A 54,092-nucleotide genomic window follows, 5' to 3' on the forward strand; every position below is an offset into this window, starting at 1 on the left:
ACTGTGCAACATCGCGCCGACTCGGCGTACGGGGTGCAACATCGCGCCGACTCGGCGTACGGGGTGCAACATCGCGCCGCCTCGGCGTACGGGGCCGGGTGGGGTGGGACACATCTGGTTGCCGGGAGCAACGAACCAGGAATATGGTTGCGGAAGTCAACCTTCTAGTGATCATGAATCGAGCTTCCGTGTCGCAGGTCGTCACCCCGTCCGCATCCGGGTCCACGCCCGGGCCCGCCTCAGGGACCTCGTCCATGCCCGAGGAGTCGGGGCAGACGCGGCAGATGTCGCACCGCGAGATCATGGAGGCCCTCAGTGGCCTCCTCCTCGCGATGTTCGTGGCGATGCTCTCCAGCACCGTGGTCACCAACGCCCTGCCGCGGATCATCACCGACCTCGACGGCAGCCAGACCGGCTACACGTGGGTCGTGGTCTCGACACTGCTCGCCATGACGGCCACCACGCCCATCTGGGGCAAGCTGGCCGACCTCTTCAGCAAGAAGCTGCTGGTCCAGTCGGCGCTGGTGATCTACTCGGTCGGCTCGCTGGTCGCGGCCTTCGCCCCCACGATGGGTGTGCTCATCGGGGCCCGGGTCGTCCAGGGCCTCGGCGTCGGCGGTCTCACCGCCCTGGTGCAGGTCGTCATCGCCACGATGGTGAGCCCGCGCGAGCGGGGCCGCTACTCCGGCTACATCGGCGCCGTCTTCGCGCTCGCCACGGTCAGTGGCCCCCTCATCGGTGGACTGATCGTGGACAGCCCGCTGGGCTGGCGCGGCTGCTTCTTCGTCGGTCTGCCGGTCGCCGCCCTCGCCTTCGTGGTGCTCCAGCGCACGCTGCACCTGCCCGTCGTCAGGCGCGACGTCAGCATCGACTACCTCGGCGCCACCCTCATCGTCGCCGGTGTCAGCATCCTGCTCATCTGGGTCTCGCTCGCCGGCCAGCAGTTCGACTGGGTCTCCGCCACCACGGCCGTCATGCTCGTCGGTGGCGCGCTCGTCATCGCCGCGGCGCTCTACGTCGAGGCCCGCGTCGCCGACGACCCGATCATCCCGCTGCGCCTCTTCAAGGACCGTACGACGGCACTCGCCACCGCAGCCTCCGTCATGGTCGGCATCGCGATGTTCGGCGCGACGGTCTACCTGTCGCAGTACTTCCAGCTCGCCCGCGGGATGAGCCCCACCCAGGCCGGCCTGATGTCGATCGCGATGGTCGGCGGGCTGCTGGTCTCCTCCATCGCCACGGGGCGCATCATCACCCGCACGGGCCTGTGGAAGCGATGGCTCGTCGGCGGCATGGTCCTGGTCATCGTCGGCCTCGCCCTGCTCGGCCAGATCGACGAGAAGACCGACCTGGTCCTGGTCGGTGCCTCCATGGCGCTGGTCGGACTCGGCCTCGGTGCCACCATGCAGAACCTCGTGCTCGCCGTGCAGAACAACACCCGCATCGAGGACATGGGGGCCGCCAGCTCGGTCGTCGCGTTCTTCCGCTCGATGGGCGGCTCGATCGGCGTCTCGGCCCTGGGTGCGCTGCTCGCCTCGCAGGTCGCCTCCAGCGTCCGCGACGGCCTCAGCTCGATGGGTGTGGAGTCCACGCCCCACGAGAGCCACTCCATCCCCGACCTGAGCACCCTCCCGGCGCCGGTGCGCGCGCTCTACGAGTCGTCCTTCGGTGATGCGGTCGGCCTCCTGTTCCTGGTCTCCGCCCCGTTCGCGGCCGTCGCACTGCTGTGCGTGCTGTTCATCAAGGAGGTGCCGCTGCGCACCACCAACGACGTCCCGGCCGAGGATCGCGAGGGCGCCGACACCGCTACGGTGCAGGCATGACCCGCACCGACTCGCTGCGCCAGCTCGAGCAGGAGGTCGGCGTGCTCGTGCGCCGCGTCAAGCGGGTGATCGGGGTGCGGGCGCGGTTGGTGCACGAGGAGCTGCAGCCCTCGTCCTACCTGATGCTGTCCTACCTCGCCGAGCACGGCCCCACCCGCTCGTCGGCGATCGCGGAGATCTTCGCCATCGACAAGGGGGCGATCAGCCGCCAGGTCCAGCACCTGGTCGACCTCGGCCTCGTCGACCGCAGCCAGGACCCCGAGGACGGCCGTGCCTCGCTGCTCGACGCCAGCGACGACGCCCGCCGTCGGCTGGCCGACGTCACCGAGCACCGTCGCAAGTGGCTCGACGAGCAGCTCGGCGACTGGTCGGAGGCCGAGCTCTCCGGCTTCGTCGAGGAGCTCGGCCGCTACAACCAGGCGCTCAGCCAGCCGGAGTGAGCCACACCGCGGTGTCGGCGGGGAGGACGTCGTCCACCGGCCCGCTCGCCGCCACGACGGTCCCGGCCGGGAGGGGCGCCGGTGACGAGCCGCAGTTGAGCACGATCGTGAGGTCGCCCCGCACCACGGTCAGCACGTCGCCCACGACGTCGACAGACACCTCGTCGGGAGCATCGGTCCAGCGCCGCCGGGCCGCCAGCGCGCGCCGGTAGAACTCCAGCGTCGAGCGCTCGTCGCCCGCCTGCGCCTCGACGGTCAGCGCCGCCCAGCTGTCCGGCTGCGGCAGCCAGGGCTGCCCCGTCCCGGGTCCGAAGCCGTACGGCGGGTGGTCGCCCGCCCAGGGCATCGGCACGCGGCAGCCGTCCCGACCGGGCTTGCCGGTCCGGAACCAGGACGGGTCCTGCCGGTCGTCGGGGGCGACGTCGACCTCCTCGAGCCCGAGCTCCTCGCCCTGGTAGAGGTAGGCCGAGCCGGGCAGGCCCAGCGAGACCAGCGTCGCGGCTCGGGCCCGCGCCCGGCCGCTCTCGCCGCCGCCGTAGCGCGTGGCGTGGCGGTGCACGTCGTGGTTGCTGAGCACCCACGTGGGCGCTCCGCCGACGGCCGTCATCGCGGGCAGGGTGGTCGTGACGACCTCGGCGAACGCCTCGGCCGACCATGGCGCCATCACCCAGTCGAAGTTGAAGGCCTGGTGCAGCTCGTCGGAGCGGACGTAGCGGGCGTTGGCCTCGACGGTCGTGGTCCAGGCCTCGGCGACGGCCATGCGGTCGCCGTCGTAGTCGGCGAGCACCGCGTGCCACTGCCGGTAGACGTCGTGGACCTCGGGCTGGTCCCACATCGGCTCGTCGTCCTCGTGGCCGCCGACCTCGAAGGTCTCCCCGGCCCCGACGTCCGCGCGCTGCTGGTCGCGCAGGCTCGCCTCCTTGAGCAGGCCGTGGGCGACGTCGACGCGGAAGCCGTCGACCGAGCGGTCGAGCCAGAAGCGCAGCACGTCGACGAACATCGCGGCGACCTCGGGGTTGCGCCAGTCGAGGTCGGGCTGGCTGGTGTCGAAGAGGTGGAGGTACCACTGGTCGCTCCACCGACCCGGGGCGCCGACCCGGGTCCACGCCGGCCCGCCGAAGACCGACATCCAGTTGTTGGGCGGCTCGCTCGCGTCGTCACCACGGCCGGTGCGGAAGAGGTAGCGCGCCCGCTCGGGGCTGCCCGGCTCCGCCGCCAGGGCGGCCTGGAACCACACGTGGTCGCTGGAGGTGTGGTTGGGGACCAGGTCGACGATCACCTTGAGCCCGAGGTCGTGCGCCGTCGCGAGCAGGTCGTCGGCGTCCGAGAGCGAGCCGAAGAGCGGGTCGACGTCGGTGTAGTCGGCGACGTCGTAGCCGTGGTCGTGCTGGGGCGAGCGGTAGAACGGCGTCAGCCACACCGCGTCGACGCCGAGGTCGCGCAGGTAGGGCAACCGCGAGGTGATCCCGGGCAGGTCGCCGACCCCGTCGCCGTCGCCGTCGGCGAAGCTGCGGACGTAGACCTGGTAGACGACCGCGTGCCGCCACCACTCGGCCCCGACGGTCCCGGGCGCGCTCATGCGAACGCTGCCGGGTCGATCGCGATCCACAGGTGCTCGGCGGTGCCGACCACGCGCCCGTCCGCGTCGTAGAGGGTCGCCGCCGTGAAGGTCTTGCGGCCGTCCTGCCCGCGGGAGCTGCCGATCACCACGTGGGGTTCTCCGATCCTCGGTCGTGCGTCGATCCTGGCGGTCATCGAGCCCAGCACCATCAGCCGCTCGCCGAAGTCGGCGCCCCAGGCGCCGACGCAGTCGAGGGCGGCCCAGGTCGCGGGCAGGGAGGCGTGCGCGTCCTCGCCCGCCTCGACGTCCGGGTCCGCCGTGCTGACGTGCGGCGTCCAGGTCGCCGCCGCACGGGTGAAGCCGTCGACGTCGTCGACGCGGCCCGGGAAGATCCGCAGGCCGTCGCCCTCGTCCCGTGCGGTGCCGCACGCGAAGCAGGTGGCGAAGGGGTGGTGCTCCAGGCCGGGGAAGCGGGCCTCCGCGGCCAGGGCCTCGTCGAGCGCGACCGGCTCCACGGTGGTGAGCGGGCGCTCGTCGACGCGTGCGCGCACGGCTGCCCTGCCGTCGTACGACGCCACGGTCCAGCCGTCGTCCTCGGCCACCGGCATCGGGGTGTCGAGGGGCGGGGGCTGGCGCAGCGAGACGGTCACCGTCGCCCCGAGCGACCCGCCGTCGTCGACCAGCGTGGCCAGGGCTCCTGCGGTCCAACCGCCGTTGCCCGACGAGGGCGGCCCGCAGAAGCGGCTCGGCACGATGAGCTCGGTCATCGGATCTCCTCCCAGCGCGCGAGCGCCTCCTTGCGTTCCTCGCCATGGTCGACGACCGGCGGAGGGTAGCCGACCAGGTCGCGGTCGTCGGGGCTCGGGTCGTGCGGGTCGGCCACGTCGGCGAGCTCGGGAACCCAGCGCCGCACGTAGTCGCCGCGGGGGTCGAACTTCCTGCCCTGGCTGGTCGGGTTGAAGACCCGGAAGTAGGGCGACGCGTCGGTGCCGCTGCCCGCGGTCCACTGCCAGCCGTGCTGGTTGGAGGCCAGGTCGCCGTCGACGAGCCACTCCATGAAGTGCCGCGCGCCGTGCTGCCACTCCAGGTGCAGGTCCTTGACCAGGAAGCTGGCCACGATCATCCGCACCCGGTTGTGCATCCAGCCGGTCGCGCGCAGCTGGCGCATCCCCGCGTCGACGACCGGGAAACCGGTGCGCCCTTCTTTCCAGGCCACCAGCCGGGTGCCTGGATCGTCGTAGCGCATCCGGGCGTAGTCGGGCCGCAGGTAGTCGCGCGCCGTGTGCGGCTGGGCGGCGAGGACGTCGGCGTAGAACTCCCGCCACGCGATCTCCTTGCGGTACGTCGCGGCGCCGGCGCTGCGCAGAGGCGCGAGGTCGGCGAGCATCGAGCGGGGGTGGATCTCGCCCCACTTGAGGTGGACCGACATCCGCGAGGTGCCCTCGACGCCGGGCTTGTCACGGTCGTCGTCGTAGTCGGCGACCCGGTCGAGGAAGTCGGCCCAGCGATCGTGGGCGGCCTGCTCTCCTGCGGGGGGCAGCTCGACGCCGTCGGGGGAGGCCTCGTCAGGGATCTCGACGGTGTCGCCGACCGACAGCCAGGTCACGTCGGAGGGGGCGTCGACCGGGCCGCGCCACCCGTGGTCGGCCCAGGCCTTGGAGAAGGGTGTGTAGACCTTGTAGGGCGCCCCGCTGCCGCTCGTCACCCGGCCCGGCGCCACGGCATAGGAGGACCCGGTGCGCACCAGCTCGATCCCGGCCTCGGCCAGGGCCGCCTCGACCCGCTCGTCGCGCTCGCGGCCGTAGGGACCGAAGTCCGCGGCCACGTGCACCTGCGCGGCCCCGACCTCGCGCGCGGCCTGCACCACCCGTCGTACGGGGTCACCGTGGACGACGCACAGCGGCAGGTCGGCGGCCAGCGAGCGCAGCGAGGCGCCCAGGTAGGCGCGGCGCACCGCGCCCGCCGGGCCCCACAGCGCGGGGTCGAGCACGAAGAGCGGGAGGACGTCTCCCTCGGCGACGGCCGCGAGGAGGGCGGGGTTGTCACGGAGGCGGAGGTCGCGGCGGAACCACATCACGGCAGGCATCGCCTCCAGCCTGCCAGGACCGCTCCACCGGGAGTAGGCCAGGCGGGCGAAAGAGCGGTCATGCGTAAGAATGGGTGGGTGAGCGACCTGATCGACACCACCGAGATGTACCTCCGGACCATCTACGAGCTGGTCGAGGAGGGCATCGTGCCGTTGCGCGCACGCATCGCCGAGCGTCTCCACCAGAGCGGGCCGACCGTCTCGCAGACGGTGGCGCGCATGGAGCGCGACGGGCTGCTGACCGTCGAGGGCGACCGGCACCTCGAGCTCACCGAGGTCGGCCTCCAGCTCGCCACGCGGGTGATGCGCAAGCACCGGCTCGCCGAGCGGCTGCTCACCGACGTCATCGGGCTCGACTGGGAGCTGGTGCACGAGGAGGCCTGCCGCTGGGAGCACGTGATGTCGGAGACCGTCGAGCGCCGGCTCCTCGAGCTGCTCGACCACCCGACCGAGTCGCCCTACGGCAACCCGATCCCCGGCCTCGAGGAGCTCGGCCAGAGCGCCGTCGGCGAGGAGTTCATGGACGGGGTCGAGTCCCTCGCGCAGGCAGCCGGGCCCGAGGAGGTCCGGGTGCTGGTGCGCCGCATCTCCGAGGAGATGCAGAAGGACGAGTCCCTGATGAGCGCCATGCGACGCGTGGGGGCCATCCCCGACAAGACCGTCACGATCATCGCGACGGGTGAGGGAGTCCTCGTCGGCTCGGGCGGGGAGACCGCCGAGATCGCCCCCGACGCGGCCGATCACATCTTCGTACGACGCCTCTGACGCGCGTTTTCGTCGTGTGACGGACTTCTGACCACGTGGAGGGACTTCCACCCCTCACCATCGACACCCCGGACATGTACTTGAGATTTATACCTCCGGAGGTAGACCATTGGTTCCGAGACCGTAACCGCGCCGCACCGTCGCGCGTTCTCAGGGGGAGTGGCCGGGGGGCCTCTCCCAGAGGAGGTAGCACCATGGAGCTGATCGCCGTCCCCATCTACGCCGACGCGCTGGCCAAGTGCGCGTCCGTGAAGGTGCTGCACAGCGAGACTCGGCTCGAGCGCGGGCTCGACCACGAGGAGTCGGTGATCATCCTCGATGCCGACGGGGGCTTCCACGCCGCGGTCGTCGAGGAGGTGGGCTTCACCCTGGAGGACACCACCTACCGCTTGCGCCTGGGCGTCCGGCTGCCGGCCGACCTCGCTGCCGAGCGGCTCTCGGGCTCGCCGATGTCGGTGGAGCGCAGCCAGGTCCACGAGGTGGCCGACCTGCTCGGGGAGGTGCGGGGACGCGTGGCCGACACCCCCGAGGACCTCAGCCCCGTGCAGCTGGTCAGCTGACCGCGACCAGCGCCTCCAGGAAGTCGGTGCACCCGATCTCGAGCTTCACCGTTGCGTGGTCGTCGCCGCGGGTCGCGCCCCGGTTGACGATCACGACCGGCACGCCCAGCGTGGTCGCCCGGCGGACGAAGCGGAAACCGCTCATCACGGTCAGGCTGGAGCCCGCGACCAGCAGCGCCCCGTCCGTCTCGGCCAAGGCGTCGACGGAGGCGTAGCAGCGCTCGACGCGCGGCAGCGGGACGTTCTCGCCGAAGAACACCACGTCCGGCTTGAGGGCCCCGCCGCAGTCGACGCACCCGGGCACCACGAAGCCCGCGGTCTCCTCGAGGTCGACGTCGCCGTCGGGACGGGTCTCGACGAGGGCGTGCCGCTCCTCGAAGCCCGGGTTGAGGGCGGCCAGCCGCTCGTGCAGCGACCGCCGCGACGTCGTCGCCCGGCACGAGAGGCACACGACGTCGCCGATCCGGCCGTGCAGCGCCACCAGCTGCCGTGACCCGGCGGCCTCGTGCAGTCCGTCGACGTTCTGGGTGATCAGCAGGGTCGGGTCGAGCGCCGTGAGCGCGCGGTGGCCGGCGTTGGGCTCGGCGCGCCGCATGCGGCCCCACCCCAGGTGGCTGCGCGCCCAGTAGCGCTGCTGTGCCTCCGGACCCGAGACGAACTCCTGGTAGGTCATGGGCATGCGTGAGGGGGAGCCCGGGCCGCGGTAGTCGGGGATCCCGGAGTCGGTGGACAGCCCGGCGCCGGTCAGCACGACGAGGGGGCGGCCGAGGAGCAGGGCGAGCGCGGCATCGCGCTCGTCGACCGAGGTCTGGGTCACCGGGCGTAGCGGAGCTCGGCGCGCGCCCGGGCCTTCGCGGCCTCGGCCCCACGGTCCTTGGGCGGCGCGGTGGTGACCAGGTCGTCGATCAGGTGCTGGGTGAGGTGCGCGATCTCGCGCACCGCCTGGTCGAAGACGGCCTGGTTGGCCTGCGAGGGCTTGGTGGTCCCGCTGACCTTGCGGACGTACTGCAGCGCGGCCGCCGTGACCTCGTCGCGCGTGGCCGGGGGCTCGAAGTTGTTGAGCGGGCGGATGTTGCGGCACATGGGACGAGACTACGTCGCAGCACGGCGTCGCGAGATGCCACGATGACTCCATGGATGACACCTCCCGCGAGTTCGACCTGGTCCTCTTCGGGGCGACCGGCTTCACCGGTGGCCTGACCGCCGCCTACCTCGCCGAGCACGGCCCGACCGGGCTGCGCTGGGCCCTGGTGGGCCGCAGCCAGGAGAAGCTCGAGCGGGTCCGCGCGCACCTCGCGGCCGACCGCCCCGAGCTGGCCGACCTGCCGCTGCTCGTGGCCGACGCCGCCGACCCGGCCTCGCTGGCCGACGTCGCCGGGCGCACGAAGGTCGTCATCACCACCGTCGGCCCCTACCTCACCCACGGCGAGCCGCTCGTCGCAGCGTGCGCGGAGGCCGGCACCGACTACGTCGACCTCACCGGTGAGCCGGAGTTCGTCGACCGGATGTACGTCGCGCACCACGCCACCGCCGTCGCCTCCGGGGCCCGGCTGGTGCACGCGTGCGGCTTCGACTCCATCCCGCACGACCTGGGCGCGATGTACACCGTGCAGCAGCTCGCCGCGTCCGGGCCGGTCTCCGTGCGGGGCGTGGTCCGCGCGAGCGGCATGTTCTCCGGTGGCACCTTCCACTCCGCGATGACCGCCATGTCGCGGCCCAAGCAGATGAAGGAGGCCTCCACGGCTCGTCGTCGGGTCGAGCCGAAGCCGGCCGAAGGTCGCTCCTCGCGCGCGGTCGGTGGCAAGCCCCATCGTGACAAGCAGCTCGGCTTCTGGCTGCTCCCGATGCCGACGATCGACCCGTTCGTCGTCCAGCGGTCGGGGGCCGCCCTGGCGTCGTACGGCCCGACGTTCCGCTACTCCCACTTCGCCGGCACCAAGACGCTGCACTACGCCGCGGGCGGTGCGGCCGGGGTCGGCGCGATCGCGCTGGCCGCGCAGCTCAAGCCGCTGCGCAACCTGATGCTCGGTCGGATCAAGCAGGGGGAGGGCCCCGACGCGTCGAAGCGTGAGAAGTCGTGGTTCACCGTCGACTTCATCGGCGAGGGTGACGGTCGCACCATCCACACGCGCGTCTCCGGAGGCGACCCGGGCTACGGCGAGACCGCCAAGATGCTCGCCGAGTCGGCGTTGTGCCTGGCCTTCGACGACAACCCGAGCACCGCTGGTCAGGTCACCACCGCCCAGGCGATGGGCGACAACCTGCTTGCCCGTCTGCACGCCCAGGGCATCACCTTCGAGGCGCTGGCCTGAGGCCGGGGACAGTCAGGCCTCGCGAGACCCAGGCACGGTGAGGGCGGCGATGAAGGTCGTGATCGGCACGGCGAGCACGAGACCGATGCTGCTGGTCAGCGAGCGCACGATCTCCTCGGCGATCTCCTCGGTGCCGATCAGGTCGGTCATCGGCCGGTCGTAGAGCTGGAGCACGAGCAGCAGCGTGAGCGCGGTGCCGGCGTAGGCGAAGACGATCGTGTAGATCGTCGAGGCGATGTGGTCGCGCCCGATCCGCATGCCGCTGGTGAAGATCTCGGTGCGGCTCATGGTCGGCGACGCCGCGCGCAGCTCCCAGACGGCCGACGACTGGGTGATGGTGACGTCGTTGAGCACGCCCAGCCCGGCGATGATCACGGCGGCCGTCAGGAGGCCCTGGAAGTTGATCTCGCTGGCGAAGGTCGTCAGGAAGCCGCCGCTCTCGTCGGCGATGCCGGACAGGTGCGTCGAACGCACCGCCCACCACCCGACCACGGCGGTGATCGCGAGGCCGGCCAGGGTGCCGGCGAGCGCCGTGCTGGTGCGGATCGAGAAGCCGTGGGTCGTGTAGAGGACGACGTACATGATCGCGGTGGCCGCGACCAGGGCCACGGGGATGCCCGGCTCGCCGGTGAGCAGCGCCGGGACCGCGAAGCCGAGCACCACGACGCTGGCGAAGGCAAGGCCGAGCAGCGCCATGAGGCCGCGCAGACGGGCGATCCCGAGGACCACGACGACGAAGGCGATCGTCAGGATCCACAGCGGGCTGGAGCGCTCGGTGCCGAAGTAGCCGAACTGGCCCTCGCCCTCCTGCGGCTGTCGGACCAGCTCGATCCGGTCGCCGGGATCGAGGCCGGAGTCGCTGATCTGAGGGGGTACGTCGACCAGGACCTGGGTGCCCTCGCTCGCACCCTCGTCGACGACCGCCCGGATCCGCCCGCACCCGGCCTCGGCGGGGTTCTCGTCGGCGGCGCACGCGCGCTGCACCTCGCGCACCACCGCCTCGGGGAACGTCACGCCCTCGGCCGCGAAGCCCACCGACCCCTGGAGCTGGTCGGCGGCCTCGCGGTCGGGCCAGAGCAGTGCCAGCCCGACGAGCGTGACGACCGCGACGAGGGCCAGGGCGGTCAGGAGCACCAGGCGCGGCGTCCGGTCGACCTGGAAGTCGTCCTCACCGCCCGCGCGGTGGGAGTGACCGTGTCCGTGGCCCATGGGTCTCCTGGAGTCGTCCTGGCTGCTCTGTGCCCCAGGCAAGAGTCGAACTTGCGACCTTTCGCTTAGGAGGCGGCTGCTCTATCCACTGAGCTACTGGGGCTTGGTGAAGCATTTTGTCAGCACGACGCCACGGTGACGAATGCGGGCCCGCTCGTCGCCGGTTTGGCCTTACTGGTCGGTCAGGGAGACTATTTGAGCTGTCCGTCACGATGAGCAGGTGCGACCACGACCCCGCCCCGAAGGGTGATGCATGTCCGACGCCGAGTCGAACCCCGCTGAGCAGAGTGCTGCTGAGCAGGTCTCGGCTGCCACGACGAGCAAGGGTCGACGCCGCGCGAAGGCGCCCCGGACCCACGTCGTGGGCAAGGTGCTCCTCAGCTCGCTGATCGTCCTGGGGATGGTCACGGGCCTGTCGGTGGTCTTCATCTACCGCCACCTCAACGACAACCTCACGGTGCTCGACGTCTCGAGCCAGCTCGAGAACCGCCCCGAGAAGCAGCGTCAGGCCTCCGACGTCCCGCAGGAGCCGCTCAACATCCTGGTGATGGGCTCCGACAGCCGCGAGGGCGAGGGCAACAACATCGACGGGCTCACCGGCGACGGCGCCCGCTCGGACACCACCATCCTGATGCACCTCTCGGCGGACCGGAAGCAGGCCTACGGCGTCAGCATCCCCCGCGACTCCCTGGTCACCCGTCCCGACTGCAGGACCGAGGACGGCGAGACCATCCCCGGGGGCGAGAACGAGCAGTGGAACACCGCCTTCGCACTCGGTGGGCCCGCGTGCACGATCCAGCAGTTCGAGCAGCTGACCGGGGTCTTCGTCGACCACTTCGTCGTCGTCGACTTCTCCGGCTTCCGCGACATGGTCGACGCGATCGACGGCGTCGAGGTCTGCATCCCCGAGGACATCGAGGACCCCGAGCACGGCATCAACATCCCGGCCGGCACCCGCGAGGTGCGCGGCAAGGAAGCCCTCAACTACGTCCGGGCCCGCTACACGCTCGGCGACGGCTCCGACATCGGGCGCATCGCGCGCCAGCAGGCGTTCATCGCCGCCATGGCCAACAAGGTCGTCTCCGGGGGGACCCTGGCCCGCTTCGACCGGCTGGTCGGCTTCCTCAACGCCGCCACCAAGTCCCTGATCGTCGACCCGGGCCTGGAGAACGTCTTCAAGATCGGCAAGGCCGGCCTGGGCTTCAAGAACATCGGTCTCGACAACATCAAGTTCGTCACCGTCCCGTTCGAGTACGACACCCGCGAGGGCTTCGAGGGCCGCGTCGTGTGGCTGCCCGAGGCCGACGACGTGTGGCAGAAGGTCGTCGACGACGAGCCGCTCAGCCGCCGCCTGAGCTCGGGCGCGATCAACGCCGGCGAGCTGCCCGGCTCCGGCTCGCCCAGCGATGGCGCCTCCCCGAGCGACGGGGCGTCGCCCAGCGAGCCCGACGAGGACGTGACCGCGGCCCGCGAGGCTGCCGGGCTGTGCGCCTGATGGCGGGCCAGCCGGAGGACCGGGCGGTCGCCGAGTCGACGTGGGCCCGCAGGAAGCGGCTCGCGGCGATCTTCGGCGATGCCCTGCCGGACACGACCAGCGACGAGCGGGACCCGGGGTCGGCGCCCGCCGAGGACGCCTTCGAGGCGTGGCTCAAGGCTCAGGTGCCGCCTCACCACGGGTGAGACGGCACCGCTTCGTCGATGCGGTGGGTCAGACCTGCGGGCGGTTGGCCAGCAGGTCGCGGATCTCCTGGAGCAGCCGGACGTCCTCGGGGGTGCCCGGCTGCGGGCTGGGGAAGAACTTCTCCTTCGCCCTGACGTAGGGCGTGACGACGAAGAAGTAGACGACCGCGGCCAGGATCAGGAACGCCACCATGGCGGTGAGGAACGGGCCGATCAGCACGTCGCCGGGAGCGAAGGTGTCGAAGTTGGGCTCCTTGCCGCCGCTGACCTTGGCGATGGCCGACATCAGCATGCCGGTGAAGGCCGTGACGACCGCGGTGAACGCGGTGCCGATGATGACCGCGACGGCCAGGTCGACGAGGTTGCCGCGGAGGATGAAGTTCTTGAACCCTGACATGAGCCGCTCCTTGGAGTTCGAGAGGTGAGGCGGGTGCCCCGCGGTCCCGGTGAAACTATCGGCTGCTCCAGGTGAATGTCACGAAGGATCGCACCGATGCGACAGAGACAGGACCAAGGTCCCGTCCTCCCAGGCCGACCACGACCAGCCTGCCCGGGAGGGCACTGGCCCCGCTGAGGTCCCGGTCTCCCGGCAGGGCGAGGACCGGCACCTCGCTCGCGACCACGTGGCTGGTGGCGCGCTGCGGGTCGGCTGCCACCAGGTCGATGACGTCGCCGACGCGCAGCAGGTCGGCCATCGCGGCGTCGGGCAGGCGCACCGGCGCCGCCACCAGGTCGGAGCGGCCGGCGACGAGGTCGGGCCCCACCAGGCGCACGTCGGTCAGCGGCTCGCCCGCGCGCACCGGCCCCGCGAGCACCCGCCCCAGCGGGTCGTCGACCACGTCGGGCGGGACCACGTCGGGCGGGAGGTCCACCGTCGTCAGGTCGCCGGGGGCGAGCACGGCGCCGACGGGCAGGTCCCGGGCCGCGACCACGACCCCGGTCGTCCGCTCGGGCGGTGCGGCGACCGCGTGCAGCCCGGCCGCCACCGCCACGGCCGTGAGTGCTGCGGCCAGCAGTCGACGACGGCGCAGGACGGCTCGTCGTACGGCGAGGACGACGCGGCGGACGCGGCTCAGGGGCTCCATGCCCCGACGCTAGGCCAGGGCACGCCGGCGCGGAGCGGCTCTCCACAGGCCACGGCAGGGCCGGGGCGCGCGAGGGAGGGTCAGGACGCGGAGGGGGCCGGCGTCGACGGCTTGGGGTCGGCCTTCTTCGCCGTCGTGGTGTCGGTCTTGGCCGGCGTGGAGGAGCTGCTGTCGCCGGACGAGGAGGACGAGGCGGCCGGCTCGGAGGCGGTCGCGCTCGAGCGGCTGTCGGTGCGGTAGAAGCCCGAGCCCTTGAAGACGACGCCCACGGCGTTGAAGACCTTGCGGAGCTTGCCCTGGCACTGCGGGCACTCCGTGAGCGTGTCGTCGCTGAAGCTCTGGAACTGCTCGAAGTCGTGCCTGCACTCGGTGCAGGCGTACTGGTAGGTCGGCACGGTTCTCCTCAGGTGGCGCGTCGGTGCGGAGGGGGTCTTGGGGTCCCGTTCTGGCACTCCGCCCTGACGACTGCCAATTCTAAGGCACGGCGACAATGAGTGTCGCCATGACCGAGGACACAGCGCCGCCCGAGCCCGCCCCGCGCGCCCAGCGCACCCGGTGGCAGACCTTCCGATCGCTGCCGCGCGCCCTGCGCGTGACGTCGTACGGCGCCGTCGGGCTGGTCCTGCTGCTCGTCGCCGGCCTCGCCACGGCCGTCGTGCTGGCGCGCCGTCCGCTCCCGCAGACGTCCGGCACGATCGAGGTGCCCGGCCTCGGGGCGAGCGTCGAGGTCGTCCGCGACGAGCACGGGATCCCGCAGGTCTACGCCGACACGATGGACGACCTGATGCGCGCCCAGGGCTACGTGCAGGCCCAGGAGCGGTTCTTCGAGATGGACGTGCGTCGGCACGCCACGGCCGGGCGCCTGGCGGAGATGTTCGGCGAGGACGCCCTCGAGACCGACCTCTACGTGCGCACGATGGGCTGGCGCCGCGTCGCCGAGCGTGAGCTGGCGCTGATCGAGCCCGACACCCGCGCCGCCCTGGAGTCCTACGCCGACGGGGTCAACGCCTACCTCGCGGATCACTCCCCGTCGGAGATCGCGCTGGAGTACACCGTGCTCAACGCCGGTGGCCTGGGCTACGTCCCGGAGGACTGGACGGCCGTCGACTCGCTCGCCTGGCTCAAGGCGATGGCCTGGGACCTGCGCGGCAACATGGGGGAGGAGATCGACCGGGTCCTGACGACCGAGGCGGTCGGGCCGGACCGTGCCGCGGAGCTCTACCCGGCCTACGACGCCGACGGCCAGGCGCCGATCGTCGACCAGGGCAGGGTCGTGGACGGGGTCTTCGAGCAGGACGCCACGACCGGTGGCACCCGCAACCCGCGCCGACCCGCCTTCACCGCCGACCAGGTCGCGCCGCTGGCGTCGCTGCGCGAGGGCCTCGAGCGGCTGCCGGCCTGGCTGGGGCGCGGCGACGGCATCGGCAGCAACTCCTGGGTCGTCGACGGCGACCACACCTCGACCGGCGAGCCGATGCTGGCCAACGACCCCCACCTCGGCATCGGGATGCCCGGCGTGTGGATGCAGATGGGCCTGCACTGCCGCGAGATCTCGGCGGCCTGCCCCATCGACGTCGCGGGCTTCACCTTCTCCGGCGTGCCGGGCGTGATCATCGGCCACAACGCCGACATCGCGTGGGGCTTCACCAACCTCGGACCCGACGTGACCGACCTCTACGTCGAGCGCGTCACCGGCGACACCTGGCGCCACGACGGTCGCGACCGCCCGCTGACCGTGCGCACCGAGACCGTCGAGGTCGCCGGCGGCGACGACGTGGAGGTCACGATCCGTGCCACCGCGCACGGACCGATCCTCTCCGACGTCGACGACCAGCTCGCCGAGGTGGGCGAGGTCGCGCCGCTGTCGCGTCCGGCCGACCTCGCGCCCGGCGAGGAGTACGCCGTGTCCCTGGCCTGGACGGCCCTCACGCCGTCGCCGACGGCCGACGCGATCCTGGGCCTCAACGCCGCCACCGACTGGGACTCCTTCCGCGCGGCCGCCGCCGACTTCGCGGTGCCGGCGCAGAACCTCGTCTTCGCCGACACCGCGGGGCACATCGGTTACCAGGCGCCCGGCTCGATCCCGATCCGCAAGTCCGGCAACGACGGGCTGCTGCCCTCGGCCGGGTGGCGCTCGGAGAACGATTGGACCGGGGAGTACGTCCCCTTCGACGGCCTGCCCAACGTGCTCGACCCCGAGGAGGGCTTCGTCGTCGCGGCCAACCAGGCCGTCGTGGCCGACGACGACTACCCCTACTTCCTCACCGACGACTGGGACCGTGGCTTCCGCTCGCAGCGGATCCGCGAGCTGCTCGAGGAGGAAGGCGAGCTCTCCATGGCCGAGATGGCCGAGCTCCAGCTCGACGACCGCAACCCGCTGGCAGCCTCGCTGGTGCCCTACCTGCTCGACGTCGAGCTGCGTCGCGGCTACAACGACGACGGTCAGCGCCTGCTCGACGACTGGGACCTCGACCAGCCCGCCGAGAGCGCCGCCGCTGCCTACTACAACGTCACGTGGCGCAACCTGCTCGAGCTGACCTTCCACGACGACCTGCCCGAGGACGTCTGGCCCGACGGCGGCCAGCGCTGGATGGCGGTCATGGAGCGCCTGTTCACCGAGCCCAACTCGCCCTGGTGGGACGACGTCACCACCGAGCTGGAGGTCGAGACCCGTGACGACGTCATCCGCGCGGCGCTGCTCGCGGCCCGCAACGAGATGACCGCCCTCCTGGCGCCGCGCGCCGGCGACTGGTCGTGGGGTGCCCTGCACACGCTCGACCTGCGCTCGAGCACGCTGGGCGAGTCGGGCATCGGCGTGGTCGAGCGGCTCTTCAACCGCGAGGGTTGGGAGGTCGGTGGCGGCAGCGCCACCGTCGACGCCACCTCGTGGGACGCCGCCGAGGGCTATGCCGTGACCGCAGCCCCCTCGATGCGCATGGTCGTGTCGCTCTCCGACCTCGACGACTCGCGGTGGATCAACCTGACCGGGGTCTCCGGGCACCCCTTCAGCGAGCACTACACCGACCAGACCGAGCTGTGGGTCGAGGGCGAGACGCTGCCGTGGGCCTTCAGCCGCGACGACGTCCTCGCCTCCGCGGCCGACACGCTGCTGTTGGTGCCGCCGGAGGACTAGGACGCCCTAGAAGACGCACAGGCCGCTCGGCGTGACGGCCGCGGCGACCGGCCGGTCGTGGGGCTCGACGGGCACGTCGCAGCCGACCTCGCCGTCGAAGAGCAGCACGCAGGTGAACGTCCCGACGGGAACCCGGGCCAGCGCCCGGTCGTAGGACCCGCCGCCTCGCCCCATCCGCATCCCGCGGTCGTCGACCGCGAGACCCGGCACCAGGACGACGTCGGGCGTCGCGATCGCGTCGACGCCGAGCCGGAGCCCGGTGGGCTCGAGCAGGCCGAGCCGGGCCGGGGCGAGCGACGCCGCCCCCTCGTAGGCCGCCCAGTCGAGGTCGCCGTCGGGGAGCAGCACCGGCAGGACCACCCGCTTGCCGGCCGCCACCAGTGCGTCCAGCAGGGGAGAGGTGCCGGGCTCCGTGCCGACCGAGACGTACGCCGCGACGCTGGCGGCCCGGCGTACGGGATCGGCGGCGACGAGGTGGGCGCAGATCGCCCGTGCTGACTGGCTGATCTCGACCAGGGGGCGTCGTCGACGGGCGGTGAGCAGCTGGTCGCGCAACGCCGCCTTGGCCATCGGACCTGGACTGGGTTGCGACGGGGACACCGGTGAAGCCTACGATCGGTGGCATGGGTAGTGCTGGACTGAACAAGGCGCGCGACAAGATGCTCGACGCGGGGGTGGACGAGGTCGCGATCGAGACCTTCGCCCACTACTTCCGACTCCTCGAGCACGGCGAGACCGGGATGATCCCGGAGACGTCGATCGACCCCGTCGACATGCCGGCCCTGACCGACGTGCAGGTGTCCGACGAGGATGCCGCCGCGGCTGTCCGCGCGACCGCCGTCATCAAGCTCAACGGCGGCCTCGGCACGTCGATGGGCATGGACCGTGCCAAGTCCCTCCTGTGCGTGCGTCGCGGGCTGTCCTTCCTCGACATCATCGCCCGCCAGGTCCTGCACATGCGTGAGCACTACGACGCCACGCTGCCGCTGATCTTCATGAACTCCTTCCGCACCTCCGCGGACACCCTGGCCGCGCTCGGCCGCTACGACGCGCTGCCGGTCGAGGGCCTGCCGCTGGAGTTCCTCCAGAACAAGGAGCCCAAGCTCCTCGCCAAGGACCTCTCACCGGTCAGCTACCCCAAGGACCCCGACCTCGAGTGGTGTCCACCCGGCCACGGCGACCTCTACACCGCCCTGCGCGGCACCGGCGTGCTCGACCTGCTCATCGAGCGCGGCTTCCGTTACGTCTTCGTGTCCAACTCCGACAACCTCGGCGCTGTGCCCGACGCGCGCGTCGCGGGCTGGTTCGCCACCTCGGGCGCGCCCTTCGCGATCGAGGCCGTGCGCCGCACCGCCTCCGACCGCAAGGGCGGCCACTTCGCCCGTCGCAAGAACGACGGCCGCATCGTCCTGCGCGAGACCGCCCAGACACCTCCCGGCGACGCCGCGTCCCTGGCCGACCTCGACCGCCACCGCTACACCTCGACCAACAACCTGTGGTTCGACCTGGTCGCGATGAAGGAGGCCCTCGACGTCCGCCAGGGAATCCTCGGCCTGCCGCTGATCCGCAACGTCAAGAACGTGGACCCCGGCGACTCCTCGACCCCCGAGGTGATCCAGGTCGAGACCGCCATGGGCGCGGCGATCGAGGTCTTCGAGGGCTCGCAGCTGATCGAGGTCGGTCGTGACCGCTTCGTGCCGGTCAAGACGACCAACGACCTGCTGGTGCTGCGCTCCGACGTCTACGAGATCGGCGCCGACTTCGTGCTCGACCAGGTCGCCAGCGAGCTGCCGTTCGTCGACCTCGACACCGACCACTACAAGCTGGTCGGCGAGTTCGACAAGCGCTTCCCCGAGGGTGCGCCCTCGATGCGCCAGGCCACCTCGCTCAAGGTCGAGGGTGACTGGACCTTCGGCAAGGGCGTGCAGATCGTCGGCGACGTCGCCCTCGACGCCACCTCCGCGCAGCGGGTCGCGCCGGCGACGGTGCTGGGCGGCCCGACGGATGGCTGACGCCCTCCTGTCGGTCGACGACTTCCGCGCCAAGGTCCTCGCCGACCTCGTCCCCGCGGCGCCCGTCGAGGTCGCGCTGCTGGACGCGCTCGGCCTGGTCTGCGTCGACGACGTCACCGCCCCCCTGTCCCTGCCGCGCTTCGACAACTCCGCGATGGACGGCTACGCCGTGCGCCGAGAGGACGTCCTGGGCGCCGCCGAGGACGCCCCCGTGGAGCTGCCCGTGGTCGGCGAGATCGGTGCGGGCAGGGCCGGCCCCGCGGGGATCGCGCCCGGCACGGTCGCCAAGATCATGACCGGAGCGCCCATGCCGGAGGGTGCCGACGCGGTCGTCCCCTACGAGTGGTCCGACCGTGGCGCCACGGTCGTGCGGATCACCCAGGCGCCCGCCGAGGCCCAGCACATCCGCCGCGCGGGCGGTGACGTCCGCGAGGGCGACCACCTGATCTCCGCGGGCACCCCGCTGGGGCCGCGTCACCTCGGGCTGCTGGCCTCCGTCGGTCGCCCGACGGTCCGCGTGCGGCCGCGACCCGTCGTCGTCATCCTCTCGACCGGCTCCGAGCTGCGCGCCCCTGGCGAGGAGCTGGGCGCCGATTCGATCTACGACGGCAACTCCTACCTCCTCGCGGCCTCGGTCGCGCGCGCCGGCGGGGTCGCCCGCCGGGTCGGCATCGTCCCCGACGACCAGGACGCGTTCCTCACGCTGTTGCACGAGCAGCTCGAGGGTGCTGACGTCGTCGTCACCTCAGGTGGGGTGTCCCAGGGCGACTTCGACGTCGTCAAGGCCGCGCTGCGCACGCTCGGCACCGTCTGGTTCGGTGGCGTGGCGATGCAGCCGGGCAAGCCGCAGGGCTTCGGGGTGGTCGGTGAGCGGCAGGTCCCGATCTTCACGCTGCCGGGCAACCCCGTGTCGGCCTACATCTCCTTCGAGCTGTTCGTCCGCCCGGCCATGCGCACGCTGATGGGCCTGCAGCCGATCGTCGAGCCGACCGTCACCGCGACGCTCGAGGGTGGCGTGTCGTCGCTGTCGGGCAAGCGCCAGTTCCTTCGCGGACGCTTCTCCCGCGACGAGGCCGGCGCCACGGTGACCGTCAAGGCGGTCGGCGGCTCCGGGTCGCACCTCGTGGGCGACCTCGCGGCCTCCAACGCCCTGATCGTCGTGCCCGAGGAGCTCACCGAGGTCGTCGACGGCGCGCAGGTGCAGGTCGTGGTGCTGGACAGAGGAGCAACCGATGGCTGACGCCGGGGGACAGGGCGGGCTGACGCACGTCGACGCGAGCGGAGCCGCCCGCATGGTCGACGTCTCCGCTAAGGACGTCACGGCGCGCGAGGCTCGCGCGTCCGGTCGCGTGCTGCTGTCGGCCGAGGTGATCGCGCTGCTGCGCGGGGAGGGCGTGCCCAAGGGCGACACCCTCGCCGTCGCACGGCTCGCGGGCATCATGGGCGCCAAGCAGACGCCCGCGCTGATCCCGCTGTGCCACCCGCTCGCCCTGTCGGCCGTGTCGGTCGACCTGAGCGTCACCGACGACGCCGTCGAGATCCTCGCGACCGTGCGCACCACCGACCGCACCGGTGTGGAGATGGAGGCGCTGACCGCCGTCTCGGTCGCCGCGCTCACCGTCATCGACATGGTCAAGGCGGTCGACAAGGCCGCCGTGATCACCGACGTGCGCGTCGAGACCAAGACCGGGGGCAAGTCCGGGGACTGGTCGCGATGACCTCAGGTGCCGAGGGGCTGCCCGCCACCGTCGTCGTCGCGTCCAACCGCGCCGCTGCCGGCGTCTACGAGGACACGACCGGCCCGCTGATCGTGTCGTTCCTGGCCGAGCTCGGCTTCGTCGTCGACGCTCCTGTCGTCGTACCGGACGGGGAGCCGGTGGGCGAGGCCATCGCCGCCGCGATCGCGGCCGGTGCGCGGGCCGTGCTGACGACCGGCGGCACCGGGCTCACCCCGACCGACCGCACGCCCGAGGCGACCCGGCCGCTGCTCGACCGCGAGGTGCCCGGCATCGCCGACGCGATCCGGTCCTACGGCGTCGCGGCCGGAATCCCCACAGCCATGCTGTCGCGAGGCCTGGCCGGCGTCGCCGGGCGCACGCTGGTGGTCAACCTGCCCGGCTCGCGCGGGGGCGTGAAGGACGGTCTCGAGGTGCTGCGTCCGATCCTGGTGCACGCCGTCGAGCAGATCGTCGGGAGCGACCATTAAGGCCTGGCCGGTCCGCCTCTCCTCGGGCACGTCCCCGGTCGTGACGCTGCGGCCGCTGGCCCGGCGTGACGTCCATGCCTGGCGCTCGGCCCGTCAGCGCAACGCCGCCTGGCTGCTGCCCTGGGACGCCACGGTGCCTCCCGGCTCGACCGCGCGTGCCACGACGTTCCGCGTGCTCGTACGACGCCTGCGCCACCAGGCCGACCGGGGCACGACCTACCCCTTCGCCGTGGAGGTCGACGGCCGTTTCGCGGGGCAGCTCACGGTCAACAACATCGTGCGAGGCTCGGCGCAGTTCGCCTCGATCGGCTACTGGCTCGACCGCGACGTCGCCGGCCGCGGGGTCATGCCGCGCGCCGTCGCGATGGCGATCGACCACTGCTTCACCACCGCCGGCCTGCACCGCATCGAGATCGCGATCCGCCCGGAGAACTCCAACTCCCTGCGCGTGGTGGAGAAGCTCGGGCTCCGCGAGGTCGGCTACGCCCCGCGGTTCCTGCACATCGACGGCGCGTGGCGCGACCACCGGATCTACGCCGTCACCGTCGAGGAGTGTCCGGGCGGGATGGTGGCGCGGCTGGACGCCGCCACCTGAGAGCAGACCCAGAAATCACATCAGCAACACGAGCAATTTGCGACACACCACTAGACATCCGCCCCAGATCGGGGTAGCGAACCTAACCTCAGTCCCGTGGACCTGAGCGCACTCATCTTCGTAGCCCTGGCAGTGGCCTGGGCCGTCTACCTCGTCCCCAAGGCGCTCAAGCACCACGAGGAGGTGGCCCGCACCCGCTCGGTGGACCGCTTCTCCCACACGATGCGTGTGCTGGCCCGTCGCGAGCCGACCAGCCGCAGCAGCGCCCGGCTCGTCGTGCCGGGCCGGCCCGCTGCCACCGCGGAGTCGACGAGCGTCGCCGTCGCGACCCCGGCCGCGCCCGTGGCGGCACCGCCCACCCCCGTCCCGCTCCGCGCCCGCCGTGAGGCCGCTCGCCTCGCTGCCAAGCGTCGGCTGCGGGTCGTCTCGCTGATCCTGGTCGCCAACGTCGTCGCCGCGGTCCTCGCCGCCACGTCCGTCGTCGCCGTGCCCTACCTCGCCGTCCCCGCGGGCCTGCTCGTCGCCTGGTTGGTCGCGTGCCGCGTGATGGTCAAGCGCGAGCGTGCGGTGGCCCCCACCGGCCGGTTGCCGCTCGTGGTCGAGGAGCCGACCGAGGTCGACGGCCCCGTCACCGAGGAGATCGTGGCGGTCGTCGAGGAGACGGTCGCGGTCGAGCGACCCCGTGATCCGGACGCCTGGGACCTGGTGCCGGTGACCCTCCCGACGTACGTCACCAAGGAGCCAGCCACCCGCCGCACCGTCCGCACCATCGACCTCGACTCCACCGGCGTCTGGACCTCGGGTCGCACCGAGATCGACAGCGCTCTCGCCCGTGGGGCCGAGGAGGCCGAGCGTGCCGCCAAAGCCGCCCGCAAGGACGACGAGACCCGCCGGGCGACCGGGTCCTGACCGATTCGGCCGGCCCGCACGGCTGGTGCTAACGTTTCGACCCGCGCCGTCGGTCACCCCGACGACGTGATGGGGCTGTGGCGCAGTTGGTAGCGCGTCTCGTTCGCAATGAGAAGGTCAGGGGTTCGAATCCCCTCAGCTCCACCCATCAGATTCGGCCCGTAGCCAGCAGAGACGCCGGTTGCGGGCCTTTCTCATGCCCGGCGCGCGGGCGGCACCGCGCAGTCGCCGATCGAGCGGACCGACCGCTCAGCCCGGCGGTGCCGACGAGTCGGGCAGCTCCAGGGTGAAGCAGGCGCCTCCACCCTCGGCGGTGGAGACCGTCAGGGTCCCACCGTGTCGTGCGACCACCCGACGGGCGAAGGCGAGCCCGATGCCCGAGCCCTGCTGGAGCGAGCCCGCCCGGCCGCGCATGAACATGTCGAAGATGGCCTCGCGCTCCTCCGGTGCGACCCCACGGCCGTTGTCGCTGATGGTGAACCGGACGGCCCCCTCCAGGACCTTGCCGTCGACCTTCACGAGCGGTGCGTCGGAGTCGCCGTAGTTGATCGCATTGACCACCAAGTTCTGGACCACCCGCTCCAGGAGTGCGGCGGAGCCGTGCAGCGACGGCAGTTCTCCGACCTCGACCTCTGCGCCGCGAGCGACGATCAGCTCCTCGAGGTCGCGCAGTACGCTGCCGGTGACCTCGCCCAGGTCGACCACCCCCAGCTCGAGCGCCGTGGTCGTCGCTGTGCTGTAGGCGAGCACCGCATCGATGAGGTCGGCCATCCTGGTGGCCTGGCGCCGGACGGCACCTAGCGCGCTGGCACCCTCGGCACTCAGGGAGGCAGCCTCCATGTCGGCGATGAGCTCGGCATACCCCGAGATGGTCGCCAGGGGTGCCTTGAGGTCGTGTGCCGCCACGTGCGCGAACGCCGCGAGGTCGCGGTTGGTGACCTCGAGCTCGCGGGTCCGCTCGGCGACCCGGCCCTCGAGCTCGTCGAGGAGCCGGATGCTCTCCATGGCGACCGAGGTGCTGTCGGCCAGCGCCAGCAGCAGCTCCCGCTCGGCGGGGGTGGCCTCGTGCTCGTCGGCCCAGTAGGTCCCGATCGAGCCCACGGGCTCCGCCGTGCGGATCGGCGTCATCACCAGGCTCCGGACGAACGTGGGTCGGTAGGCGACGTGAGGGATCCGGTCGTCGAGGTAGATGTCGGGGATGACGACCTGCTCGCCGTTCAGCATCGCCCAACCGCTGATGCATGCCTGGAGGGGAAAGCGCTGTCCACGCCACAGAGGCTCGATGGCGTCCTCGTCGACGTAGAAGCACTGGCCCGCGTCGCGCAGCACGAACGTCGCGCCGTCGGCGTCGACCAGCTCCCGTGCCGCGTGACGGACGATCTCCACGATGCGCTCGAGGTCGCGCGCGGCCGCGAGGTCGCGGACTGCCTGCACGAGGCGGCTCATCGCCGGCAGCGACGGTGCAGATCGCGCGGGTGGGAGTGCCGCGGAGTCCACCACCAGGCTCAGCGCAGGCACGATCATGTCCCCTCCCTCCCGCGCACGGACCTCCAGCCTAGGGACGACCCCACGTCATGACATGGTCCCTTCGGACAGATCGGCCTGGTCATCGTGGTGACGTCGGGTCACCCGGTGTCGAGGATCGCCGGCCGGTTCCGTCCCAGGGACGAAGCGACCAGGATGGGTCGCACCACCGAGAGGAACCACCATGGCCAAGTACCTGCTGCTCAAGCACTACCGAGGCGCTCCGACCGGGGTGAACGACGTCCCCATGGACCAGTGGACCCAGGACGAGATCACCGACCACATCCAGTACATGAACGACTTCGCCACCCGGCTCGAGGGCACCGGCGAGTACGTCGACGGGCAGGCCCTGTCGCCCGAGGGCACGTTCGTCCGCTACGACGGCGAGGGGCGTCCACCCATCACCGACGGGCCGTTCGCGGAGACCAAGGACCTGATCGCGGGCTGGATGGTCATCGACGTCGACACCTACGACCGGGCCCTCGAGCTGGCCGGGGAGCTGTCGGCTGCTCCCGGAGCCGGCGGCAGGCCGATCCACGAGTGGCTCGAGCTGCGCCCCTTCCTGACCGAGCCGCCCACCATCACGGAGTGAGGGTGCCGTGAACCACGAGGTGGACGAGGTCCTGCTGCGCGGCCTCACGCCCGCGGTCCTCGGGATCCTGGTCCGCCGCGGGGCCGACTTCGTGTCGGCCGAGGACGCCGTGCAGGACGCTGCGGTCGAGGCCTGGCGGGTCTGGCCCGACGACCCGCCACGGGACCCGAAGGCGTGGCTGGTCACGGTCGCGTGGCGCCGCTTCCTCGACGCGAGCAGGTCGGAGACGGCTCGTCGTCGGCGCGAGGAACGGGTCGAGGAGGCGCCGTCGCCCGGACCGGCGCACGAGCTGGACGACACGCTCCAGCTCTACTTCCTCTGTGCGCACCCCTCCCTGACGCCGTCCTCGGCGGTCGCGCTCACCCTGCGCGCGGTCGGCGGGCTCACCACGCGCCAGGTGGCGCAGGCCTACCTCGTGCCCGAGGCGACGATGGCCCAGCGCATCAGCCGCGCCAAGCGCACGGTCGCCGGTGTGCGGCTCGACGAGCCCGGCGACGTCGCGACCGTCCTGCGGGTGCTCTACCTGGTCTTCAACGAGGGCTACTCCGGGGACGTCGACCTCGCCGTCGAGGCGATCCGCCTGACCCGGCAGCTCGCGGCGATGGTGCAGCACCCGGAGGTCTCCGGCCTGCTGGCGCTGATGCTGCTCCACCACGCTCGCCGCACCGCCAGGACCGCTCCCGACGGCAGCCTTGTCCCGCTCGCGGCGCAGGACCGCAGCCGGTGGGACACCGCCGCGATCGCCGAGGGCGTCACGATCCTGCAGGCCGCCCTCGCCCGGGACCGGCTGGGGGAGTTCCAGGCGCAGGCCGCGATCGCGGCGCTGCACGCTGACGCGCTCGCCGCCGAGGAGACCGACTGGGTGCAGGTCGTCGAGTGGTACGACGAGCTCGTGCGGCTCACCGACAACCCCGTCGTCCGGCTCAACCGTGCGGTCGCGGTCGGTGAGGCCGACGGCCCCCGCGCGGGGCTGGCCGCCCTCGCGGGCGTGGGGACCGAGGTGCCGCGCCACACCGCCGTGGCGGCGTACCTCCACGAGCGCGACGGCGACCTCGCTCTGGCCGCCCGACTCTACGCCGACGCCGCCCACCGCGCCCACGACCTGGCCGAGCGTGACCACCTGACCCGGCAGGCGGCGCGACTCAACGAGAAGCACGGCCACACGGCACCCTTCCCTCGGTCGGCGAGGGGTGGTCCGCCCTGACCCGGGCTCGTGTGGGAATGATGGGGCCGCGACCGCGAGTCCCGTGCCCGACCGAGGAAGAGCCGATGACGACGGACCGGATGGCCCCGACCTCCACCGAGGGCAAGTTCTACGACGCCGCGCTCGACGTGCTCGCCGAGGACGGCTACGGCGCCCTCAAGGTACGCGCCCTGTGCCGGCGCATGGGGCTCACGACCGGCGTGTTCTACCACTCCTTCAGCAGCTGGAAGGAGTTCACCGACCGGCTGCTCGACTTCTGGCGTGAGGACGGCACCCTGCGGGTGGCCCGGCTCGCGGCCAGCCAGACCGACGACCTGCACCGGCTCGACGACCTGGTGGCGGCGGCGATGTCGCTGCCGCACCGTGCCGAGGCCGCCATCCGGGTCTGGGGCGGGATCGACGCCGACGTCGGCCGGGTCGTCGCCCAGGTCGACCAGGAGCGCCTCGAGGCGGTCAGTGCCGCCTTCCTGGCGGTGACCGGTGACCCGCACCTGTCCGAGCGGCTCGCCAAGGCCGGCATCTACCTCCTGGTCGGCTTCGAGCAGAGCCACCTTCCCGAGGACCCGGCGACGCTCGAGTGGGCGCTGCGGCTCATCGAGGCGCTGGCGCTCGACCCTCGGGTCGTCGAGCCGTCGTGACCGTCAGCCGTCCACGGCCGGCTCGAGCCGGCCTGCCTCCAGCAGCTCGCGGACGCACGTGACGAGCCGATGGCCCTCGAACGGCTTCGGCAGGAAGGAGTCGGCTCCGGCGTCCAGCGCTGCCCGCACGTCGCGGCGGCCGTTGAGCGCTGAGAGCATCAAGAAGATCGGGCGCCGGCAGGGCTCGAGGTCCTGGCAGGTGCGGAGGACCTCGAGGCCGGACATCACGGGCATCGTGTTGTCGAGGACGACCAGGTCGTAGGCCTGGTGCCTGATCGCTGCGACGGCGGCAGCCCCGTCAGCGACGGTGCTGACCTCGTGGCCGGCCACTTCGAGGATGAGCGCGACGATCTCGCGGATGTCGGGGTCGTCGTCGGCGACGAGGATGGCGGCCATGTGTCCAGGTTGGGTGCGTGACGCCGCGTGGCGCAGCTGTTGGTGGTGCGACACGTGAAGGACTCGTAAAGGACCGATGTGTTCACCCTCCAGCGTTCGGCGCCTTAACGTGAGCCCATGCCGACGGTGCTGGTGATCGAGGACGAGAAGGAGATCAACCTCCTCCTCGAGGAGCTCCTGGTGCACTTCGGCTACCGCGCGCTGTTCGCGTCGACCGGCGCCGAGGGGCTGGACCTGGCACGCCGCCAGGAACCCGACCTCGTCCTGCTGGACCTCGGGCTGCCCGACATGTCCGGGATCGACGTCATCAGGGAGCTCCGCAGCTGGAGTGCGGCTCCGTTGCTGGTCCTGAGCGGGACGAGCCGCCGTGGCAGTCGTGCCGACGCGTTGGACGCCGGTGCTGACGACTTCCTCCAGAAGCCGTTCGAGCCTCGCGAGCTCGCGGCGCGTCTGAGAGCGGTCGCGAGACGGGCCGCCACGTCACAGGACGACGGCGGTCTGCGCCGCTGCTTCGGGCGGGTGTGCGTGGACGTCGAGACCCAGCGACTGCTCCTGGACGGGACCGAGGAACGTCTCACCTCCATCGAGTGGCGACTGCTGGAGGCGCTCACGCGACATCCCGGTCGGCTGCTGACGCACCGCTGGCTGGTCACGCAGGTGTGGGACGCCACCCACGGAGCCGAGACCCAGACCTCGCTGAGGGTCCACATGCGCTCGTTGCGCAGCAAGCTCCACGACGAGGCCAAGGAGCCGCACTTCGTGCGGACCGAGAGCGGGGTCGGCTACCGCTGGATCGCGAGCGCGACGGCTGCGGTCGTGCCCTCGCCGGTCGGCGGGCCCGGATCGAGGTCCACCTTGGACGAGCTCGAGGCGGCCGTCGCGGCGCTTCAAGTGGCGGTCCACACCGCGGCCGCTCCGGGCAACGACCGCGACGCCGCGCTGGGTCGTGCGGCCGAGCTCGCGCGGCGTGCCGGTCGGCTCGTCCGGGACGCACGCACGGCCACGGAGGGCCCCGCATGACGGAGATCTCGGGTGTCCGGAGCCACGTCCGCTCCTTCGTGCTCTGGTGGACGGCCTTCGCCGTCCTGGTGATCCTCGGGCGGTTGACCGCGGCCGATGCGTCCTCCGTGGGGCTGGTGGCGCCCGCGGCGGGTGTGGCACTTCTGTGGCTGATGTCCCAGGAGACGACGCGTGGAGCCGTGCTCTGCCTCGCCGCCATGGCCGTCACCCGCGGTGTGCTGTCGACCGTCAGCGGTGCCGCACCAGGAGTGACGGTCGCGTTGGTGGTCGCGGGATTCGTCCAGACACTGCTGATGGTGACGCTGCTGCGGCGTTGGTGCCCCGGCCTCCTCGGAGCCGGAGGGTCCGTGAGCGTGCACGAGCCCGGTGTCCTGGTGCGGGGCAGCGCCGCGGTCCTGGTTGCCACCGGTGTGGGCGCGGTCATCGGCACGAGCGTGCTCATGGGGCTGGACGCACCTGCGCAGGGGCTGGTCCTCCTGGACTGGTGGGCGCGCAACCTCGCCGGTGTCTTCCTCGTGGGCGCTGTCGGGCACCTCGCCTGGGAGTGGGTCCGCGAGTCTCGGTCGAGGGGACGCTGGGTGCTCGTGCCACGCTCGCGTGTCCCTGAGCTGGTCGGGCTGCTCGCGATCTCGGTGGCGGCCTACGGCGCGGTCTTCCTCCAGTCGGAGCTGCCCCTCTCGTTCCTGCCGCTCATCATCGGTGTCTGGAGCGCCACGCGTTTCCCGACGTTCGTCGCGGCGCTCCACTCGGCCTGCTTCGGGGCGTTGGCGCTGGTGGCGACACTGGCGGGCAGGGGGCCCTTCGGGGCCCTGGGTGCCGTCGAGACGCAGGCCCTCGTGACCCAGGCCTACATCCTCACCCAGCTCCTCACCGTGTTGGCACTGGCCACGGGCCGCGACGAGCGTGTCTCGCTCGTCCGCGAGCTGCGCGACTCCCAGCAGGAGACGGCAGCGCGCGCTGAGCTCCTCGACGCGATGACCGAGTCGATGAGCGAGGGGCTGGTGGTGGTCGACCGCCAGGGCACGCTCGTCCGGACCAACACCGCCGCCCGTGCACTGCTGGAGTCGAGCGCCACGGGCTACCAGGAGTCGGCCCGTGACTATCAGGTGCTGCGTACGGACGGCACTGAGCTGTCTGCCGATGAGCATCCCTCGATGCGCGCTCTGCGTGAGGGCGCAGTCCCAGCACACGACGTCGTGCTCCGCCGGGGCGACGGCAGCGAGCGGGTGCTCTCGGTGACGGCCTCGGCCCTGACCGGTGGAGGGTCGGGGGCTGCCACGGCGGCGATGGTGGTCTATCGCGACGTGACCGACGAGCGCAGCCACAGCAACCGGCTGACCGAGTTCGCGGAGGTGGTCGCTCACGACCTCCGTAGCCCGCTGACCGTGATGCACGGCTGGTTGGACGTGGCGCTCGGGGGTCTGGATCCTGCGGTCGAGGGCGGTGAGGTGTGCGTGCAGGGCCAGCCCTCACTCGTGCGTCGCGCCATGGAGCGAGCCCTCGTCGCGACGGTCCGCATGGAGGAGCTCATCTCCGACCTCCTGCTCCAGGCGACCGCCGCAGGGGGCCGGATGGAGCCTGTGGCCTGCACGTTGGGCGGTGACGACGGCCTCCTCACGGAGGTGGCGGGCGAGGCGGGAGCGTCTGCCTCGGTCTGCGTCGGACCCATCCCACCGGTCCTCGTCGATGTCGACCTGGTGCGCCAGCTGGTGTCGAACCTGATCGGCAACGCTCTCAAGTACGTCGCACCGGACACGGTCCCGCGGGTGGTCGTGAGCGGCACCCGCTCCGGGGACCGTGTGCTCCTCGAGATGACGGACAACGGCATCGGGGTCCCGGACCAGCAACGCGAGGCGATCTTCGACCGCTTCCACCGCGCCCACACCGAGGACACGAGCTACGTCGGGACAGGGCTCGGACTGGCCATCTGCCGCACCATCGTGGAGCGCCACGGAGGCGAGATCGTGTGTCGGTCGGCCACCGATGGGCGCTCCGGGGGGACGACCTTCGCGTTCGACCTGCCCGCTGCGTGAGCAGCGACCGTCCCGGGGGCACTGCTCAGCGGCCGCGCGCCTCGAAGCACTGCGGCGAGCAGACCATGCCGGGGCGCTCGACCGGGACGGTGCGGCAGGTGCGGCAGGAACGGCGCATCAGCAGGCGGCTCGGCACGATCGTGAGCAGGCGGGTCATGAGCGTCGGTGCCCGTTACCGGCAGTCTCAATCACCGGTCTGGACCGCGACAGTGGCCCGCAGATCGACCAGGATTGCCGCAGCGTCGGACCGACCGGATATTCTGGTCTCCGGCCCGGCACGAGTGGGGGGTGATGGCCGATGCGGAGTGCGTTCGTGATCGCGCTCGCCCTCGTGGCGGTCCTGCTGACGACCGGTTCCACGGGCCAGCCGCCCAGCGAGACCCTCCGGGGCAGCCTCGCCGGGGAGGAGGTCCGCCTGACCACGCCCGGCGAGGGCATCGAGCCCAAGGGCCTCGTGGTCTGGTTCCACGGCCAGGGCGGCAACGTCAACGACCGCATCGACGGCCCGTGGCTCGACGCGCTGCGTCGCGAGGGCTACGCCATCGCCTCGTCCAACTTCCACGCCCAGTCCTGGGGCAACCCGGCCTCCACCCGCGACGCCGAGCTCCTGGTCGACTGGGCCGAGGAGAAGACGGGTCTCCCGGTCACCCTCTGGGTCTCGGGCTCCATGGGTGGCTCGGTCTCGCTCAACGCCCTCATCCACGGTGTCAAGGCCCCCAACTGCTGGTACGGCGTGAAGCCGGCCATCGCGCTCACCGAGATGGACGAGGTCCCCGGTGGCCCGGGCTTCATCTTCAAGGCCTTCGCCGGCAAGGTGCCGCCCGACCGCAACCCCGTGGCCAACGTGGAGTCGCTGCCGGTCAGCGTCCGCTACCGCATCGTCGCCTCGCGCGGCGACCAGTGGGTCATCTTCAAGGAGAACGCCGGGCCGCTGTCCTCGGGGCTGCGTGAGCGCGGTGCCGACGTGACGCAGCTGATCGTCGAGGGCTTCCACGACGACCCGTCTCACTTCAACGCCCGCGACCTGGTCGCCTACGCCGACTCCTGCCTCGACGAGGCGCCCCAGGAAGACTCAGCCCAGGCCGGCTGAGAAGAGCCCGGTCGAGCCCACGAAGCGTTCCACGTCGATGCGGATCGCCACCCGCGTCGGGTTCTCCCGCGGGACCCGGTAGCGCGAGGCGTAGCGCTCGCACGCCCGGGCCACCGAGGCCGCGTCGTCGACGACGACCCCGTGGCCCTCCAGCGTCGACCACCGGGCGCCGTCGACCGCACACGCGGCCACCTGCCCGGGCTCGAGCAGGTTGCGCGCCTTGCGCGAGGCTGCGCTGGTGATGACCCAGGCGCACTGCTCCTCGTGGTCGAGGGCGACGCCCACCGGCACCACGTGGAGCCGGCCGTCGGGTCGCAGCGTCGTCAGCGTGCACAGGTGGCGCTCGGTCCAGAAGTCCAGCAGGGGCTGGGGGAAGTCTCCCCAGACGGGGCGCCACGAGGTCATGGACCGAGACTAGCGGCGGCCCGGGCGGGCGCTGGGGCCTAGATCCAGCGGGTGAACCAGATCCGGTCGAGCCACTCCGCCCGGGTGAGCAGCTCGTGGGTGTAGATCGGCCAGAACCACGCGAAGTTGATCAGCACCAGCACGACGAACGAGCCGGCCAGCACCACGCCCGTCGTACGACGGGGCGAGGGGTGGGACGAGGGGCCGACGAGCCTGCCGATGGCCAGGGTGATCGCCAGGATCATGAACGGCAGGATCGGCATCGCGTAGAACAGGAAGATCGGCCGGTCGTCGTACTGCAACCACGGCAGCCAGGTCGCCCCGGCCCCGACGACGGTGAGGCCGAAGCGCCAGTCTCGTGCTCCGACCCACATCACCACGGCGAAGAGCAGCGCGACGATGCCGCCCCACCACAGCACGGGCGTGCCCAGCAGCAGCACCTGGCGCAGGCAGCTGCTGCCCTGCGGTGCCTGGCAGCCCCGGGTGCCGGGCTCGATGCCGGTGTCAGCCGCGACCCCGACCGGCCGGTTGAGCAGGAGCCCGCCCCGGGGCTGGGACTGGTAGGTGTGCTCGCTGCAGTTCAGGAAGTGCGCGTGGAAGGTGTACAGGTCCTGGTGGTAGCTGGTCAGCGACCGTAGCGACTGCCAGGCCTCGGCGACCCCGGTCGCGTCGGGCTCGGTCGCGGTCGGCCACCGGTCGTCGTTCAACGTCGGCTCGTCGTCGCAGGTCGCCCCCTCGGCGACGAAGCGGGTGTACTGCGTGGAGGAGAGCGCGTCCTCGTAGGCACTGGCGTTGAGCAGCCATCCGGTCCACGTCGCGACGTAGACGAGGAACGCGACCAGCACCAGCTGCACGAAGGCGGGGACGCCGTCGACGACGGCGGAGCGCAGCACCGGCCAGCGCACGCCGACCGAGCGGCGGGCGCCGGCGCTCCACAGCCACACCAGGATGCCGAACGCCGCCAGCGGGAACGCCGCGGTCCACTTCGTGCCGATGGCGAGCCCGAAGCACACCCCACCGAGCAGCAGCCACGGGCGCACCAGCAGCGGGCGGACCGGCCCCCAGGACCGTGCCGGGACGCGACCGTCGGTCCCCTCGGCCTGGACCTCGCGGGCCAGTCGGGCGCGGTGCCAGTCGCGGTCCACCACCAGGCAGGCCACGGCGCTGAGCAGGAAGAACGCGAGGAAGATGTCGAGCAGGGCCAGCCGCGACAGGACGAAGTGCAGGCCGTCGAAGGTCAGCAGCAGGCCGGCCACCAGCCCCAGGGCGGTCGATCCCGTGACCCGCTTGGCCAGCCGGCACATGACCAGCACCATCAACGCACCCACGACCGCGGCGGAGATGCGCCAGCCGAAGGGGTCCATGCCGAACGCCTTCTCTCCGAGGGCGATCAGCCACTTGCCGACCTCGGGGTGCACGACCATCGACGGGTCGGCGTTCCAGATTCCGGTGGTCTGCCCGTCGAGGATGCGCTCGTTGGCGTCGTCGACGTAGGTGCGGACGTAGCCGTGGTTGAGCATCGACCACGCGTCCTTGGCGTAGTACGTCTCGTCGAACTCGAAGACCCGGGGCGAGCCCAGGTGCCACAGCCGCAGCACCAGCGCCAGCAGCGCGACGCCGATCGACGCACCCCAGCTGGCCAGCGGCTCCTCCAGGGTGCCGCGCAGCCGGGCCGGGGTCCTCACGCTGCCGAACAATACGGGGCTGTCGTGAGGGGGCTGCGATGATCGGGACCGTGACTGACAAGAGCCCCGTGGACACGGCCGGCGGAGCAGAGGGCCCCGGCGTGCTCGTGCTCGCCGCCACCCCGATCGGTCGGGTCGCCGATGCCCCGCCGCGCCTGGCCGACGAGCTCGCGACCGCCGACGTGGTCGCCGCCGAGGACACGCGACGGCTCAAGCGGCTGACCAACGACCTGGGCGTCACGGTCACCGGCCGCGTCGTCTCCTACTTCGAGGGCAACGAGTCGGCGCGCACCCCGGTGCTGCTCGAGGCCTTGCTCGCGGGGCAGCGGGTGCTGCTCGTGACCGACGCCGGCATGCCGAGCGTCTCCGACCCCGGCTACCGGCTCGTCGCGGCCGCCGTCGCGGCCGACGTGCTGGTCACCGCCGTCCCCGGGCCGTCCGCGGTCCTCACCGCGCTGGCGGTCTCCGGGCTGCCGGTCGACCGCTTCTGCTTCGAGGGCTTCCTGCCGCGCAAGGCCGGTGAGCGGGCCCGACGCCTCGACGCCCTGGCCGGCGAGGAGCGGACCATGGTGTTCTTCGAGGCGCCGCACCGCACCGAGGTCGCGCTGCGGGCGATGGCGGAGGCCTGGGGCGGTGACCGCGCCGCCGCCGTGTGCCGCGAGCTGACCAAGACCCACGAAGAGGTGCGCCGTGGCCCGCTCGCCGACCTCGTCGCCTGGGCCGCCGAGGGCATCCGCGGTGAGGTCACGATCGTCGTCGAGGGGACGAGCGGGCCGGTCGTCTCCACGGACGAGACCAGCCTGCGCGCCGCCGTGCAGGAGCGGGAGGATCGGGGCATGAGTCGCAAGGAGTCGATCGTCGAGGTCGCCAAGCTGGCCGGTGTGCCCAAGCGCGAGGTCTACAACCTGGTGCACGGCGCGTGAGCGCCCGGATCACGGAGGTCCACCGCTCGGGACTGACCTTCGACGTGCTGGACGAGGGTCCGATCGAGGGCGACGTCGTCGTGCTGCTGCACGGCTTCCCCGAGCGGGCGACGTGCTGGCGCACGGTGGCGCCGCTGCTGCACGAGCAGGGCTACCGCACGCTGGCGATGGACCAGCGCGGCTACGCGCCCCGCGCCCGGCCGCCGCGCCGGCGTGACCACCGCATCACCGAGCTCTCCGACGACGTGGCGGCGCTCGTCGCAGCGGCCGGGGGCGGGGGTCCGGTCCACGTCGTCGGGCACGACTGGGGCGCCATCGTGGCCTGGGCGCTGGCCCTGCGGCAGCCGGAGCTGGTGCGCACCCTGACGGCCGTCTCGGTGCCGCACCCCACCGCGTTCCTCCGCTCGATGCTCTCGAGCAACCAGCTGCTCCGATCCTGGTACATGCTGCTCTTCCAGCTCCCGCGGATCCCCGAGCTCAGCGCCCGCAGGCCGGGCTCGGTGTTCGACCGCTCGCTGGCGCACGCCGGGATGACGCCCGACGAGATCGCGCGTTGTCGCACCGAGGTCGTCGACGACGGCGCACTGACGGGCGGGATGAACTGGTACCGCGCGCTGCCCTTCCTCGACCGGACCCTCGTCGGCCAGCACGTCACCGTCCCGACCACGCTGCTGTGGAGCGACGGCGACGTCGCGTTGGGTCGCAAGGGCGCCGAGCTGACCGAGAGGTACGTCGACGCCCCCTACCGCTTCGTCGCGCTGCACGGCGTCACCCACTGGATCCCCACGCAGGCCCCGGGGGCCTGTGCCGAGGCGATCCTCGACCGCGTCGGTGCGTGATGAGCGACGACGCCACGCGTGAGCCCACCCGCTCACGCGCTCCGACCGAGGAGAAGAGCGGCAGCCGTCGCGACCGGGAGCGACCGCCGGCCCCCGAGCCGCTGCCCCATCCGGTCGTCGACAACCACTGCCACCTCGACATCGCCGACGGTGACTGGCTGGCCACCGAGGAGGCCATCGCCGCCGCAGCCGCAGTCGGGGTGTCGCGCATCGTCCAGATCGGCTGCGACCTGCCCGGTGCCCGCTGGGCGGTCGAGGCGGCCGAGCGGCACGACGCGCTGGTGGCCGGGGTCGCCCTGCACCCCAACGAGGCGCCCCGGCTGGCGGAGGCCGGCACGCTGGACGCCGCGCTGGACGAGATCGAGCGGCTCGCCCAGGTGCACGACAAGGTCCGCGCGGTGGGGGAGACCGGCCTCGACCACTTCCGCACCGGTGAGGAGGGCCGCGCGGCCCAGGTGGCGTCCTTCCGACGTCACATCGACCTGGCCAAGCGACTCGACAAGACGCTCGTCATCCACGACCGCGACGCCCACGAGGAGGTGCTGGCGGTCCTCGACGAGGAGGGAGCGCCGCACCGCTGGGTCATGCACTGCTTCTCCGGCGACGTCGACTTCGCCCGCCGCTGCCTCGACCGGGGTGCCTACCTGTCCTTCGCCGGGACTGTCACCTTCAAGAACGCCCAGCCGCTGCGCGACGCGCTCGCCGTGGCCCCCCGGGATCGGGTGCTGGTCGAGACGGACGCGCCGTACCTCACCCCCACGCCCTACCGCGGTCGCCCCAACGCCTCCTACCTGGTGCCACTCACGATGCGGCTGATGGCGGAGGTCCGCGGCGACGACCTGGAGGAGCTGTGCGTCGCGGTCGACGCCAACACCGAGGCCGCCTTCGGGGGGTCCTGGTAGGCCGTCGAGCAGGTAAAACGAGGAGACGTGGCTCACTCCGGCCCGCCTGGAAGGGGGTCGAGGGTTTGCACATCCCACCGATCCACTGTTGTTCTGGAGGACAGACAGCCGGGATCGGGATCGATCTGACCAGCGCTCACCACCCTCCGTGCACCCGTCGCGCACCTTGCGACAGCAGCTCCGCGCGGCGCGCCGGCACCCGAGGACCGGGCAGGACGACGTTCGGAGAACCGTGCCCAGCAATGAGCACTCAACGCTAGCAAGACTGGTCCGCAGCAAGCGGGCCCTGGCCGCCCTCGTGGGTGTCGCTGCCATCGCCGTCGCCGGCACCACCTACGGCTACGCGTCGATGGGCACGACCGTGACCATGTCGGTCGACGGCCGCACGCAGGAGGTCACCTCCTTCGCGGACACCGTCGGCGAGGTCCTCGAGGACGAGGGCATCGAGGTCACGGCCCGCGACGTGGTGGCCCCCGGCCTCGACGAGACCGTCTCCGACGGCTCCAAGATCACCATCAAGTACGCCCGACCGGTCGACCTGAACGTCGACGGGGTCGAGACGACGCACTGGGTGACCGCGACCGACGTCGCCTCGGCGCTCGGCCAGATCGGCCTCACGCTCCGCGACGCCGACCTGTCCACCAGCCGTGGCGCCCCGATCAGCCGGGACGGGCTCGAGCTGGAGGTCGTCACCCCCAAGAACCTCACGTTCAAGATCGGGCCGAAGAAGGCCGTCAAGAAGACGGTGGTCGCGCTGACCGTCGAGGACGCGCTCAAGGAGATGGGCGTCGTCCTCCACCGCACGGACGAGACCCGGCCTGGTCCGGCCTCCGTCGTCGCCGACGGTGACCGGATCGTCTTCACCAACGTCCGCGTGGTCCGCAAGAGCGTCGAGGGCGAGCGTGTCGACTTCGGCACGGTCGAGCGCGAGGACGACACGATGACCGAGGGCGAGACGAGCGTCGTGCGCAGCGGCCGCGACGGTCTGCGCAACGTCACCTACCGCCTGGTGTTCCGCAACGGCGAGCTGACCGTGCGCGAGGTCGTGCGCCAGCAGGTGCTGCGCGCCCCGGTCGACGAGATCGTCGAGGTCGGCACCGCGCCGGCCGTCGACGCCTACGCCACGGGCACCACCGTGTGGGACTCCCTCGCGCAGTGCGAGTCCGGCGGCAACTGGGCGATCAACACCGGCAACGGCTACTACGGCGGGCTGCAGTTCAACCTCGGCACGTGGCAGGCCTACGGCGGGACCGGTCTCCCGAGCGAGAACAGCCGTGAGACCCAGATCGCCGTGGCGACCCGCCTGCGCGACGCCACCGGGGGCTACGGATCGTGGCCGGGCTGTGCCGCCTCGTTGGGTCTGCCGACCTGAGCACTAACCTCTCCTGCATGACCTCCTCCGCCGCCCCGAGACTCCTCGGGGCGGCGGACGTGCGTCAGCTGGCGGCCCGGCTCGACCTGCGCCCCACCAAGCAGCGCGGGCAGAACTTCGTGATCGACGGCAACACCTGCCGCCGCATCGTGCGCGAGTCGGGCATCACGGGGGACGACGTCGTCGTCGAGGTCGGCCCCGGCCTGGGGTCGTTGACGCTGGCCCTCCTCGAGGTGGCGCAGCGGGTGGTCGCCCTCGAGATCGACGACAAGCTCGCCGGCCTGCTGCCCGAGACGATCGCCGAGCACGCGCCCGAGCAGGCCGACCGCTTCGAGGTCGTCCTCGCCGACGCCATGCGCGTCACCGAGGTCCCCGGCCCGCCGCCGACCGCGCTGGTCGCCAACCTGCCCTACAACGTCTCGGTCCCGGTCCTGCTCCACCTGCTGATGCTGCTGCCCTCGCTGGAGCGCGGGCTGGTGATGGTGCAGGCCGAGGTCGCTGACCGCCTGGCGGCCTCGCCCGGCTCCAAGGTCTACGGCGTCCCGTCCGTCAAGGCCGCCTGGTACGCCGACGTACGTCGCGCGGGTGCGATCGGGCGCAACGTCTTCTGGCCGGCCCCCAACGTCGACTCGGGACTCGTCGCGTGGACTCGGCGCGAGCCGCCGGTCACGACGGCCACCCGCGAGCAGGTCTTCGCCGTCGTGGACCTGGCCTTCGCCCACCGGCGCAAGGTGCTGCGCGGTGCGCTGCGCGACCTGGCAGGGTCGGCCGAGGCCGCCGCGGCAGTGCTGGAGCACGCGGGCGTGGATCCCCTGGCCCGGGGCGAGAGCCTCACCGTCGAGCAGTTCGCCCGGATCGCGGAGGTCCTGCACGCGTGAGCATCCCCGTCAGGACCACGGTCAACATCACGGTCCGATCTGCAGCCAAGATCAACCTCCACCTCGGCGTCGGAGCCCCACGCGACGACGGCTTCCACCCGCTGACGACCGTCTACCAGGCGGTCGGCCTCTGCGACGACCTCACCGCGACCCTGCCGGGTGAGCAGGACGCCCCCTGGGACCTGCGGCTGCGCGTAGCCGACTACATCGACCCCGGCGCCGTCCCCGTCGACGACGACAACATCGTCGCCCGGGCGGCCACGCTCCTGGCGGCCCATCACGGGGTGCCGGTGCGCGGCCACGTCGACGTCGACAAGGCCATCCCGGTCGCGGGGGGTCTGGCCGGCGGCTCGGCCGATGCGGCGGCAGCCCTGGTGGCGCTGGACCGGCTCTGGGACGCGCGCACCTCCGACGACGACCTCCTGGCCCTGGCCGCCGAGCTCGGGAGCGACGTGCCGTTCGCGCTCATCGGCGGCACCGCCCTCGGGACCGGTCGCGGCGAGCACGTCATGCCGCTGCCCGACGGCGGCACCTGGTGGTGGGTGCTCGTGCCCAGCCGCGAGGGGCTCTCGACGCCGCAGGTCTACCGGCACTTCGACAAGCTGTTCCCCGATGCCCCGGCCGTGCCGCCTCCGGCGGACGAGCTGCTCGACGCCGTCGCCGCGGGTGACCCGGTGCGGCTGGCGCGGCTGCTGCGCAACGACCTGCAGGAGCCCGCCCTCGACCTGCGCCCCGACCTGGGCGTGCTGCTCGAGCGGGGGGAGTCCGAGGGTGCCCTGCGCGGCATCATCAGTGGATCGGGCCCGACCTGTGCCTTCCTGTGCGAGTCGTCCGACCACGCACGCGACCTGGCTGGGGCGCTGATGCGCCACGGGCACACCGTCGTCCTGGTCGCCAACGGTGCCGTCGCCGGCGCCCATCTCGTGGAGAACCTTCATGGCTAACCTGCTCAACCTCGAACGCGTCTCCAAGTCCTACGGCGTGCGTCCGCTGCTCACCGACGTGTCCCTCGGGATCGCCGTCGGCGAGCGCATCGGCATCGTCGGCCGCAACGGCGACGGCAAGACCACGCTGCTCGAGGTGATGACCGGCCTGGAGGAGCCGGACTCCGGCCGGGTCTCGATGACCCGTGGCCTGCACGTCGGCTACCTCCACCAGGGCGACGAGCTGGTCGACACCCACAGCGTCCGCGAGGCCGTGCTGGGCGGCATGGACGACCACGAGTGGGCTGCCGACCACCGCACCCGCGAGGTCGTGGAGGTGCTGCTCGCCGGGGTGTCCCTCGACCGTCCCGTGGTCGGGCTCTCCGGTGGTGAGCGCCGTCGGTGCTCGCTCGCCGCGTTGCTGCTCGGCGAGCACGACCTGGTCGTGCTCGACGAGCCGACCAACCACCTCGACGTCGAGGCGGTGGCCTGGCTGGCCGCCCACCTGGTGAAGCGCACCTCCGCGATGGTGGTCGTGACCCACGACCGGTGGTTCCTCGACGAGGTCTGCCAGTGGACCTGGGAGGTCCACGACGGGGTGGTGGACGCCTACGAGGGCGGCTACGCCGCGTTCGTGCTCGCCAAGGCCGAGCGCACCCGCCAGGCCTCGGCCACCGAGGCCCGGCGGCAGAACCTCGCCACGAAGGAGCTCGCCTGGCTCCGTCGAGGCGCTCCCGCCCGCACCGCCAAGCCGAAGTTCCGCATCGAGGCTGCCAACGCCCTGATCGAGGACGTCCCTCCGCCCCGTGACCGGCTGGAGCTGCAGAAGTTCGCCACCCAACGGCTCGGCAAGCAGGTCATCGACGTCGAGGACGTGGACCTCAAGCGCGGCGAGCGCTCCCTGCTCACCCGTGCCACCTGGCGCCTCGGCCCGGGGGACCGGGTCGGCCTGGTCGGCGTGAACGGCGCCGGCAAGACCTCGGTGCTCTCGCTGCTCGCGGGTGACCTCGCGCCCTCGGCAGGCACGGTGAAGCACGGCCGCACGATCGCGATGAAGCACCTGACCCAGCAGCTCGACGACCTCGATCCCGATGGGCGCGTGCTGCCGATGGTCGAGTCGTTCCGCCGGGTGGTGAAGACCGACAGCGGCGAGATCAGCGCCACCTCGATGCTGGAGCGCTTCGGCTTCACCGGCGACAAGCTGACCGCTCGCATCGGCGAGCTCTCCGGTGGCGAGCGGCGCCGCTTCCAGCTGCTGATGCTGCTGCTCGAGGAGCCCAACGTGCTGCTCCTCGACGAGCCCACCAACGACCTGGACATCGACACCCTCAACGTCCTCGAGGACTTCCTCGACGGCTGGCCGGGCACGCTGATCGTGGTCTCCCACGACCGCTACTTCCTCGAGCGGGTCACCGACTCCGTGTGGGCGCTGCTCGGCGACGGGCAGATCTCCATGCTGCCGCGCGGCGTGGACGAATACCTCGAGCGTCGTACGGCGTCCCTCGCGGCCGCCTCGTCCTCGGGTGCTTCCTCCGCGCCGGTGGTTGCGCCGGCGGCCGAGGAGGGCTCACGACCCAAGAGCGGCAGCGCCGAGGAGCGCACGGCGCGCAAGACGATGGCGCGCCTCGACAAGCAGCTGGCCCGTCTGACGAAGCGGGAGGCCGAGCTCAACGCCCAGATCGCCGAGCACGCCCACGACTACGACCTGCTGGCCGAGCTGAGCGCCGAGCTGACCACCGTCAGTGCCGAGCGTGACGCGGTCGAGGTCGAGTGGCTCGAGGCGGCCGAGGTGCTGAGCTGAGCGCGGCCGATCGCTTGTAACACGCTGTCTGCGCATCTACCCGGCCGCTGCAACGGTCTCGTAGATGTTGTAACTGCGTGTTACAACTTTTCCCGGGCGCTCAGGCGTAGGGCGCCAGCAGCGTCCTCAGCAGCGCCGCGAGCTTCTTCTGCTCACGCGCAGGCAGGTCGGCGAGCAGCGCCTGCTCGGCGACCAACAGCGCCTCGAACGCCGCGTCGACAGCCGTCTTGCCCTCGCGGGTGAGCCGGACGATGACGCCGCGCCGGTCCTCGGGGTCGGGGTAGCGCTCGACGAAGCCGCGCGCGGCGAGTCGGTCGACGCGGTTGGTCATGGTGCCGCTGGTCACGAGGGTCTCGCGCAGCAGCCGCCCGGGCGAGAGCTCGTAGGGCGCCCCGGCGCGCCGCAGGGCGGCCAGCACGTCGAACTCCCAGGACTCGATGCCGTGGGCGGTGAACGCCGCGCGGCGGGCCAGGTCGAGGTGGCGGGCCAGACGGCTGATCCGGCTGAAGACAGCCACGGGCTCGAGGTCGAGGTCCGCGCGCTCGCGCGCCCACGCCTCGACCAGCTCGTCGACCTCGTCCCGCATGGCGGCAAGCCTAGCCGATCCGGTCGAGAATCTTGACATCGAGAGATTCTGGTGGTGAGGTTATCTCGACATCAAGATACTTCGGGAGGCGACCATGCCGCACGGCTGGGATCCGCAGCGCTACCTCACCTACGCCGACGAGCGGGGTCGACCGTTCGTCGACCTGCTCGCACGCATCGACGCCGCCGACCCGCAGGTCGTCGTCGACCTCGGCTGCGGCCCGGGCAACCTGACCCGCCTGCTGGCCGACCGCTGGCCTGGCGCGACCGTCAGCGGGCTCGACTCGAGTCCCGAGATGATCGCCGCCGCGCGCGCGGCCCAGCCCGCGATCGCCTTCGGGGTCGCCGACCTCACCGGCTGGTCACCCGAGCCGGCGAGCGTCGACGTGCTCGTCTCCAACGCGACGCTGCAGTGGGTCCCGGGCCATCGTGAGCTGCTGGCGGGCCTGCTGCGCGCCCTGCGCCCCGGGGGGTGGTTCGCCTTCCAGGTGCCGGCCAACGTCGACCAGCCCAGCCACACCCTGCGCGCGGAGCTCGCCGACCTCCCGCCGTACGACGAGCACACCGGCGGCATCGCGTCTCCCGCGAGCCACGACGCGGCCGCCTACCTCGAGACGCTCAGCGCGCTGGGCTGCGAGGTCGACGCGTGGGAGACGACCTACCTGCACGTGCTGAGGGGGGAGGACCCGGTGTTCACGTGGGTGAGCGCCACGGGCGCTCGCCCCACGCTGGAGGCACTGCCCGACGACCTGCGCGCCGACTTCGAGCGGGACTTCAAGCAGCGGCTGCGCGAGGCCTACCCTGCTCGGGACGGCCGTGTCGTGCTGCCCTTCCGCCGCGTCCTCGTGGTCGCGCAGGTGCCTGCATGAGGTTGCACCACGTCCAGGTCGCCTGCCCGCCGGGTGGCGAGGACGTCGCACGCAGGTTCTACGCCGAGGCGCTGGCGATGACCGAGGTCGACAAGCCCGAGGACCTGCGGGCGCGGGGCGGCGCGTGGTTCCGCGCCCACGACGAGCACGGTGTCGTCACCGCGGAGGTCCACGTCGGCGTCGAGGACCCGTTCGTCCCGGCCCGCAAGGCGCACCTGGCGCTGGTGCTCGACAGCCTGGCCCACTTCCAGGCCGTGGCGTCGCGGCTCACGCTGGGTGGCTTCGACCTCGACCTGAGCCAGCGCCACACGTTCCCGGGCCACGAACGGCTGCACACCCACGACGGCCACGGGAACCGAATCGAGATTTTGGTGCAGCGGGTCTAGACCTGCATAACCAGCGCCTGACGCGCACGGTTGTCCTGACAGGCGCACCCACCCGGTGCTCCAGGGGGTCCGCATGGGGACGTCCGCCTCCCGCACCCGGGACGCGGAGGTCGCGCGTCTAGCAGGAGTGCAGTGGAGACTCAGTCGGTCGAGCTCGTCGCCGTCGTCAACCGGATCAAGCGCGCCCAAGGACAGCTGGGCGGGGTGCTGCGCATGATCGAGGAAGCGCGCGACGTCGATGCGGTGCTGCACCAGCTCAAGGCGGTGTCCAACGCACTCGACCGCGCCGGCTTCGCGATGATCGCCTCCGAGTGGCGTCGCGCCAGCGAGCTCGGCGAGCAGCTGCCGGCCGAGCGCATGGACCAGCTGGAGAAGCTCTTCCTGTCCCTGGCCTGAGGGCCGAGCTCACACGAGGCCGAGCGTCTCCAGCTCCCGGATGGCTGCACACGAGCGCGCCACCATCGTGGCGAACATCCGGTCCCCGCGCTCGCTGCGGGTGCCGTAGGCGCAGCCGAACGTCGCGACCAGCGGCCCCTGCACCATCGCGAAGCGGTAGTCGTCCCAGCACTCCTCCAGGCTGTGCCCGCGGACGCCGTACGACGTGAGGGCGGCGTGGTAGGCCGCCACCAGGTCGCGCTCGCTCGAGGCCCGCACCGCGGGGTCGAGCGAGGTGCCGACGACGTAGGCCAGGTCGCGGGCCGGCAGCCCGAGCGACAGGGTCTGCCAGTCGACCGCCACCACGGCGGGGACGTCAGCGGACGCCCCGGCGGGGGCGAACATCAGGTTGTCGAGCCGGTAGTCGCCGTGCACCAGCGCGAAGCGCTCCGGCCGCGCCAGGCTCCACGCCTCGATGACCGGCACGCACGCGCGCAGGGTGTCGACGTCCACGGCCGCCAGCAGGTCGCCGAGCCCGTCGATGAACAGCTCGGTCGTCGGCCCGGCCAGCTCGGCGAGGATCGCGGCGTCCTCGGGCCCGCTCAGCGAGAGGTGGTCGAAGTCCTCGAGGGTCGGGTCGCTCCAGCGCGGGCCGTGCAGCCCGGCGAGGTTGACCACGGCGTCGCGCGCCTGGTCGACGGTGCAGCCGGCGATCTGGTCGCCCTGCACGGCCGGGGCGAGGTCCTCCATGACCAGCGTGAAGTCACCCGAGTCGGGCGCGATCGCGGCGAAGTGGCAGGCCGGCACGCGCACGGCGACGGTCGGGGCGATCTCGGCGTAGAAGATCAGCTCGCCGCGGTAGGCGCCGGCGAGCAGGTCGCGCGAGCCCTGGTCGGCCGCGGGCAGCTTGACCAGGACTGACGCCGGCACGTCCGCGCCCGTCAGGCGCAGTCGGTAGCAGGTGCCGATCTGCCCGGTCCCGACCTGCTCCGCGACGACCTCGGTCACCGCTGCCCCGAGCGCCTCGGAGACCCACGCGGCGGTCAGTCCGGAGGCGTCGGTGACGATCGGCGCGCTCATCGGACGTGCCCCGGGTTGACCGGCAGCGCGGGGAGGTCCGGCGGTCGGATCGCGCGGTAGGCCTCCAGCACCGGCGCGAGCTCGCCGGGCGTCGCGCCGTGCAGCACCACGCTGTCGGCGCCCGCCTCGAGCTGGTCGAGGATCCGCTGCGCGCAGTGGGCCGCGGACCCGGTCGCGGACGCGGCGGTCCACGCCGCCGGCAGCACCTGGTCGCGCAGGTAGGTCAGCTGCTCGGTCGTGCCGACGGCGTCGAACGCGCCGGCGTACCCCTGCACGAGGGGATCGTCCTTGAAGCGCTGCAGGTCCTCGACGTCCCAGCCGTTGGCGCGCACCAGCACCTCGCCGTAGCCCTGGAGGTAGGTCGCGAGCCGCCCGACCAGCTTGCGCAGGGCGAGCTCCTCGGGCACGGACTCCTCGACGACGGCGAGCACCGCCCAGATCCGTACGGCGGCGGGGTCGCGGCCCGCGGCGGCCGCGGCGTCACGGACGGTGCGGACCGAGCGCGCGAGGGTCTCGTCGCTGAGGAAGGTGTGGAGCACGACGCCGTCGGCGACCTGCCCGGCGAGCTCGAGCGACTTGTCGCCGATCGCCATCATCAGCACCGGGATGTCCTCGTCGAAGCTGCTGTCCTGGCTGAGGAAGGGATAGCGGCCGGCGGGGCCGTCGTGCCCGAACGCCTCGCCGTGCCAGAGTCGGCGATAGATCCCGATCACGTCCTGCATCTGCGCACCGGTGATCCGGGGGACGCCCATCACGTCGAAGAGCAGGCTGAAGCCTCGACCCAGGCCGAGGGCGTAGCGCCCGCCGCTCATCCGGTGCAGCGTCGTGGCCATGGTGGCGGTGACCAGCGGGTGGCGGGTGTTGTGGTTGGTGGCGGCCGTCGCGACCCCGATCGACGTCGACGCCGCCACGGCCGCTCCCGCGAGGACCGCGGCGTCCTTGACGTTGAAGCGCTCCGAGAGGAAGACCGACCCGATCCCGAGCCGCTCGGCGAGACGCACCTCGTCGAGCAGGTCGGCCGGACTGGCGCTGTGCCCGGCGAGGCCGTAGCAGGCCAGCTCGGGGAACTCCTGGGTGGCACGGGTCACAGTGTCGGTCACGCTGGCGGACGCTAGCAGGAGATTTGACACGTGTCAGCAGTCGATGCGTCGACGCTGAAGTTACTGACTGGTAACGTGTGTCGCATGAGCCAGGTCCTCTCTCTGTGGCAGAAGTCCACCTCCCTGCCCGTCGTCGGCCCGTTGGTCGGCAAGCGCGCGTTCTCGTTCGCGTTCAGCCAGATGGCGCCCTACTTCGCCACCATCCGCCCGCGCTTCGTCGAGATCCGTCCCGACTACGCCGAGCTGGTCATCCCCAAGCGCCGCGGCGTCCACAACCACCTGAAGACCGTGCACGCGATCGCGCTGTGCAACGGCTTGGAGGCCGCGATGGGTGCGTTGGCCGAGGCCACGATCCCCTCGGACAAGCGGTGGATCCCCAAGGGCATGGACGTCGCCTACACCGCCAAGGCGACCAGCGACATCACCTGCATCGCCGAGACCGACCCCGCGCAGTGGACCTCCGGCGACCCCGACCTGCCGGTGCGGGTCAGGGGTGTCCGCGACGACGGCACGGTCGTCATCGAGGGCGTCATCAAGCTCTGGGTGACGCCCAAGTCCTGACCCTCAGCCTGGGGACACGGGGCCGAGGAAGACCGGGTTGGTCATCGCGACCATCGGCAGCGCGGGCACGCCCTCGAGCGGGTTGGCGACCGGAGCAGCGTCGAGGCGGCGTACCTCCGCTCGCACGAAGGGCGTGACAGCCGCCGGCACCCGCGCCGTCACCGCGGCGCGACCGTCGGTCCCGGTCGTGAGCGCGCCCGCGACCGGCCCGGTCGGGCCGTGGATCTGCGCGAGGCAGGCCGGGGCCCCACGCACCTCGAGGCGTACGTCGACGAGGTCGGTCGCCGACGCCGTCAGTCGCTCGCCGCAGGTGGCCGAGCGGTCCCCGAGCGACGCGGTGAAGGTCAGGTCGACCTCGGAGGACTCGGCCAGCCACGCGTGGCCGCTCCGCACGGCACGCACCACCGCTGCGCTCGACAGCAGCGGGAGCCGCACGACTGTCTGCGCCCGTCCCACCTCCTGTCCCTCGTGGTGGGAGTCGGAGGTGCCGACGGCCGGGACGAACCGGCCGGCGACCAGCAGGGCGTGCCAGGCCTCGAGCGCGACCTGGTCGTCGAGGGTCCAGGGTCCGTTCCACAGCTCGACGGCGTCCATGTCGGCGTAGTCGTTGCCGAAGCCCCACCTGGTGCCGGGGATCGGCACGAACGGGTGGCACGCGATGGCGAGGCCGCCGAGCCCGCGGACCCGCCGGGTGGCACGGGCGAGCCGGTCGTCGGCCGGGCGGAAGCGCCAGTCGACCCAGGTGCCCGCCGGCAGGCCCATCGCGAGCCAGTGGCCGTCGCGCGTGGTGACCTCCTCGCCGACGACGACCAGCAACGGGTCGCCGGGGCGCACGTGACGGCCCCAGCTCAGCCCGGCGGAGCTGGTGTTGTGCTCCGACGAGCCGAGGAAGTCCAGTCCGGCCTCACGGGCGAGCCGGGCGAGCGCGGGCTGCGTGTGGCGGCCGTCGGAGTGGACGGTGTGGGTGTGCAGGTCACCGCGGTACCACCCGGGGGCGCTGCCGCGGACCGATCGCGGGGGAGGCGCAGGGGTGAAGGCCGGTCCCGGTGGCCCGAAGCGCAGGGTGACCGTGGCCTTCCACGCGACTCCCGGCGGCACGACGAGGAAGGGGCCGAGCGCGACGCGCCACCTGCCCGGGGCGATCGGCCCCGCGAGGTAGCCCGGCGTCGCGCTCGACGCGCTCACCCGGGCCCGCGAGCGGGCGCCGCCTGACCAGCCGCGGAAGCCGTGGGGGTCGAAGAGCCCGAGGTCGATGACGTTGGCCGTGAAGCCGGCGCCGGTCTCCAGCGCCTCGTAGGCGTAGGACACCTCGATCGCCCGCACCCCGCGCGGCACCCGGAAGGGCAGGTAGTGCCAGTCGGCCTGCGCCACCCCCGTGAACCGGCCCGAGAAGCGCAACGTCCGGCTGCTCCCGGCCGCCGCCGGCGCGGCCACCTGCAGCGCGGCGTACGACGCCACCCCGGCGCCCGCCGCGAGCAGGGTGCGGCGGTCGGGACCGCTGACGGCGTGGTGGTCGCACACGTGGGGCCAACGAGGCCGCTCGGGTGGTGTTACGTCAGATCGCGCCGCCGGTGTTGGCGCCGCCCTGCATGTTGGCGACGTTGGTGACGTCGAGGGGGCTCTTCTCGCCGACCAACCTGTGCTGCAGGTAGGTCGCGAGCAGGGTGAGCAGGAAGTTGACGGCGATGTACATCGCGGCGATCACGATGACCGTGGGCACCTGGTTCTGGAAGCTGGTGTAGATCCGCGTGCCGACGATCGTGAGCCCGGGGGCGGCGACGGCGTAGCCGAGGCTGGTGTCCTTGAGCGCGACGACACACTGGCTGATGATGGCAGGCAGCATGATCTTGACGGCCTGGGGAAGCAGCACGATCTGCATGACCTGGGTCTTGCGCATGCCGATCGCGTAGGCCGCCTCCGCCTGGCCCTTCGGCACGGCGAGCACCCCGGCGCGGAAGATCTCGGCCAGCACGGCGCCGTTGTAGAGCATCAGTGCGATGACGACGCTCCAGTAGGCGCCGCTGTCGCCGCGGCTGATGCCGTAGGAGTAGAAGACGAAGATCATCAGCAGGAGCACCGGGACGGCGCGGAAGAACTCCACGACCGCCCACGACGGCCAGCGCACCCAGCCGTGCTCGGAGAGCTTGCCGACCCCGAGCAGGACCCCCACGACGACCGCGCCCAGCACGGCGGTGAACGCCATCTGCAGGGTCGTCAGCAGCCCCTCGAGGAGTGCGTTGAGGTAGCGCGGGGTGATGAACGGCTCCCACTTGGCGTAGGTGAGCTGGTCCTCGCTGTAGAGCTTCCACACGACGAACGCGAGGACGCCCAGCAGGCCGAGCGCGGCGAGGAGGGTGTAGATGCGGTGGCGCGCGACGGTCTTGGGGCCGGGGGCGTCGAACAGGACGGCGGAGCTCATCAGGCGACCCTCCAGCGGCGCTCGAGTCGGTGGGCGGCGAACGAGACGACCTCGACGAGGATCACGAAGATCACCGCGAAGGTCAGGAAGATCTCGATGCGGTCCCCGGCATTCTTGTTGGTCAGGGTGCGCATGCGGGCGAAGGCCTCGAAGACCCCGAGGGCACCGGCGACGGTGGTGTTCTTCAGCAGCGCGATCTGCACGCTGGCCAGCGGCGGCACGGAGGCGCGGAAGGCCTGGGGCAGGATCACCTCGCGCATCACCCCGGCGAACGGGAGACCGATCGCGCGCGCTGCCTCCGCCTGGCCGAGCGGCACGGCGTTGACGCCGGAGCGCAGCGCCTCGCACACGAAGGTCGAGGTGTAGACGGTCAGGCCGATGACGCACGCGGTGAAGAGGTTGTTGAGGCGCACGTCGCCGATGGTGACGTCGACGAAGTTGAACTTCAGGCCGATCTTGGGCCCGGCGATGCGGAAGAAGATCAGGACGATGATCAGTGGGGTGTTGCGGATCATCGAGACGTAGACGGCCGTCGCCTTGCTCAGGACCGCGATGGGTCCCACGCGAGCCGCCGCGAGCAGCGTGCCGAACACGAGGGACAGAACTCCCGCGATCACGAAGAGCAGCACGGTGTAGGCGAAGGCCAGACCCACGTCGTCCAGGTTGTCCAGGACCGTTTCCACCAAGAACCTCTCAGTCGGTGTCGTCAGGAGCGAGCGGAGGGCGGCCGGTGGAAGCCGGCCGCCCTCGCGTCGTCAGGTGCTGAAGGTCAGGCTGCGGGGCACTCGTCGAGCGCCGGGGGCTCCGGCGTCTCGACACCGTCGCCACCGAGCGTGGCCTCGAAGGCCTCGGCCCACGAGCCGTCGTCGTAGGCGTCCTGGAGCACGCCGTTGATGAACTCGCACATCTCCGGGCTCTCGAGGCTGTAGCCGACGCCGATGCGCTCCTCGGAGAACTCCTCGCCGACGACCTTGAGCTCGCCCTCGTTCTGCGCCGCGAGGCCCAGCAGGATCGAGCCGTCGGTGGACATGGCCTCGACGGTGCCGTTGAGGACGTCCTCCGCGCACTGCGAGTAGGTCTCGGCGGGGGCGCCCACGGCGCCGGCGGCCTCGACGTTCTCGAGCGAGGTGGAGCCGGTCACGGAGCAGACCGTCTCGCCCTCGAGGTCCTCGATGCCGGTGATGTCGCTGTCCTCGGCGACGAGGACCTGCTGGCCGGTGAGGAAGTAGGGCCCGGTCTGGCCGACGATCTGGCGACGCTCGTCGGTGATCGAGTACGACGCCAGCACGAGGTCGACGCGCCCCTCCTCGAGGTAGGGCTCGCGGTTGTCGGAGATGGTCTCCTCCCACGTCACGGAGTCGGACTCGGGGTCGATGCCGAGAGCGGCCACGAGGAGCTTGGCGATCTCGACGTCGAAGCCGGTCGGGATGTCGGACGAGGCGTCCTGGAAGCCCAGCCCGGGCTGGTCGTACTTCACGCCCACCGTGATCTCGCCGGCCTCGGCGATCTCGGCCATCTTGGAGCCGGCCTCGAAGTCGTCGGCGCTGACGTCGGCTGCCTCGACGTCGACGCCGCCGGTGTCGCTGCCTGCGTCACCACAGGCGGCGAGGCTGAGGCTCAGCCCGAGAGCGGCCACGGCGGCCTTGATCCTCATGTGTCGCATCTGCATTCTCCTTAGTGCTTGAGGATCTTGCCGAGGAAGTCCTTGGCCCGATCGCTCTGGGGGTTGGTGAAGAACTCTTCGGGGGTGTTCTCCTCGACGACCTGACCGTCGGCCATGAAGAGCACCCGGTCGGCGGCGGTGCGGGCGAAGCCCATCTCGTGGGTGACGACGACCATGGTCATCCCACGCTCGGCGAGGTCGACCATGACGTCGAGGACCTCCTTGATCATCTCGGGGTCCAGCGCGGAGGTCGGCTCGTCGAAGAGCATCACCTTGGGATCCATCGCCAAGGCGCGGGCGATCGCGACGCGCTGCTGCTGGCCGCCGGAGAGCTGGGCGGGGTACTTGTCGGCCTGGTGGCCGATGCCGACGCGGTCGAGGAGCTCCTTGCCGCGGGTCTCGGCGTCGGCCTTCGACTTCTTGCGCACCTTGATCGGGCCGAGCGTGACGTTCTCGAGGATCGACTTGTGCGCGAAGAGGTTGAAGCTCTGGAAGACCATGCCGACCTCGGCGCGCAGGTTGGCCAGTGCCTTGCCCTCCTGCGGCAGCGGCTGGCCGTCGAGCGTGATCGAGCCCTCGTCGATCGTCTCGAGCCGGTTGATCGCGCGGCACAGCGTCGACTTGCCCGAGCCCGACGGGCCGATCACCACGACGACCTCGCCGCGCTTGATCGTCAGGTTGATGTCCTGCAGCACGTGGAGCTTGCCGAACCACTTGTTGACGCCGTCGAGCACCACGAGGGGCTCACCGGTCTCCGCTGGGCGTGACTCGCCCTCCACCATGGTCATGGCCGGTGACACTAGCCGTAGATAGTCCGAATGGGCTATGTGGCGACTGGGGTGATGCCGAGCCGTGACCTCCCCGACACCCGCTGGGCCCGTCGTACGACGGCGCCTCTCAGCGCACCTGGAGGAACTGCAGCGCGTCCAGGACGGCGCGCACCTGCGGGACCTCGTGGGTGCGGAAGACCCCGGTGCCGCCGAGCTTGGCGAGCACCGCGAACATCGGCTCCGCCTCGCGGAACTGCTCCTGGAACAGGTCGAAGGCGTGGGGCAGCGCGTGGCAGACCGGCAGGCCCAGCGAGCGCAGCCGGAAGGTCTGGAGGATCACCCGGGTCTGGAAGTCGACGCGCACCGACGGCACCGTCAGGTTGCCGTAGAAGAAGCCCAGGCCCGGGTCGATGATGATCCGTTCGAGGCCCTGCGAGCGGGCCTGAGCGATGCGGTCGGTGAAGTGGTCGACGAAGCCGGGGAAAGGATCCTCCTCCCGCTCGACGTCGGCGACGTCGCGCACGTTGGAGCCCAGGACCGAGCAGAGGATCACCGTGGCGTCGTAGGCGACCGCGAGGTCGAAGAACTCCTCCTGGTGCTCGGCGCCGGTGAAGTTGAGGACCTTCGCGCCGGCCTTGAGGCAGGCCTCCGCGACGTCGGGGTGATAGGTCTCGGCCGACACGACGACGTCGCTGTCGGCGAGCGCCTTGATGACCGGGACGAGCTTGTCGACCTGTCCCTGGCGCTCGACGCGGGTGGCGGCGGCGTTGGTCGACTCCGCGCCGATGTCCACCAGGTCGGCACCTTGCGCGGCGAAGATGCGCCCGCGGCGGATCGCCGACTCGGTGCTGGTCGCGATCGAGTCGCGGTACGTCGAGTCGCGCGACAGGTTGAGCGTGGCCATGACCACGGGGGTGGTGTCGCTGTCGATGACCCGGTCGCCCAGCACGACCGGCGCGACCGGGGCGTCCAGGGTGTCGCGGTGCGCCTCGGCCATCTCGGCCAGCGCGGCGAGGCTGATCACGACGCGTCCTCGTCCGCGGCGTCGACGTCGTGCTCTCGGTCGCGGGTGTAGCGGGCGAAGAGGAAGGAGTCGTGCAGCAGCAGACCGGCCAGCGAGAAGCCGGGGACCGCCTCGAGGTCGCCGGGCGAGGACTCGATGACGGTCGTGGGCATCACCGGGGCGACGGTCAGGTCGACCTCGTCGATGACGTCGTCGGCCGCGAAGGCGGTGAGGAGGCCGGGCCCGCCCTCGCAGACGAGCCGCGTCAGCCCGCGCTGGTGCAGCGCAGCCACCAGGTCGGCGGCCTTGAGGTCGTCGCCGGGCAGGACGAGCAGCTCCGCGTGCTTGCGGGCCTCCTCCTTGGCATCGTCGGGCGCCGCCTCGGTCGTCGCGACGATCGGGGTGTGGAAGGACTGGGCGAACATGTCCTCCGACCACGGCAGGTCCAGGCTGCCGCTGACGATCACCATCACCGGCGCCTCGCTCAGGCCGAGGGCCGTGCGCTCGGCGGCGGCGTCCGGATCCGCCTTCAGCGGCCCGTAGGGCTCCTGGCGCACCGTCGTCGCACCGACGACGATCGCGTCGGCCAGCCGGCGTACCTCGCCCAGGACCTCGCGGTCGATGTCCGAGGAGATCGAGCGGCTGCGCCCGTCGGGCCCGGCCACGCCACCGTCGAGCGCGCGGAGCATGGTGACGCGGGTCCACGTGCCCTCGGTCGGCCAGGGGTAGGCCTGCGCGAGGTCGATGTCGCCGACCCCCTCGTCGGGCTCCTTCTCCTTGGCGAGCCTGGCCAGGTCGTCTCCGTTCAGCAGCAAGCGCATGCTCGGCAGCCTAGCCAGCGGACGGTGACGGGATTCGGGCCGTGAGAGGCGCTCGCCGTACCCTGGGACGGCCATGACTGCCACGCCTGAGACCGCTCTCGAGAGTCCTGCACGCACCTACGAGGTCAAGACCTACGGGTGTCAGATGAACGTCCACGACTCCGAGCGGCTGACCGGGCTGCTGGAGACTGCGGGCTACGTGCCGGCGGCGTCGGACGTGCAGGCCGACGTGGTGGTCTTCAACACCTGCGCGGTCCGGGAGAACGCCGACAACAAGCTCTACGGCAACCTGTCGCACCTGGCGCCGATCAAGGCCGCCAACCCCGACATGCAGATCGCGGTCGGCGGCTGCCTGGCGCAGAAGGACCGCGCGACGATCACGGCCAAGGCGCCCTACGTCGACGTCGTCTTCGGCACCCACAACATCGGCTCGCTTCCGGTGCTGCTCGAGCGCGCACGGGTGCAGCAGGAGGCCCAGGTCGAGATCCTGGAGTCGCTCGACGTCTTCCCCTCGACCCTGCCGACCAAGCGCGACTCGGCCTATGCGGCGTGGGTGTCGATCTCGGTCGGCTGCAACAACAGCTGCACGTTCTGCATCGTGCCCGCGCTGCGCGGCAAGGAGAAGGACCGCCGTCCCGGCGAGATCCTCGCCGAGATCGAGGCGCTGGTCGCCGACGGGGTCTCCGAGATCACCCTGCTGGGGCAGAACGTCAACGCCTACGGCGTGGAGTTCGGCGACCGGCAGGCCTTCTCCCAGCTGCTGCGCTCCTGCGGGTCGATCGAGGGGCTCGAGCGGGTGCGCTTCACCTCGCCGCACCCCGCGGAGTTCACCGACGACGTCATCGAGGCGATGGCCGAGACGCCCAACGTGATGCCGTCGCTGCACATGCCGCTGCAGTCGGGCTCCGACCGCGTGCTCCGGGCGATGATGCGCTCCTACCGCTCGACGAAGTACCTCGGGATCATCGAGCGCGTGCGCGCCGCCATGCCCGACGCCGCGATCACCACCGACATCATCGTGGGCTTCCCCGGTGAGACCGAGGAGGACTTCACCGCGACGCTCGACGTCGTGCGCGAGGCCCGCTTCGCGGGGGCCTTCACCTTCCAGTACTCCAAGCGTCCCGGCACCCCCGCCGCCACGCTCGAGGACCAGGTGTCGCCGGCGGTGGTCAAGGACCGCTACGAGCGCCTGGTCGCGCTGGTCAACGAGATCGCGTGGGCGGAGAGCCAGAAGCTGGTCGGTCGTCGGGTCGAGCTGATGGTCTCCGAGGGCGAGGGCCGCAAGGACGCCGCCACCCTGCGGTTGTCGGGCCGCGGGCCCGACAACCGCCTCGTGCACTTCGCCGCGCCCGCGGAGCCGGTCCGCCCGGGCGACCGCGTCACCGTCGAGATCACCTACGCCGCGCCGCACCACCTGGTCGCCGACAGCGTGGCCGTCGTGCGCCGCACGCGCTCGGGGGATGCCTGGGAGGCCCGCCAGGACGCTCCCGCCGGCTCCGGTGCCGGCGTGACGCTCGGGATGCCGACGATCGGCGTCCCCGCCCCGCTGCCCGACGCGCCCGCCTGCCGCTGAGGTCCGACGTGACCGTGCGCGGCGGTCGCGGTCGTCGGGTCGTGTGCCGCAGAGCGCGCTGCAGCGCTGCGACCGGCACACGACTGTCCGGACCTGACGACCACTGACGGGCCGGGTTCGAGTCGTGTGCCGCATCCAGCGCCGTGCCGCTGTGTGAAGGCTCAGGACATCGCGGACACATTAAGTCTCAAGACATCGCGGACACCTGATCGGCTGTGTGGCCCTGGTTGGACGAGCCTGGGGCATGGCCAAGGATGGAGTGCCGGTGTCTCCGGAGTTCGCAGCG

Annotated in this window: 57 protein-coding genes and 2 tRNA genes; 33 read left to right on the plus strand and 26 right to left on the minus strand. The window is 71.7% G+C overall.

The window, feature by feature from the left end:
- The first annotated feature begins 254 nt into the window (after positions 1-254).
- Both RMN98_RS04640 and RMN98_RS04645 read left to right on the plus strand, forming a co-directional pair.
- Positions 255-1,823 (plus strand): MDR family MFS transporter, encoded by a 1,569-nt coding sequence (locus RMN98_RS04640; protein WP_309647631.1) that lies wholly within the window; start codon positions 255-257, stop codon positions 1,821-1,823.
- Complete coding sequence (locus RMN98_RS04645; protein WP_309647632.1) at positions 1,820-2,263, plus strand: MarR family transcriptional regulator; 444 nt, start codon at positions 1,820-1,822, stop codon at positions 2,261-2,263. Before RMN98_RS04640 ends, RMN98_RS04645 begins: the two co-directional genes overlap by 4 nt.
- Here the strand turns inward: RMN98_RS04645 and RMN98_RS04650 are convergent.
- Genes RMN98_RS04650 through RMN98_RS04660 form a run of 3 tightly spaced genes read right to left on the minus strand, consistent with a single transcriptional unit; the run spans position 2,247 to position 5,910 of the window.
- Positions 2,247-3,842, minus strand: coding sequence for a glycoside hydrolase family 13 protein (locus RMN98_RS04650; RefSeq protein WP_309647633.1), 1,596 nt, complete (start codon positions 3,840-3,842; stop codon positions 2,247-2,249). The two genes, RMN98_RS04645 and RMN98_RS04650, sit on opposite strands and share 17 nt — an antisense overlap.
- Entirely contained in the window at positions 3,839-4,591 is a 753-nt protein-coding gene (locus RMN98_RS04655; protein ID WP_309647634.1) for a hypothetical protein, read from the minus strand. The genes RMN98_RS04650 and RMN98_RS04655 overlap by 4 nt, the downstream gene beginning before the upstream one ends.
- A complete protein-coding gene (locus RMN98_RS04660; protein WP_309647635.1) occupies positions 4,588-5,910 on the minus strand; it encodes a deoxyribodipyrimidine photo-lyase in 1,323 nt (440 codons plus the stop codon). The genes RMN98_RS04655 and RMN98_RS04660 overlap by 4 nt, the downstream gene beginning before the upstream one ends.
- Before the next feature lie 78 nt (positions 5,911-5,988).
- On the opposite strand from RMN98_RS04660, the gene RMN98_RS04665 reads away from it, so the two are divergent.
- A complete protein-coding gene (locus RMN98_RS04665) occupies positions 5,989-6,675 on the plus strand; it encodes a metal-dependent transcriptional regulator (protein ID WP_309647636.1) in 687 nt (228 codons plus the stop codon).
- 194 nt (positions 6,676-6,869) lie between these two features.
- Positions 6,870-7,235, plus strand: coding sequence for a hypothetical protein (locus RMN98_RS04670; RefSeq protein WP_309647637.1), 366 nt, complete (start codon positions 6,870-6,872; stop codon positions 7,233-7,235).
- On the opposite strand, the gene RMN98_RS04675 is transcribed toward RMN98_RS04670, so the two are convergent.
- Entirely contained in the window at positions 7,228-8,052 is an 825-nt protein-coding gene (locus RMN98_RS04675) for a Sir2 family NAD-dependent protein deacetylase (RefSeq protein ID WP_309647638.1), read from the minus strand. The two genes, RMN98_RS04670 and RMN98_RS04675, sit on opposite strands and share 8 nt — an antisense overlap.
- Positions 8,049-8,318 carry a DUF2277 domain-containing protein gene (locus RMN98_RS04680; protein WP_309647639.1) on the minus strand — a complete coding sequence of 90 codons (270 nt, stop codon included), beginning with the start codon at positions 8,316-8,318 and terminating at the stop codon, positions 8,049-8,051. The genes RMN98_RS04675 and RMN98_RS04680 overlap by 4 nt, the downstream gene beginning before the upstream one ends.
- Before the next feature lie 50 nt (positions 8,319-8,368).
- On the opposite strand from RMN98_RS04680, the gene RMN98_RS04685 reads away from it, so the two are divergent.
- Positions 8,369-9,547 carry a saccharopine dehydrogenase NADP-binding domain-containing protein gene (locus tag RMN98_RS04685; RefSeq protein ID WP_309647640.1) on the plus strand — a complete coding sequence of 393 codons (1,179 nt, stop codon included), beginning with the start codon at positions 8,369-8,371 and terminating at the stop codon, positions 9,545-9,547.
- Positions 9,548-9,559: 12 nt separating this feature from the next.
- On the opposite strand, the gene RMN98_RS04690 is transcribed toward RMN98_RS04685, so the two are convergent.
- On the minus strand, positions 9,560-10,756 hold the full coding sequence (locus RMN98_RS04690; protein WP_309647641.1) for a YibE/F family protein: 1,197 nt from the start codon (positions 10,754-10,756) through the stop codon (positions 9,560-9,562).
- A gap of 30 nt (positions 10,757-10,786) precedes the next feature.
- Positions 10,787-10,859, minus strand: a tRNA-Arg gene (locus tag RMN98_RS04695).
- A 150-nt stretch (positions 10,860-11,009) separates the two neighbouring features.
- Here RMN98_RS04695 and RMN98_RS04700 point away from each other — a divergent pair.
- Both RMN98_RS04700 and RMN98_RS04705 read left to right on the plus strand, forming a co-directional pair.
- Positions 11,010-12,251 (plus strand): LCP family protein, encoded by a 1,242-nt coding sequence (locus RMN98_RS04700; protein WP_309647642.1) that lies wholly within the window; start codon positions 11,010-11,012, stop codon positions 12,249-12,251.
- On the plus strand, positions 12,251-12,436 hold the full coding sequence (locus RMN98_RS04705; RefSeq protein ID WP_309647685.1) for a hypothetical protein: 186 nt from the start codon (positions 12,251-12,253) through the stop codon (positions 12,434-12,436). The genes RMN98_RS04700 and RMN98_RS04705 overlap by 1 nt, the downstream gene beginning before the upstream one ends.
- 28 nt (positions 12,437-12,464) lie before the next feature.
- On the opposite strand, the gene RMN98_RS04710 is transcribed toward RMN98_RS04705, so the two are convergent.
- The 3 genes from RMN98_RS04710 to RMN98_RS04720 all read right to left on the minus strand — a co-directional run bounded on the left by RMN98_RS04710 (position 12,465) and on the right by RMN98_RS04720 (position 13,916).
- A complete protein-coding gene (locus tag RMN98_RS04710) occupies positions 12,465-12,833 on the minus strand; it encodes an MscL family protein (RefSeq protein WP_309647643.1) in 369 nt (122 codons plus the stop codon).
- Positions 12,834-12,888: 55 nt separating this feature from the next.
- A complete protein-coding gene (locus RMN98_RS04715) occupies positions 12,889-13,521 on the minus strand; it encodes an SAF domain-containing protein (RefSeq protein WP_309647644.1) in 633 nt (210 codons plus the stop codon).
- A gap of 80 nt (positions 13,522-13,601) precedes the next feature.
- Entirely contained in the window at positions 13,602-13,916 is a 315-nt protein-coding gene (locus tag RMN98_RS04720; protein ID WP_309647645.1) for an FmdB family zinc ribbon protein, read from the minus strand.
- A 107-nt stretch (positions 13,917-14,023) separates the two neighbouring features.
- On the opposite strand from RMN98_RS04720, the gene RMN98_RS04725 reads away from it, so the two are divergent.
- Entirely contained in the window at positions 14,024-16,654 is a 2,631-nt protein-coding gene (locus tag RMN98_RS04725) for a penicillin acylase family protein (RefSeq protein WP_309647646.1), read from the plus strand.
- A gap of 6 nt (positions 16,655-16,660) precedes the next feature.
- Here the strand turns inward: RMN98_RS04725 and RMN98_RS04730 are convergent, their stop codons facing one another.
- A complete protein-coding gene (locus RMN98_RS04730; protein ID WP_309647647.1) occupies positions 16,661-17,224 on the minus strand; it encodes a 5-formyltetrahydrofolate cyclo-ligase in 564 nt (187 codons plus the stop codon).
- Between the two features lie 53 nt (positions 17,225-17,277).
- Between RMN98_RS04730 and RMN98_RS04735 the strand changes: the two genes are divergently transcribed.
- The 7 genes from RMN98_RS04735 (at position 17,278) to RMN98_RS04765 (ending at position 22,520) form a co-directional block, all read left to right on the plus strand.
- A complete protein-coding gene (locus RMN98_RS04735; RefSeq protein WP_309647648.1) occupies positions 17,278-18,666 on the plus strand; it encodes a UTP--glucose-1-phosphate uridylyltransferase in 1,389 nt (462 codons plus the stop codon).
- Positions 18,659-19,906 carry a gephyrin-like molybdotransferase Glp gene (gene glp / locus RMN98_RS04740; protein WP_309647649.1) on the plus strand — a complete coding sequence of 416 codons (1,248 nt, stop codon included), beginning with the start codon at positions 18,659-18,661 and terminating at the stop codon, positions 19,904-19,906. The genes RMN98_RS04735 and glp overlap by 8 nt, the downstream gene beginning before the upstream one ends.
- Positions 19,899-20,384, plus strand: coding sequence for a cyclic pyranopterin monophosphate synthase MoaC (moaC, locus tag RMN98_RS04745; protein ID WP_309647650.1), 486 nt, complete (start codon positions 19,899-19,901; stop codon positions 20,382-20,384). Before glp ends, moaC begins: the two co-directional genes overlap by 8 nt.
- The gene (locus tag RMN98_RS04750; protein WP_309647651.1) at positions 20,381-20,872 is read left to right on the plus strand and encodes a molybdenum cofactor synthesis domain-containing protein; all 492 of its coding nucleotides are present in this window, start codon (positions 20,381-20,383) and stop codon (positions 20,870-20,872) included. Before moaC ends, RMN98_RS04750 begins: the two co-directional genes overlap by 4 nt.
- Positions 20,873-20,912: 40 nt before the next feature.
- A complete protein-coding gene (locus tag RMN98_RS04755; RefSeq protein ID WP_309647652.1) occupies positions 20,913-21,467 on the plus strand; it encodes a GNAT family protein in 555 nt (184 codons plus the stop codon).
- Positions 21,468-21,563: 96 nt separating this feature from the next.
- A complete protein-coding gene (locus tag RMN98_RS04760; RefSeq protein ID WP_309647653.1) occupies positions 21,564-22,376 on the plus strand; it encodes a hypothetical protein in 813 nt (270 codons plus the stop codon).
- A gap of 71 nt (positions 22,377-22,447) precedes the next feature.
- Positions 22,448-22,520, plus strand: a tRNA-Ala gene (locus tag RMN98_RS04765).
- 105 nt (positions 22,521-22,625) lie between these two features.
- Here the strand turns inward: RMN98_RS04765 and RMN98_RS04770 are convergent.
- Positions 22,626-23,900: an ATP-binding protein gene (locus tag RMN98_RS04770; RefSeq protein ID WP_309647654.1), complete on the minus strand. Its 1,275-nt coding sequence runs from the start codon at positions 23,898-23,900 to the stop codon at positions 22,626-22,628.
- Positions 23,901-24,084: 184 nt separating this feature from the next.
- Between RMN98_RS04770 and RMN98_RS04775 the strand changes: the two genes are divergently transcribed.
- The 3 genes from RMN98_RS04775 to RMN98_RS04785 all read left to right on the plus strand — a co-directional run bounded on the left by RMN98_RS04775 (position 24,085) and on the right by RMN98_RS04785 (position 26,334).
- Positions 24,085-24,492, plus strand: a complete 408-nt coding sequence (locus RMN98_RS04775; RefSeq protein WP_309647655.1) for a YciI family protein — start codon at positions 24,085-24,087, stop codon at positions 24,490-24,492.
- Between the two features lie 7 nt (positions 24,493-24,499).
- The gene (locus RMN98_RS04780; RefSeq protein ID WP_309647656.1) at positions 24,500-25,696 is read left to right on the plus strand and encodes a DUF6596 domain-containing protein; all 1,197 of its coding nucleotides are present in this window, start codon (positions 24,500-24,502) and stop codon (positions 25,694-25,696) included.
- A gap of 65 nt (positions 25,697-25,761) precedes the next feature.
- Positions 25,762-26,334 (plus strand): TetR/AcrR family transcriptional regulator, encoded by a 573-nt coding sequence (locus RMN98_RS04785; RefSeq protein WP_309647657.1) that lies wholly within the window; start codon positions 25,762-25,764, stop codon positions 26,332-26,334.
- Between the two features lie 3 nt (positions 26,335-26,337).
- On the opposite strand, the gene RMN98_RS04790 is transcribed toward RMN98_RS04785, so the two are convergent.
- Complete coding sequence (locus RMN98_RS04790; protein WP_309647658.1) at positions 26,338-26,730, minus strand: response regulator; 393 nt, start codon at positions 26,728-26,730, stop codon at positions 26,338-26,340.
- 117 nt (positions 26,731-26,847) lie between these two features.
- Here RMN98_RS04790 and RMN98_RS04795 point away from each other — a divergent pair, with 117 nt between their 5' ends.
- Both RMN98_RS04795 and RMN98_RS04800 read left to right on the plus strand, forming a co-directional pair.
- The gene (locus RMN98_RS04795) at positions 26,848-27,750 is read left to right on the plus strand and encodes a response regulator transcription factor (RefSeq protein WP_309647659.1); all 903 of its coding nucleotides are present in this window, start codon (positions 26,848-26,850) and stop codon (positions 27,748-27,750) included.
- A complete protein-coding gene (locus RMN98_RS04800; protein ID WP_309647660.1) occupies positions 27,747-29,783 on the plus strand; it encodes an ATP-binding protein in 2,037 nt (678 codons plus the stop codon). The genes RMN98_RS04795 and RMN98_RS04800 overlap by 4 nt, the downstream gene beginning before the upstream one ends.
- Before the next feature lie 25 nt (positions 29,784-29,808).
- Here the strand turns inward: RMN98_RS04800 and RMN98_RS04805 are convergent, their stop codons facing one another.
- The gene (locus RMN98_RS04805; RefSeq protein WP_309647661.1) at positions 29,809-29,940 is read right to left on the minus strand and encodes a hypothetical protein; all 132 of its coding nucleotides are present in this window, start codon (positions 29,938-29,940) and stop codon (positions 29,809-29,811) included.
- A 156-nt stretch (positions 29,941-30,096) separates the two neighbouring features.
- On the opposite strand from RMN98_RS04805, the gene RMN98_RS04810 reads away from it, so the two are divergent.
- On the plus strand, positions 30,097-30,873 hold the full coding sequence (locus RMN98_RS04810; protein WP_309647662.1) for a hypothetical protein: 777 nt from the start codon (positions 30,097-30,099) through the stop codon (positions 30,871-30,873).
- Here RMN98_RS04810 and RMN98_RS04815 read toward each other — a convergent pair.
- On the minus strand, positions 30,856-31,278 hold the full coding sequence (locus RMN98_RS04815) for a TIGR03618 family F420-dependent PPOX class oxidoreductase (RefSeq protein ID WP_309647663.1): 423 nt from the start codon (positions 31,276-31,278) through the stop codon (positions 30,856-30,858). The two genes, RMN98_RS04810 and RMN98_RS04815, sit on opposite strands and share 18 nt — an antisense overlap.
- Before the next feature lie 38 nt (positions 31,279-31,316).
- Positions 31,317-32,963: a phospholipid carrier-dependent glycosyltransferase gene (locus tag RMN98_RS04820; RefSeq protein ID WP_309647664.1), complete on the minus strand. Its 1,647-nt coding sequence runs from the start codon at positions 32,961-32,963 to the stop codon at positions 31,317-31,319.
- Positions 32,964-33,064: 101 nt separating this feature from the next.
- On the opposite strand from RMN98_RS04820, the gene rsmI reads away from it, so the two are divergent.
- From rsmI to RMN98_RS04855, 7 genes are all read left to right on the plus strand, one after another.
- The gene (gene rsmI / locus RMN98_RS04825; protein ID WP_309647686.1) at positions 33,065-33,886 is read left to right on the plus strand and encodes a 16S rRNA (cytidine(1402)-2'-O)-methyltransferase; all 822 of its coding nucleotides are present in this window, start codon (positions 33,065-33,067) and stop codon (positions 33,884-33,886) included.
- The gene (locus RMN98_RS04830) at positions 33,883-34,725 is read left to right on the plus strand and encodes an alpha/beta fold hydrolase (protein ID WP_309647665.1); all 843 of its coding nucleotides are present in this window, start codon (positions 33,883-33,885) and stop codon (positions 34,723-34,725) included. The genes rsmI and RMN98_RS04830 overlap by 4 nt, the downstream gene beginning before the upstream one ends.
- A complete protein-coding gene (locus tag RMN98_RS04835) occupies positions 34,725-35,627 on the plus strand; it encodes a TatD family hydrolase (protein WP_309647666.1) in 903 nt (300 codons plus the stop codon). The genes RMN98_RS04830 and RMN98_RS04835 overlap by 1 nt, the downstream gene beginning before the upstream one ends.
- 298 nt (positions 35,628-35,925) lie before the next feature.
- The gene (locus RMN98_RS04840) at positions 35,926-36,999 is read left to right on the plus strand and encodes a transglycosylase family protein (protein ID WP_309647667.1); all 1,074 of its coding nucleotides are present in this window, start codon (positions 35,926-35,928) and stop codon (positions 36,997-36,999) included.
- 17 nt (positions 37,000-37,016) lie between these two features.
- The gene (rsmA, locus tag RMN98_RS04845; protein WP_309647668.1) at positions 37,017-37,877 is read left to right on the plus strand and encodes a 16S rRNA (adenine(1518)-N(6)/adenine(1519)-N(6))-dimethyltransferase RsmA; all 861 of its coding nucleotides are present in this window, start codon (positions 37,017-37,019) and stop codon (positions 37,875-37,877) included.
- A complete protein-coding gene (locus RMN98_RS04850) occupies positions 37,874-38,821 on the plus strand; it encodes a 4-(cytidine 5'-diphospho)-2-C-methyl-D-erythritol kinase (protein ID WP_309647669.1) in 948 nt (315 codons plus the stop codon). The genes rsmA and RMN98_RS04850 overlap by 4 nt, the downstream gene beginning before the upstream one ends.
- Complete coding sequence (locus RMN98_RS04855) at positions 38,814-40,601, plus strand: ABC-F family ATP-binding cassette domain-containing protein (protein ID WP_309647670.1); 1,788 nt, start codon at positions 38,814-38,816, stop codon at positions 40,599-40,601. Before RMN98_RS04850 ends, RMN98_RS04855 begins: the two co-directional genes overlap by 8 nt.
- A 100-nt stretch (positions 40,602-40,701) precedes the next feature.
- Here RMN98_RS04855 and RMN98_RS04860 read toward each other — a convergent pair whose 3' ends face one another.
- Entirely contained in the window at positions 40,702-41,187 is a 486-nt protein-coding gene (locus RMN98_RS04860) for a MarR family transcriptional regulator (protein ID WP_309647671.1), read from the minus strand.
- A gap of 94 nt (positions 41,188-41,281) precedes the next feature.
- Between RMN98_RS04860 and RMN98_RS04865 the strand changes: the two genes are divergently transcribed.
- From RMN98_RS04865 to RMN98_RS04875, 3 genes are all read left to right on the plus strand, one after another.
- Positions 41,282-42,055, plus strand: a complete 774-nt coding sequence (locus tag RMN98_RS04865) for a methyltransferase domain-containing protein (RefSeq protein WP_309647672.1) — start codon at positions 41,282-41,284, stop codon at positions 42,053-42,055.
- Positions 42,052-42,441, plus strand: coding sequence for a glyoxalase (locus RMN98_RS04870; RefSeq protein WP_309647673.1), 390 nt, complete (start codon positions 42,052-42,054; stop codon positions 42,439-42,441). Before RMN98_RS04865 ends, RMN98_RS04870 begins: the two co-directional genes overlap by 4 nt.
- Positions 42,442-42,573: 132 nt before the next feature.
- Complete coding sequence (locus tag RMN98_RS04875; protein WP_309647674.1) at positions 42,574-42,837, plus strand: metal-sensitive transcriptional regulator; 264 nt, start codon at positions 42,574-42,576, stop codon at positions 42,835-42,837.
- 9 nt (positions 42,838-42,846) lie between these two features.
- Here the strand turns inward: RMN98_RS04875 and RMN98_RS04880 are convergent, their stop codons facing one another.
- Both RMN98_RS04880 and RMN98_RS04885 read right to left on the minus strand, forming a co-directional pair.
- Positions 42,847-43,896 (minus strand): phosphotransferase, encoded by a 1,050-nt coding sequence (locus RMN98_RS04880; protein ID WP_309647675.1) that lies wholly within the window; start codon positions 43,894-43,896, stop codon positions 42,847-42,849.
- Complete coding sequence (locus RMN98_RS04885; protein ID WP_309647676.1) at positions 43,893-44,996, minus strand: TIGR03857 family LLM class F420-dependent oxidoreductase; 1,104 nt, start codon at positions 44,994-44,996, stop codon at positions 43,893-43,895. The genes RMN98_RS04880 and RMN98_RS04885 overlap by 4 nt, the downstream gene beginning before the upstream one ends.
- Positions 44,997-45,080: 84 nt before the next feature.
- Between RMN98_RS04885 and RMN98_RS04890 the strand changes: the two genes are divergently transcribed.
- Positions 45,081-45,557 (plus strand): hotdog fold domain-containing protein, encoded by a 477-nt coding sequence (locus RMN98_RS04890; protein ID WP_309647677.1) that lies wholly within the window; start codon positions 45,081-45,083, stop codon positions 45,555-45,557.
- Positions 45,558-45,560: 3 nt separating this feature from the next.
- On the opposite strand, the gene RMN98_RS04895 is transcribed toward RMN98_RS04890, so the two are convergent.
- The 7 genes from RMN98_RS04895 to RMN98_RS04925 form a co-directional block, all read right to left on the minus strand.
- Positions 45,561-47,078, minus strand: coding sequence for a CehA/McbA family metallohydrolase (locus tag RMN98_RS04895; protein ID WP_309647678.1), 1,518 nt, complete (start codon positions 47,076-47,078; stop codon positions 45,561-45,563).
- A 34-nt stretch (positions 47,079-47,112) separates the two neighbouring features.
- On the minus strand, positions 47,113-47,976 hold the full coding sequence (locus RMN98_RS04900; protein WP_309647679.1) for an amino acid ABC transporter permease: 864 nt from the start codon (positions 47,974-47,976) through the stop codon (positions 47,113-47,115).
- Positions 47,976-48,659, minus strand: coding sequence for an amino acid ABC transporter permease (locus RMN98_RS04905; protein ID WP_309647680.1), 684 nt, complete (start codon positions 48,657-48,659; stop codon positions 47,976-47,978). Before RMN98_RS04905 ends, RMN98_RS04900 begins: the two co-directional genes overlap by 1 nt.
- Positions 48,660-48,745: 86 nt before the next feature.
- Entirely contained in the window at positions 48,746-49,639 is an 894-nt protein-coding gene (locus RMN98_RS04910; protein WP_309647681.1) for a glutamate ABC transporter substrate-binding protein, read from the minus strand.
- An 11-nt stretch (positions 49,640-49,650) separates the two neighbouring features.
- Positions 49,651-50,421: an amino acid ABC transporter ATP-binding protein gene (locus RMN98_RS04915; RefSeq protein ID WP_309647687.1), complete on the minus strand. Its 771-nt coding sequence runs from the start codon at positions 50,419-50,421 to the stop codon at positions 49,651-49,653.
- Between the two features lie 115 nt (positions 50,422-50,536).
- Entirely contained in the window at positions 50,537-51,433 is an 897-nt protein-coding gene (locus RMN98_RS04920) for a dihydropteroate synthase (RefSeq protein WP_309647682.1), read from the minus strand.
- Positions 51,430-52,233 (minus strand): dihydrofolate reductase family protein, encoded by an 804-nt coding sequence (locus RMN98_RS04925; RefSeq protein WP_309647683.1) that lies wholly within the window; start codon positions 52,231-52,233, stop codon positions 51,430-51,432. The genes RMN98_RS04920 and RMN98_RS04925 overlap by 4 nt, the downstream gene beginning before the upstream one ends.
- 73 nt (positions 52,234-52,306) lie before the next feature.
- Between RMN98_RS04925 and miaB the strand changes: the two genes are divergently transcribed.
- Positions 52,307-53,806 carry a tRNA (N6-isopentenyl adenosine(37)-C2)-methylthiotransferase MiaB gene (miaB, locus tag RMN98_RS04930; protein ID WP_309647684.1) on the plus strand — a complete coding sequence of 500 codons (1,500 nt, stop codon included), beginning with the start codon at positions 52,307-52,309 and terminating at the stop codon, positions 53,804-53,806.
- Positions 53,807-54,092 lie beyond the last annotated feature (286 nt).

Source organism: Nocardioides sp. (genome assembly GCF_031397825.1).
In the GTDB taxonomy this organism is placed as follows: Bacteria; Actinomycetota; Actinomycetes; order Propionibacteriales; family Nocardioidaceae; genus Nocardioides.

Excerpts from the sequence above, each read along its gene's own strand:
- miaB (WP_309647684.1), top strand. The coding sequence starts at position 52,307 with ATGACTGCCACGCCTGAGACCGCTCTCGAGAGTCCTGCACGCACCTAC.
- RMN98_RS04865 (WP_309647672.1), top strand. The coding sequence starts at position 41,282 with ATGCCGCACGGCTGGGATCCGCAGCGCTACCTCACCTACGCCGACGAG.
- RMN98_RS04670 (WP_309647637.1), top strand. The coding sequence starts at position 6,870 with ATGGAGCTGATCGCCGTCCCCATCTACGCCGACGCGCTGGCCAAGTGC.
- RMN98_RS04735 (WP_309647648.1), top strand. The coding sequence starts at position 17,278 with ATGGGTAGTGCTGGACTGAACAAGGCGCGCGACAAGATGCTCGACGCG.
- RMN98_RS04700 (WP_309647642.1), top strand. The coding sequence starts at position 11,010 with ATGTCCGACGCCGAGTCGAACCCCGCTGAGCAGAGTGCTGCTGAGCAG.
- RMN98_RS04870 (WP_309647673.1), top strand. The coding sequence starts at position 42,052 with ATGAGGTTGCACCACGTCCAGGTCGCCTGCCCGCCGGGTGGCGAGGAC.
- RMN98_RS04880 (WP_309647675.1), bottom strand. The coding sequence starts at position 43,896 with ATGAGCGCGCCGATCGTCACCGACGCCTCCGGACTGACCGCCGCGTGG.
- RMN98_RS04855 (WP_309647670.1), top strand. The coding sequence starts at position 38,814 with ATGGCTAACCTGCTCAACCTCGAACGCGTCTCCAAGTCCTACGGCGTG.
- RMN98_RS04925 (WP_309647683.1), bottom strand. The coding sequence starts at position 52,233 with ATGCGCTTGCTGCTGAACGGAGACGACCTGGCCAGGCTCGCCAAGGAG.
- RMN98_RS04890 (WP_309647677.1), top strand. The coding sequence starts at position 45,081 with ATGAGCCAGGTCCTCTCTCTGTGGCAGAAGTCCACCTCCCTGCCCGTC.
- RMN98_RS04650 (WP_309647633.1), bottom strand. The coding sequence starts at position 3,842 with ATGAGCGCGCCCGGGACCGTCGGGGCCGAGTGGTGGCGGCACGCGGTC.
- RMN98_RS04725 (WP_309647646.1), top strand. The coding sequence starts at position 14,024 with ATGACCGAGGACACAGCGCCGCCCGAGCCCGCCCCGCGCGCCCAGCGC.
- RMN98_RS04680 (WP_309647639.1), bottom strand. The coding sequence starts at position 8,318 with ATGTGCCGCAACATCCGCCCGCTCAACAACTTCGAGCCCCCGGCCACG.
- RMN98_RS04900 (WP_309647679.1), bottom strand. The coding sequence starts at position 47,976 with ATGAGCTCCGCCGTCCTGTTCGACGCCCCCGGCCCCAAGACCGTCGCG.
- RMN98_RS04775 (WP_309647655.1), top strand. The coding sequence starts at position 24,085 with ATGGCCAAGTACCTGCTGCTCAAGCACTACCGAGGCGCTCCGACCGGG.
- moaC (WP_309647650.1), top strand. The coding sequence starts at position 19,899 with ATGGCTGACGCCGGGGGACAGGGCGGGCTGACGCACGTCGACGCGAGC.
- RMN98_RS04835 (WP_309647666.1), top strand. The coding sequence starts at position 34,725 with ATGAGCGACGACGCCACGCGTGAGCCCACCCGCTCACGCGCTCCGACC.
- RMN98_RS04805 (WP_309647661.1), bottom strand. The coding sequence starts at position 29,940 with ATGACCCGCCTGCTCACGATCGTGCCGAGCCGCCTGCTGATGCGCCGT.
- RMN98_RS04655 (WP_309647634.1), bottom strand. The coding sequence starts at position 4,591 with ATGACCGAGCTCATCGTGCCGAGCCGCTTCTGCGGGCCGCCCTCGTCG.
- rsmA (WP_309647668.1), top strand. The coding sequence starts at position 37,017 with ATGACCTCCTCCGCCGCCCCGAGACTCCTCGGGGCGGCGGACGTGCGT.
- RMN98_RS04910 (WP_309647681.1), bottom strand. The coding sequence starts at position 49,639 with ATGCGACACATGAGGATCAAGGCCGCCGTGGCCGCTCTCGGGCTGAGC.
- RMN98_RS04815 (WP_309647663.1), bottom strand. The coding sequence starts at position 31,278 with ATGACCTCGTGGCGCCCCGTCTGGGGAGACTTCCCCCAGCCCCTGCTG.
- RMN98_RS04685 (WP_309647640.1), top strand. The coding sequence starts at position 8,369 with ATGGATGACACCTCCCGCGAGTTCGACCTGGTCCTCTTCGGGGCGACC.
- RMN98_RS04690 (WP_309647641.1), bottom strand. The coding sequence starts at position 10,756 with ATGGGCCACGGACACGGTCACTCCCACCGCGCGGGCGGTGAGGACGAC.
- RMN98_RS04710 (WP_309647643.1), bottom strand. The coding sequence starts at position 12,833 with ATGTCAGGGTTCAAGAACTTCATCCTCCGCGGCAACCTCGTCGACCTG.
- RMN98_RS04790 (WP_309647658.1), bottom strand. The coding sequence starts at position 26,730 with ATGGCCGCCATCCTCGTCGCCGACGACGACCCCGACATCCGCGAGATC.
- RMN98_RS04715 (WP_309647644.1), bottom strand. The coding sequence starts at position 13,521 with ATGGAGCCCCTGAGCCGCGTCCGCCGCGTCGTCCTCGCCGTACGACGA.
- RMN98_RS04915 (WP_309647687.1), bottom strand. The coding sequence starts at position 50,421 with ATGGTGGAGGGCGAGTCACGCCCAGCGGAGACCGGTGAGCCCCTCGTG.
- RMN98_RS04860 (WP_309647671.1), bottom strand. The coding sequence starts at position 41,187 with ATGCGGGACGAGGTCGACGAGCTGGTCGAGGCGTGGGCGCGCGAGCGC.
- RMN98_RS04800 (WP_309647660.1), top strand. The coding sequence starts at position 27,747 with ATGACGGAGATCTCGGGTGTCCGGAGCCACGTCCGCTCCTTCGTGCTC.
- RMN98_RS04645 (WP_309647632.1), top strand. The coding sequence starts at position 1,820 with ATGACCCGCACCGACTCGCTGCGCCAGCTCGAGCAGGAGGTCGGCGTG.
- RMN98_RS04750 (WP_309647651.1), top strand. The coding sequence starts at position 20,381 with ATGACCTCAGGTGCCGAGGGGCTGCCCGCCACCGTCGTCGTCGCGTCC.
- RMN98_RS04795 (WP_309647659.1), top strand. The coding sequence starts at position 26,848 with ATGCCGACGGTGCTGGTGATCGAGGACGAGAAGGAGATCAACCTCCTC.
- RMN98_RS04770 (WP_309647654.1), bottom strand. The coding sequence starts at position 23,900 with ATGATCGTGCCTGCGCTGAGCCTGGTGGTGGACTCCGCGGCACTCCCA.
- RMN98_RS04660 (WP_309647635.1), bottom strand. The coding sequence starts at position 5,910 with ATGCCTGCCGTGATGTGGTTCCGCCGCGACCTCCGCCTCCGTGACAAC.
- glp (WP_309647649.1), top strand. The coding sequence starts at position 18,659 with ATGGCTGACGCCCTCCTGTCGGTCGACGACTTCCGCGCCAAGGTCCTC.
- RMN98_RS04640 (WP_309647631.1), top strand. The coding sequence starts at position 255 with ATGCCCGAGGAGTCGGGGCAGACGCGGCAGATGTCGCACCGCGAGATC.
- RMN98_RS04730 (WP_309647647.1), bottom strand. The coding sequence starts at position 17,224 with ATGGCCAAGGCGGCGTTGCGCGACCAGCTGCTCACCGCCCGTCGACGA.
- RMN98_RS04705 (WP_309647685.1), top strand. The coding sequence starts at position 12,251 with ATGGCGGGCCAGCCGGAGGACCGGGCGGTCGCCGAGTCGACGTGGGCC.
- RMN98_RS04785 (WP_309647657.1), top strand. The coding sequence starts at position 25,762 with ATGACGACGGACCGGATGGCCCCGACCTCCACCGAGGGCAAGTTCTAC.